Genomic DNA, 55,870 nt, shown 5'->3' on the forward strand with positions numbered 1-55,870 from the left:
CGATTTAAATTGCATAATCTATCTTATGGAACTTTTATTATTGCTTATTACAAAGCCTGAAATGCGCTTGTCAGACGGCGCAAGACAGAAGTCACGCGCTCACCTGTAACATTGGAAATAATCACCACATCACGGTTCGGCAAAGGCGGCAGGTTGATTTTATCGCTGATCTCAATCAGATGCGATGGTGCCGCCTTATGTGCCAGCAATGCCACTGCCAATCCGGCCTCCGCAGCCGCAGCTACAGATATAGCACCGGTTCCGACAAAAGCTTCGCGCCATGATATTCCTGCTGCTTCCAGCGCTTTGAGCGCCATAGCACGCAGGTTACAAGGCTCAGGCTGGATTGCGAGCGGTAACGGGGTTCCTTTCGGCATGGTGAAATCCGGTGCTGCAAACCAGCCAAAACTTTCAGTCATTAAAACTTCACTATCACGCCGGCTTTCATCATGACGCAAAACAACCACAGCATCCAGATCACCGGCATCATACAAATCCAGCAAAGCTCTGGTGCCGGCCGTGCGTAGATGAAGCGCCACACCGGTTTCGCGTTCATTTACAAAATGCAGTAATCTTGGCAGGTTCGGGCCAACTAGATGATGCGTTATGCCGATGGAAAGGCGGGCAGGTGTTTCAGCAAAAATTTCTGCTGCACGGCGTCCTGCTGCCACAAATGCTCTGGCAGGCTCCAGAAAATGCGCCCCGGCAGCGGTAAGGCGAACATGCCTTGGCGTGCGTTCTAACAAACGCTGGCCTAATGCTTCTTCTAACCGGCGCAGACGCAGCGAGATAGCAGCCTGCGTTGTGTTAAGCGCACCGGCAGCCCGTGTGAAAGACTGCAACTCGGCAACGAGGAGAAAGGCTTCAACCGCCTCAGGAACAAGCAACTGCATAACCAATCATAAAAAATTGTTATCATTGAAATATAGAAACACATCTTTCTGATTATGTTACTCCAAGGCTAACTGAGAGCACAACAGGAAATGTTTTCTTATGTCTCAGTCCGATACACAAATCGATTCCCGCGCTTTATCTGCCACGCCCTATATATGGAATATCCTTGCAATTGCAGTCGGCACCCAGGCCGCAGGCTCTATTGTTTCGCAGGGCGTTTATATTCTTGTTCCGTTTTGGCGCGAGGCCTTTGGTATTACGCTTGCTTCTGCATCACTTGCTGTAACGGTGATGAACGGCGTACAAATTGCAACAATGTATAGTTTTGGCCGCGCGATCGACACCTATGGCGAGCGCAAAGTCGTCAGCCTTGCCATGCTTGGTATGGCTCTGGCCATGACAGCTGCCGCCGCCTTTGCCGAAAACCTGATAGTCCTGTTGATTTGCATGGCTTTTCTGGGCGGCACCTATGCAGCAGTCCAACCAGGCGGAACGCGGGCGATTATGCGTTGGTTTCCGCCAAACCGCCGCGGAATTGCAACAGGCTTCCGACAGGCTGCTGTTCCTTTCGGCACCATGATTGCCGCAGCTGTGCTGCCCTATTTCGCTGTGCGCTATGGCTGGCATATGGCCGCGTGGATTGGTGCCGGTGTTTCCTTATTCGGCGCCCTGCTCTTTTGGGGATTATATCGGGAAGGCAATATGGTTACCGCGAAAGCCGCTGCCCCTCTCCCGCTCAAAACCCTTATTCAAACCGTGGGGAAAGAAGCTAATTTCTGGCCGGTGCTGCGGCTCGGCATTGCCATGTCTGCTTTTCAGTTTACATTTACCGCACATGTTATCAGCTATTTAGTCGATCATTTTGGACTTAGTATTGTTGTTGCAGCTTCTCTTTTCGCCGCAACGCAGTTTGCGGGCATACCCGGCCGCGTATTGCTGCCCTGGCTGAGTGACCACTATCGCCCTTCGCGTCGCGCGCACTCTCTGGCTGTAATTTCCCTGATGGCCGCAGGCACTGCCGTGATATTGGCACTCTTGCCAACCAATGTGCCATTGCCGGTTGTGCTGGGTGTTCTCGTTGTGCTGGGGCTTTTCGGAATCGGATGGTTTCCGCTCTACTTGTTAGAAATAGCAGAGGCTGCACCTAAAAGCTCAATTGTGTCCACGGTAGCGTTTGCCTCAACGATCTGTCTCGCTGTTATGGCGCTTGGCCCTTATATATTCGGGCTGATCGCAGATAACTTTGGCTATGAATTTGCCTGGGCTGCTTTAATATTGCCGGTGCTGATTACAGGCTGTCAGCTTTTACCGCGGCGCGCTTCTCTGAACAGCGACAGCATTTAAAACACTATAAAAAATAACGGCCTGTTCCAAGAACAGGCCGTTATTGTATGCTTATTTTACTGGTTTGATATTCATCGCCAGCGTGTCTTCATCAGCACGCGGTGTCAGTTCCACCTTGTCCTTTTTCACTGCCCATGCACTCAGCTGAATGGCCAGCGGCAGATCCGGACGATCTGTTGCCACCAGATTATTGGCTTTTTCAAGCAAGCTACGGCGCTCATCTGCATCCATTGCGGCGGCCGCATCTTCAATCAGCTTGTCCATTTCCGGATTGGCATAACCGCGCACGTTAAACGCGCCCAGCGATTTTGCCGGCTCGTTGGAATGCATCAACGATGACAGCATGTAATTGGCTTCACCCGTCAGCGTGCCCCAGCTTGCCATATAGAGCGAATATTCACCGCGGGTTTTCGCAGGGTTGAACACGGCTGCCGGAACGCCGTTCACATCGGCAGTAATGCCGATAGGAGCGAGCATCTGTGCAATTGTAGGTCCCAACTCATTCGGCATACGGTCATTCGAATAGCTCAGCGTAATTTTGAAACCATCCGGATAACCTGCTTCTGTCAGCAGTTCTTTTGCACGTTTAATGTTAAATTCAGGTGCCTGCAGCGACTTGTCATAGCCGAAAATATTGGACGTTACCAATTGTGTCGGAACGGCAGCCATGCCTTCCAGAGCAAATTCAACAATGGTTTCACGATCAATCGCGAGATCAAAAGCCTCTCTCACACGCGGATCAAGCAGCGGATTTTTATCCAGTTTGCTGCCGTCCTTGGCAAAAACCAACGGGCTTTTTTCGCGGAAGTCAAATTCCAGATAGCTGATATAGATGCTTTCGTTTTTGATGACAGTCAGCGATGAATCCTGCTCAAGCACAGGCACATCCGAGGCAGGAACCTTGGAAATAACATCAACCTGACCGGCTTTCAGCTGCGCCACACGGGCTGCATCATTCGGAATTTCCTTGCGGATAACGCGGTCCCAAGGCTGTGCGCCGCCCCAATAGCCGTCAAAACGCTCCAGAACCAGATCCTGTGTCGGTGCCCATGATACAAATTTATAAGGGCCGGTGCCGATTGTGGCTTTACCGGTATTGAAGCCCTCTGCCGCAGTTTCCTGCGTTGAATAAGCGGCCGCTGCCTTATGCGATGTGATGAACAGGCGGATAAAGTCATTCGGCAATGTCGGTGCTGGTGCACTTGTTGTTACGCGCACAGTCAGCGGATCTACCACTTCAACGGATTTAACACGGCGCACGAAAATAGTTGCCGGATTAGGCCCTGTGACATGCGGAATGCGCTCGATTGAGAACTTCACATCTTCCGCAGTGAAGTCTGAACCATCGTGGAATTTCACGCCTTCACGTAGTTTGAATTCCCATGTGGTATCGTCCAGTGTTTTCCAGCTGACAGCCAGCGACGGCTCAAGCTCAAGATTATTGCCGGAACGGATCAGCGTATCGAAAATATGTTTCGTTGCCTCAGCATTGGCCGCCGTTGCCGTGAAATGCGGGTCCATCGAGGCCGGACCGGCCTTAATTGCCATCACCAGATCGGCGGCAAAAACCTGACCGGCGGTAAAAAGCAATGTTGTGCCAAGCATTAATGCATGCAGTGTTTTTTTCATTTGAGTATTCCAGTCCCCATTATTGGTCTTGTTCGAAGTCTTCATCGCTCTCTGGCAGGTCAGAAGCGATTGTTTCCGGCCATTCGCGGGATGCGATGACCAGTTTGGTCAGTATTTCCGAGAGCATCATGCGTTCTGCAGGGCTGAGCGTTTCCAGCATCAGGCGTTCACGCTCGAGCATTGGCGTCATCTTGGCTTCGACGATAGCGCGCCCTTCATCGCTGAGGTACAGCACAACGCGGCGCAGATCATCGGAATCGCCCTCGCGCAGCACAAGCTTCAGACGGGTCAGCTTTTTGGTGGCGCGGCTCAGTGTATTTTTAGGAAAACCAGACCCGCCCACAATTTCTGACAGTGTTGTGCGATCACGCAGAAACAGCGAATACAGCACCACAAATTCCGGCCGCAGCAGATCATGATCCGCGCCGATCAATCCATAGATCGGATTGTTATAATGCAGCGCCAGATAGTTGATCCGGAAGGACAACCAGCATGGATTTTCCCATAATTTTGTATGCAGAATATCGCTTTCGCTGATGCGGCTGTCTGCCGCCTCACTGCGTCCGGCGCGCCCCTCCAAAAGGGCAATTGCAACACGCTCCTCCATCACCCCTCCCCTGGGACAATTCAGCGATTAAGTTCCATTTAGAACAAGATATAGCTTGTTACATGGATGTCAAACGTAATTTTTGTTCCAATTGGAACTTGTCTACGCAATAATTTCATGGATAATGATTTCAGAAACCCATGAGCGCAGACTCGGGAACCACATTGAAATGAGAGGATTTTCACATGCATATTAACGCCATGCACTGGGCACAGGTTGAAGAGCGCGTCAAACAGGACGACCGCTGTATTCTTCCGATTGGCAGCGTTGAGCAGCATGCCCGCATCAGCCTTGGCACCGATATGATCCTGGCGGAGAAGGTCGCGCTGGATGCGGCAGAGCCTCTCGGCGTGCCGGTTTTTCCGGTTCTGCCTTATGGCCTCGCATCAAGTTTTGCGGATTTTCCGGGCACAGTGTCACTCAGCCTGCGCACCTATATCGGCGTGATTGAAGATATTCTCGACAGTATTTACCACGCCGGTTTTCGCCGTATCCTGATTGTTAACGGGCATGGCGGCAATGCCCCTGCCGGAACAGTTGTGTCCGAATGGCTGAACCGCAACCGCGATGCCAGTGTCAAAATGCACGACTGGTGGCGCGCGCCTGAAACCATGGGAAAGGTGCTGGAAATTGATAGCCGCGCCTCCCATGCGTCTTGGATGGAAAATTTCCCGTGGACACGCCTTAAAGGCATTGCCCAGCCTGACCATGCGGTAGATCGTGTGGATTTTGGTGCGATGGCGCGCGTTGATGCCGGACGCAAACGCACAATACTGGAAACATGCGAAGGCAATTATCACGGCCTGTTTGAGCGTCCTGATGCCGATATGCTGGCGATCTGGGATGTTGCCGTGCGCGAAACGCGCAATGAGCTGGAAAACGGCTGGCACTAAATAGTGCGGCAGCTTCAGAGGGGCGGGAAGCTACCTGATTATAACAAGAAATGAAGCAGATGCCGCAGAGTGATCTGCCGCATACTGCTTGAGGGGAACAAGCTGATGATTGCATTTATTGTCAGGCGTTTATGGCAGGCAGCACTGGTTATGCTTGTCATGTCGCTGTTGGTTTTTATGGGGGTCTTTGTCATCGGCAATCCTGTCGATGTGCTAATCTCGCCGGATGCGACACAGGAAATCCGTGACAGGGTTATCGCCCAATATGGTCTCGATCTGCCGGTGTGGCAGCAATATCTGCATTTCATGAGCAATCTGCTGCACGGTGATCTCGGGCGTTCATTCGTCTATAATATGCCGGTATCAGAGCTGATCGCATCGCGCTTGCCTGCAACGGCAGAGCTGGCGCTGACAGCTGTTTTCATGGCCAGTCTCATCGGTATTCCGCTCGGTATTTATGCCGGTTATAAGCCTGACAGCTGGGGCTCAAAAGCCATTATGGCACTGTCTATTCTCGGCTTTTCTGTGCCAACCTTCTGGATTGGTCTGATGCTGATTATGGTTTTTGCTGTGCAACTCGGCATTATGCCCGCAGGCGGGCGCGGCGCAACCGTTTCCGTTTTCGGTGTGCCTTTAAGCTTCCTCACGCTCGATGGTCTGCATCATCTTGCTTTGCCTGCCATTAATCTGTCGCTGTTCAAACTGTCGCTGATGATCCGCCTTGCCGCTTCCGGCACGCGTGAAATCATGCTCACAGATACGATCAAATTTGCCCGTGCAGCCGGTATTCAGGAGCGCACAATTCTGCGCCGCCATGTGCTGCGGCTGATCTCCATTCCGCTTGTTACTGTGTTTGGTCTTGAGCTTGGTTCCACGGTTGCTTTCGCCGTTGTGACTGAGACAATTTACTCGTGGCCTGGTCTTGGCAAGCTGATCATTGACAGTATCACATCTCTCGACCGGCCGGTGATGGTTGCCTATCTCATGCTTGTGTCGCTGCTTTTCATCACGATTAATCTGATTGTGGATCTGTCCTATGCCCTGCTTGATCCGCGCATGCGTCAGGGAGGTGGCAAATAATGGCATTGCTCAACAACAGATCATTACAATTCTGGTCAGAATTTAAGCGTCATCCGGTACCGGTTATCGCTGCTTTGGTGGTGCTCACCATTATTTTTCTGGCGGTGTTTGCGCCGTTGATTGCACCACAAGATCCTTATGATCTTTCAAGTCTGGTCTTGCGGGACGGACGCCGTGCCCCCGGCTATATTGGCCAAGGCGGCTATATCCATATTCTGGGTACTGACGGTCAGGGACGCGATCTTTTCTCGGCCATTCTTTACGGTTTGCGCATCTCGCTGGAGATGGGTTTACTTGCAGGTACCATCGCTTTTGCCATCGGCGCATTAGTCGGCTCAACGGCTGCCTATGTCGGCGGACGGTTCGAAGCTTTCATCATGCGCGTCATCGACCTCCAGCTTTCCTTTCCGGCAATTTTGCTGGCCTTTGTGGTGGCTGCCTTGCTCGGACAAGGCAAAAGCCAGCTGATTATTGCTCTGGTCTTTTCGCAATATGCTTATTTTGTCCGCACAGCACATGGTGCAGCAGCGGCGGAGCGCAATAAAGACTATGTGGAAGCAGCACTCTCTGTGCCGATGAGCGGCTGGTTCATTGTTACCCGCCATATTCTGCCCAATGCCATGCCGCCGCTGATTGTTGTGGCAACGGTTCAGGTCGCCTCGGCGATTTCACTGGAAGCAACACTGTCCTTCTTAGGCGTTGGCCTGCCGCCGACAGAGCCTTCCCTTGGTATGCTCATTTCCAATGGCTTCCAATATTTGCTGTCCGGCCGCTACTGGATTGCGATTTATCCGGGCGTTGCTCTGATCATTCTCATCATGGCGATCAATCTTGTTGGCGATCAAATCCGCGACCAGCTCAATCCGAGGTTGAACAAATGACAGCGCATCTTCTCGAAGTTACCGATCTGCATACGCATTTTGAAACCCGCGCAGGCACGGTCAAATCTGTCGATGGTGTTTCTTTCTATCTCGAGCGCGGGGAAATTCTAGGCCTTGTGGGTGAATCCGGCTCCGGCAAATCCATCACCGGTTTTTCTCTGATCGGGCTGATCGACAAGCCGGGACGCATCACGCAAGGATCAATCAAACTGGAAGGCCGTGAGCTTGTCGGCCTGAGTGAAACTGAACTGCGTAAATTGCGCGGACGTGAAATCTCGATGGTCTTTCAGGATCCGATGATGACGCTCAATCCGGTGCTGACAGTTCTTGACCAGATGACACTGGCGCTGCGTGCCCATGAAAAGCTTTCAGACAGTGCAGCACGCATACGCTGCGTGGAAGCGCTTCGCCGCGTGCGCATTGTTGATCCGGAACATAAGGTTGATTTTTATCCGCACCAGTTTTCCGGCGGTATGCGCCAGCGCGTAGCCATTGCAATTGCACTGCTGCATAATCCGAAAGTGGTGATTGCGGACGAACCGACCACGGCGCTCGATGTTTCGGTGCAGGCAGAAATTCTCACCGAGGTGAAAGCGCTTGTGGCCGAGCTTGGCATTTCAATGATCTGGATCAGCCATGATCTGGCAACCGTTGCCTCGATTTCTAAGCGCATTGCGGTGATGAAGTCAGGCAAAATCATTGAAACAGGTTTGGCATCCGACGTCTTAAAAGCACCGAGCCATCCTTATACACAAGGACTGCTGGATGCCCTGCCCTCGCGCTCAAAACCGGGTCAGATGCTGGGTAAAACGGCAGAGGATGAAACTGTTCTGCTCACCGACACAGCACCGGCTGCTGAAGCGGTGCCGGACTTTGTAACCGTTCGCAATGCTGTGAAACGCTTTGAATGGAAAAGCGACTTCTGGGGCAGACTTGGCCAGAAAATTGGCCTCGTAAAGCCGACGAAACCGGTTATTGCGGTTAATCATGTAGATCTGACCATTGCTAGAGGCGAAGCCTTGGGACTGGTCGGAGAATCCGGCTCCGGCAAATCCACGCTCGGCCGTATGGTCTGCGGTATTTATCAACCGACCGAAGGCGAAGTCCGGTTATCCGGCCAGCCGGTGATGTCTGACAAGGTTCACGGCCGCAAACTGACAACCAAAATCCAGATGATCTTTCAGGATCCGTTTGCCTCGCTTGATCCGCGCCGCACCATCGGCCAGTCGATTGCAGAAGGGCCGATTGCCCACGGTCTGACCACCAAAGGGGAAGCCCGTGCCTATGTGGCACACTGGTTGAGAGCGGTGAGCCTTGATCCGGCTTTTGCTGATCGTTATCCGCATCAGTTCTCCGGCGGGCAGCGTCAGCGTATTGCCATTGCCCGCGCATTGGCAATGAAACCGGAGGTGATTGTCTGCGATGAGCCGGTTGCGTCTCTTGATGTTTCCATTCAGGCGCAAATTCTCAACTTGCTGTTGCGGTTGCGCAAAGAGCTGAACCTGACGCTTCTGTTCATCAGCCATGATCTGTCGGTCGTGCGCCATCTCTGTGACCGCATTATCGTGATGCATCACGGTAAGATTGTTGAAGAAGGTATAGCAGAGGCGATTTTTGAAACACCGCAGCAGCCCTATACAAAAATGCTGCTGAATGCCATTCCGAAGCTGGCATAGAAAGATACTGGGTACAGAATAATTCAACGCGACATTCTTATGTCGCGTTGAATAGCACAGCAATGACAGATAACAATCAGACAAAAGTCGCCGTTACAGGGTGCGTCTTAGTCTGCGTCAGGGAGATGTCATTGAAAAATTGGTTATTTTTCTTACTGCTGGCACTCTTGTTACTTGTGACCGCTTTTTTCAATGTGTTGCTGAACCCTGCGCCACCGCGATACCCATCAATCGGCGGTGGCGGATATGATCTTTCCGGATTTGTCTACACGCTGAGCTTGCTGCTTTTTACCTGTGCCTGGTCAGTCATCATGCTTATAGCCGGTCTGTGTTTCAAAAATCCGGTCATAGCACGGCGGCTTTTTATACTCGCAATCATCGGTGCATTGACCTTTATTGTTACGCTTGTGCTGTATCACGGCAATCTGCAATAACAGTCTGCGCATAATGAAATCATTATCTTACAGTTCAGACGCACTTACGGATTCAGAAAACAACACCATTGCCGGACTATAACTCTCGGGATCAAGACGTCTTGTCAGTATCGCCGCTATGGCAATGACAAACATGTGCCACTTCCAGCCTGCTGAAAAACCGCCGGTTTGCTCATAGAGCCCCGATACAAGCACTGGCGAGATTGCCGCCAGCAAAAAGCCCCCGCCTTGCATAACGGCGGACAATGCTCCGGCCTGCAATGGGTCTGGCAGATGTTCGAGCGCCACCACCAGTAATAATGAAAAACAACCGCCGAGACCCGCTCCGACAAGTGCTACGAAGACAAAGGGTGCCGCATCCGGCGCGAATGCAAAGCCGGCAAAACCTGCGAGCTGAAAAGTCAGTGCCAGCCAAAGCCACGGCCTGCGATCTGCGCCGCAGCGCTGCGCTAAAACCGGCAAAACAAAAGCCGAAACAGCCTGACACAGCGCCATCACCGCCAGCAAACTGCCGCTTGCGGTAACGCCCCAACCCATCTCCTGATAATATGGTGCAAGCCATGCTATAACGGACGAATAACCGCCATTTACCAGCCCGAAGGCAACCATCAGCAGCCATGTTCTCGGACGGGAAAGAAACAACCGCAAACTATGAGTTCCTGATTGCGGGGATACTGTATTTGGCAGAACCAAACAGGCCAGAAGGGTTGCGATTATTGCCAGTGGTGCAAGCGCGCCAAAACCTATCTGCCATATGCCAGTGAGTTGCGCGATGAAAGGCGATATTTGCGCGCCGAGCGCGCCACCAGCCAGCAGCATAGCGGAATAAAGCCCCATAACACTCGCAAAACATGCGGGAAAACGTTGTTTGATAATGCCGGGAAAAATGGCCTGAACAAGTGCGACACCAAAGCCGATCAGGGCAGCCGTGCCCAGCAAGGCCGGTCCTGTAGTTACTTCCAGCCGCATGAACGTGCCGATAGTGATAAAAACGAGCGCTGCGATAATGAATATACGCGCATCGCTGAGGCGCAATAAAAATGGCCCTGCAAAAGCCACGCATCCCATGAGCGCCATTGGTATTAATGTCAGCAGTGCAATGCCGTGATGCCCCAGACCCGTCGTATTCCGGATATCCTCGGTCAGTGGTCCTACACCGGCAATAAAGGGGCGCAGGTTCAACGCTATAAGAACAACAGCAATCAAAAAAACATAATTTTTGCCCCCCTTCATATTCCGCCCCGTTTCCTGTCAGTTTACCTGCATCAGCAACGGGCCGGACATATATCCGGCTCGTCAGATTTTACGTCATGTGAGAAGAAAAAGCCCGGCGCAGCATTCAGCCGATGCGGGCGTAGTGCTCAAAACCAACCGCTTTCAGCGGCACAGCTTCATGATGATATCCCAGCGGGCGTATTGGGCTTTTGAGTTCGCGCGAGACGAGCTTTCGTTCGCGGCGTTTATCGGGATGCACAATCGGCACAGCATCAAGCAAACGCTTTGTATAGGGGTGAGCCGGTGAACTCAGAACAGCATCACGCGGGCCGATTTCGATGATTTCGCCCAGATACATAACCGCAATGCGGTCACTCACCTTTTCTACGACTGCCATATCATGCGAAATAAAGAGAATGGAGATGGCATATTCTTCCTGAATTTCCTCAAGCAGATCAAGGATTTGAGCCTGAATGGAAACATCAAGTGCCGAAACCGGCTCATCCGCAATGATCACTTTCGGGTTCAGGGCAAGCGCACGGGCAATGCAGATGCGCTGACGCTGCCCGCCGGAAAACTGATGCGGATAGCGCTCTGCCTGTTCTTTTGTCAGACCGACCCGATCCAGCAAGGCAAAAACCCGCGCCTGTATCTGTGCGGCCGATCCCGCATTATGAATTTGCAAGGGTTCCGAGACGATTTGTGCGACAGTCATGCGCGGGTTGAGCGATGCATACGGATCCTGAAAGACCATTTGTATGCGTTTGCGCGTTTCACGCATTTCCGTTGCATTCATACCGCTGAGGCTACGCCCCTGCAGCCGGATTTCACCACTATTTACGTGGATCAACTGCATAATTGCTTTGCCGGTTGTCGACTTGCCGCAGCCACTTTCTCCAACCAGTGACAATGTTTCTTTCTCACGCAGATCAAAGGAAACATTTTCCACCGCATGGACATTGGCAACAACGCGCTGAAACATGCCCTGCCGCACAGAAAACCGTGTGACCAGATTGCGCACGCTGAGCACAGGCTCAGGCTCGCTTTGAAAATGACCGGTTGCGACAACATCGCCACGCATCTCGCCAAGTTTGGGTGCGGCATCAAGCAAACGGCGGGTATATTCATGCTGAGGTTGGTTGAAAACGGCATGTACATCGCCCTTTTCAACAATCGCGCCGTGGAGCATTACCACAACCTTGTCGGCAATTTCAGCAACAATCCCCATATCATGGGTAATCAGCAGAATTGCCATGCCTGTCTCTTGCTGAATTGTCTTCAACAGAGCAAGAATTTCAGCTTGCACCGTCACATCAAGCGCGGTCGTTGGCTCATCTGCAATCAGCAAATCCGGCTTACACAAAATTGCCATTGCAATCATCACACGCTGGCGCATGCCACCGGAAAGCTCATGCGGATATTGTTTGAGCCGACGTTCAGCCTCCGGTATCCGCACCTGATTCAGCGCCTCCAGTGCAATCCGGCCGGCTTCAGTCTTACCCACGCGTCGGTGCCGGATGACGACTTCCGAAAGCTGGGCTTCAATCGTCAGCACTGGATTGAGCGAGGTCATTGGCTCCTGAAAAATCATTGCAACCCGATCACCGCGCAATGCCTGCACCTGTTTCTCGTTCAGAGCAAACAGGTCCACAGCCTGACCGGTTTTGTCATGCAGCATGGCCTGCCCGCATGCGATCGTACCACCCATAAATTCAACAAGACGCATGACTGATTTGGCCGTTACCGACTTACCGGAACCGGATTCACCAACCAAAGCCACGATCTCTCCGCGCCCGATTGCAAGATCAATGCCTTTAACAGCATAACTGTCTGCACTCGCGCCCTTAAACTGTACGGCGAGATCTGAAATTTCGAGCAATTTTTCAGTCATAATATTCTCCGGGAGCCAGGCTTTTATGATCTCAGCAGGCGGCGTAAGCGCGAATTTCAACCGCGCAATCCCGCCGTGCAGCATGACCTGTTACGACCGACAGTGCAGGCACCCCTTCAGGATCAATCCAGTCATTCCACAACTCACAAAAAGCATCATATTCGCTGATGTCGAACAGCCAGACCTGAACCATAAGAATGTCTTTACGGGACGCACCGACACTCTGAAAATAGTCGTCAATAATATTCAAAATCTGCAAAGACTGCTCTTTAACGTCACCGGATTTATCCGGAGCTGTCAGGCAGACGGATGCAAGTTTATCTGATGCTTTGCCGAGGCAAATTCTCGGCTGATGCCCTGCCCCGTCGATCCGGCCAAGCTCTCTCAGTTCCATGTGTCTCTCCAATTCTCAGGCTTGGTTTCAGTCTGCGTTTCAGCTGCGATAGGCAATCACAACAGCTTCCACGAGCACATCTGAACGATAAAGCTCACCGCTGACACAGGTACGCGCAGGCGGATTGGCAGGATCAGCCCATTCATTCCACACGGAATTCATTGCTCCGAAATAGCGCATATCTTTCAGCCAGACATGGACGACAAAAATAGATTTATGGTCGGAACCGGCAGCCGCAAGAAGGCGATCAATCGTCTGCAAAACCTCGCGGGTCTGTTCCTTGATATCGCCGCTTGTGTCTGTTGCATGCACGCCGGACAAAAATACCATGTCATTATGGACAACGGCCATGCTTTTCAGAGCGCCATCAGTCTTTGTAATTTCAATACGTTCGGCCAAAGTGGTTGTTCCTTCTGTTCTGGTTAAAGAGGATTTGGTTATCGCGTGCTCAATCGGGGATCAAAATGCGTTCTGAGAACGTCACCGAGCAAGTTAATGGCGAGAACCGTGGTGAAGATGCAGAGCCCCGGGAAGAATGCCATCCACCATGATGTGCTGATATAAGAGCGCGCATCGGCAAGCATACCGCCCCATGTTGGTGTGGAGGCAGGCACGCCCAAGCCCAGAAAACTGAGGCTTGATTCAGCAATAATGGCCGTTGCCATAGCAAAAGTGCCCACAATCAATGAGGACTGGATGAGATTTGGAAGAATGTGCTTCCACAGAATATGGCCGTCCTTTGCACCAAGCGAGCGTGCAGCAACAACAAAATCCCTTTCACGCAAGCTCAGTGCTTCCGCTCTGGCAAGGCGGCAATAAGGAATCCAGCGTTGCGATGCGAGTGCAATAATCAGAATGCCGAGACTTTGCCCGAGGAACGCCACGATGGAAATCGCCAGCAGCAATGGCGGGAAAGCCCAGACAACTTCGAGAAATTTCTGAATGGCAGAGTCAACGCGCCCGCCATAATAACCGGAGACAACGCCAAGGGTTACGCCGACAACGCCGGAGAAAATCACCACTGCGATGGCAATAATCAGCGAGACGCGCGAGCCGTAAATGATCCGGCTCAGTAAATCCCGTCCGACATGATCGGTACCGAGAAAATGAGGCCCTGTTAGTTGCGGTGGCATCAGCGCCAGCATCAAATCCTGCTTATTGGGATCAAACGGCGCCAGCAGGGGTGCAAAGATGCTTGCGATCAAAAGTAATGCAACAACACCCAAGCCGAAGATTGCCTTCGGTGATCTGACGATCTCGGCAAGTTTGTCTGCTCTGAACCGGAAAGCCATCAGTGTTACCTCAAGCGGATACGCGGATCGACGATCGTATAGATGATGTCAATCACGAGATTTATGAAAACGAAAAGCGAGGTGTAGACGAGCACAAGGCCGGTAATCAGCGGAAAATCCCTGAAGGTAATACCTTGTAACAGCAGGTAGCCAATGCCGGGCCAGGAGAAGACCGTCTCGACAATAATGGCACCGCTGATCAGCGTGCCGAACTCCAGCCCGATGATGGTGACAACTGAAATCAGAGCATTGCGGAATGCATGTCGCCACAAGACGACACGGGCAGACATGCCTTTGGCGCGGGCAGTCATGACATAATCTTCCTGCAGATTTTCCAGAACCGAAGCCCGTGTAATCTGCATGATAATACCGGCCATATTGGTTCCGAGAACAATCACAGGCAGGGTCAGATGGCGGGCAGCATCCAGAAATGCGTCCCATCGCCCGGCGAGCAATGCATCAACCGTCAGAAAGCCGGTGATAGCCGGAACATCCATGCCCCATGTTGCACGTCCGCCTGAAGGCAGAAGGTTGAACATACCCGCAAACAGAAGAATGAGGAGAATACCGAGCCAGAAATTAGGAAGGCTGATGCCGAAAAAGCCGCCGATTGAACCGATCGTATCGACAAAGGAATTGGGACGGCTGGCAGCCCAGACCCCGAGCGGAAGACCTAAAACAACTGCAAGCAAAGTCGAGTAGAGTGCAAGCTCGATACTCGCTGGCAGCCGTTGCAGAATGAGTTCCATAACCGGCTCACGATAGCGGAAGGATTCACCTAAATCCCCCATGACCGCATTTTTTATAAATGCCAGATATTGAATATAGATGGGCTGATCGAGCCCCCAACTCGCGCGGATACTTTGCCGGATCTCTTCGGTTACTTCGTCGCTGACCAGCATATCCACGGGGTCACCGGGAGCGAGTTTAATCAGTATAAAAATCAAAAGCGTTACCATGAAGAGCACAGGAATGGTGCCCAACACGCGCTTCAGCGTATAGCCAAGCATGGGAGATCCTCGGAATTTTGCCAAGGCATGCCGCAGAGCAAAGAAAACTCTGCTCCGGTTACAGCATACGCGAGGTAAAAGAATGATATGTACTTGTATGAATACACAGTTCCGGCGTGTTCTGAGTTTCGGGCAGGACATATCCTGCCCGAAGTGCGGGGATTAACGCAGGTATATTTCCCAGCCGTTCACACGGTCAGCTTTGCTCGGTTTGAAATCGACGCTTTTGGAAACACCCCATGCCAGACGGTGCAGCCAGAGAAAACAGGCCGGTGCGTCTTCTGTGATTGTCACCATCGCTTTGTTCAGCGTGGCAACCCGCTTATCGAAATCAAATTCCTCACGCTCGGCCTTGAGCAAGGTATCCACGGATGGGTTTGAATATTTCAGACGCGGGGATGCACCGGTTTCAAAATATTGCGCCAGCGCAGGGGACGGATCGAGCATATTGCCACGCCCCATATAATAGAACGGTGTTTCGCCTCGCTGGACATTCGTCCATAAGGTTGCCCATTCCGGTGTCTTCAACGTTGCTTTGAAGCCCGCCTCTTCCAGCATCGGAATCATCGCTTCTGTGATCTGGCGATCTGCAATATAGCGCCCGACCGGCGAGTAAAGATCGACAACCGTACCCAGTGCTCCGGCCTCCTCCAGAAGGCTTCTGGCTTTTTCCGGATTGTAGTCGAACGGTGTTTTATAGTCCGCATCAAAGCCGAGCTGCCCTGCACCAACCGGTCCGTTCAGAAGCGTTGCCTGATTACCCAGAATAGCGCGGGCAATCCCCTCACGATTAATCGCGTGACAAACGGCCTTGCGCACTCTCGCATCGTCCCAAGGCTTTGTTTTCGGGCTCATGGCAATGAACATTGCCTCTGCGGAATCCACCATTTCAACCGTTGCATTCGACATCTGCTGCACACGATTGATCAGCTGCGGCGGAATACCTTGTGCAATCTGCACTTCGCCATTGGCCAATGCGGTCACACGTTGTTCCGGCTCGGTCATCATGCGGTAGAGAATGCGCTTCGGGTTTGCCTCACTGATCATCGGGTGGCCGTCAACACGCTCGATCACAATATGGCTGCCGATGCCGACTTCCACTAATTTATACGGGCCTGCTCCGACCGGATGCTGACGATCGGCCGCCTGAGCGCCGTATTTGTCGTAAATCGCCTTAGAGGTAATCTGCATGAATGCCAGATAATTCGGCAGTGTGGAGACCTTCTGCGTGGTCGTTATGCGCAACCGTTGGTCATCAAGCGCTTCAACAGCTTTAATATACTGAACGGAGGCCTGCGACATGCTTTGCGGGTCGTTGCGCGCGCGCTCCATAGAGTGGATGACATCCGCAATCACAACTGGATCACCGTTATGGCGCTTCAGATCCGTCCGCAACGTCAAAATCCAGTTGAGGTCATCTTCCGGCTCAAGGCTTTCGGCAAGAAACGGGACAAATTTACCCTTCTCAAAATCCCAGCGCGTCAGGCAACCATAAATTTGGCACCAGATAGAACCGATCAGCACAACCGAATCTGCATAGGGATTGTAGCCCGTCACACCCTCGGTAATTGCCACGGTTATCTGCTCGGGCTTTTTCGCCTGTGCTTGTGTCGGCGATCCGGCGCTGGCCATCGCCAGTGCAGCCCCCAGCAACAGCGTATTTTTAACTCCCTTAAACATCATTCCCCTCCTCTTTTTATGTCATGTGCGACAAGCGGTAGTTTTTTTTAAATAAGTAAGCTATTACTTACTTTCTTGTCAATTGCCCTCCGCACAAAATACGTAAATATAAGACCGGAATTATCGGAGCGTTTAAGGATTACAGAATGAGCAAAGTGGAAACGAACACTTCCAAAGCTGTGCGCTCACGCAATGCACAAGCCACGCGGCAGGCGATCCTCGAATCGGCCATTATAGAATTTTGTGATAACGGGCTTAGCGGCGCCAATACATCACGTATTGTTGAGCGCGCAGGCTGCAATATCCGTATGCTTTATCATTATTTTCAGAACAAAGAGACATTGTATAAAGCGGCTCTGGAGCAGGTCTATAATGAGCTGCGCAGCAAAGAAGCCGAGCTGAGTATTCTCGACCGTGCTCCGATGGATGCAATCAAAACGCTGACGGCATTCACCTTCGATTATATGAAAGATACGCCATCATTCATTAAGCTGGTGCTTGGCGAAAATCTTTTGCAGGGAGAGTTCATCAGCACAATTCCAAGCATACCGCGCTCATCACGCCCGCTTATCCAGTCTATCCAGACTTTACTCGAGCGTGGTGCTGAGGCTGGCGTGTTCAGATCAGGGATCAATGCCACCCAGCTTTATATTTCGATCGTGTCCTTAAGCTTTATGTATATTTCCAGTCAGTACACGCTGTCTGTCACATTTGGTGTCGACATTTCATCCGAGCAGAACATCGTAACAAGACGACTTCATGTAATTGATATGATTGAAAAATATCTGATACCAAGCTCAGCGGCGGCTTGATAAAGCACGGACTGACAATCAAGCGCATTCCAGTTCAATGCGCTTGATTGGGTTGTTTACACCAGCTTAAACCATCAGATCAGCTGCATCTTCTTCATATTCGCGCACAGTTTCGTCCTTGGCGAATAGAACACATGGGCCGTAAGACCCGCGCGGATCATAGGCATAGCCTTTTTCAGCCAGCGCCTGCGTGATATCGCGGATCCCGGCCAGACCATAGAGATGGTCATGGAGCTCGAGGAAGATACGCTCCACGCCTTGCAGATCAGCTTTTTGCAGCAAATCCCGCTCGGCGCCTTCAATATCCATCACCAGAACATTAATATTCTGCGCAGCTATGAAGTCATCAATATTGGCTGAAGCCAGCAATATTTCATGCTCATAAGGCCCCTGATCCTTGTCCATTGAAGACATCCAGAGATCTTTGCGAACATAAAAGCGATGTTCCGTTGGCTCACCGGCAGTCAGAATACCCTGCGTCAGTGTCACATTACCGGCTGTATTTGCCTCGATCACGCGCTGTGCAAGCGCGGCGGTCGTAGGATTGGCTTCAAAAGCCCATATCCGCACATCCGGAATCGTTGCCATCAATGATGTGATGACCCCGATGCCCGAACCCAATTCCAGCACGCGATCACCGCGTTTCACCGCTTTGAAAACCCATTTGGCTTCTTTAGCTTCATAGCGACCGCTTGTAATGGCCTGCCATATAACGGGGGAAACCTCGTCAGGGGACAGAGGAATTTTGATTCCGTGCAACGTGACTAATTCCACACCCGAGCTCCTTGGCGCTTGACGTTTTAAGCGCTTACAGGTGCGAAGTTCAGCTGCCCGTTTACGCTCATCTCAAAGATGACGCAGGGCATAACATATATATGAAATATAGTATATTTTTAACGTAACAAATTACTTACGCAGATGCGCAAGTTCTGATGCCGGAACCGGCCGTCCGAACAAGTAGCCCTGAAGCTGATCGCAACCGACCCGCTTCAGACATTCCAGCTCTTCTTCCGTTTCAATACCTTCCGCAATCGTAATCATGCCGAGGCTCTGGCCGATGCCGGTCACCAGTTCCACAATGGCCAGCGCATCTGCTCTTGTCGTCACATCACGGATGAATGAGCGGTCAATTTTGATTTTATCAAACGGGAAGCTGCTCAGACTGCCCAGCGAAGAATAGCCCGTGCCAAAATCATCCATCGCAATCTGAATACCGATGGCTTTCAACTGGCGCAAAATGCGCAAAGTCTGCTCATTTTTATCCAGCAGCACAGATTCTGTGATCTCCAGCTCAAGCCGCTGCGGATCCAGCCCGCTCTCCTTCAGGATCGCTTTCACTCTCTGGATCAGATCTTTGGTGATAAACTGCACCGGTGAAAGATTGACCGCCACTTTAAGCGGCCTGTTCCAGAGCACAGCTTCGCAACATGCGACTTTCAGCACCCAGTCACCCAGTTCATGGATCATGCCGGTTTTTTCAGCAACCGGAATAAATTCCGAAGGCGGCACAGCCCCGCGCTTTGGATGCGTCCATCTTAACAAGGCCTCATAGCCGCAAATCTCGCGGGTAAATGTATCGACCTGCGGCTGATAATAGACCTCCATCTCACCGTTTTTCAGTGCATCGTGAAGGTCTGCTTCAAATGCTTTTTTCTCCAGCAAACGCGTCTGCATATGCGGCTGGAAAATACAAACATGACCTGTGCCAAGTGCCTTAGCCTCATAAAGCGCCAGATCGGCGCGTTTGAACAATTCTTCCATATCCGGTTCGCTGGAAGAAATGGCGACACCGATACAGGTGCCGATTTTAATTTCATGGTCTTTGATGTGGTAAGGCGAACTCACAACATTCATCAGGTGCTGGGCAAATTCATAGGCCGGTTCAGGTGCAAGACCTGCGGATACAACAGCAAATTCATCACCGCCCAACCGGCAGATCAGATCATCTCTGTGGCTGAACTCCGTCAGCCGTCCCGCAACCGCCTGCAGCAGCACATCCCCGACATCATGCCCTAGCGTATCATTCACATCTTTAAAACCGTCGAGGTCGAAGAGCAGCACCACCGCCGCACCGCCGCCCTCGCGTGCGGTTTTCATTCTGGCTTCCAGATCCTGACGGAACAGAATGCGGTTCGGCAGGCCGGTGAGCGCATCATGATGGGCTGAATGTTCCAGCCGGTAATTCTGCGACTGCAATTCTCCTGAGGTTTCGCGAAGATCATCCGTCAGACGCTTCATCCGCCCATGCGCATTATTCAGAAGCTTGTTTTGGCGTAAGAGCAGGATAATCAGAGCAATTCCGCAGAGAATAAGCCCGCCTGCAAGTGCAGTATAGATATAGTGCAGCTTTTGCACTTCCCGCTGTGCAGTATCAATCACACCGACATCATATTCAACCGACGAGGCAGCAAGCGCTGTCAAAGGCCCGTCCAGCGCGATCATGTCAGGGAGTAACGCCTTAACATGGTCGACATCCAGGACATCAAACTGCTGATCAAGCTTATCGAGCAATGATTTGAGATTGGCAATCAGCTGGCGACGCGATGCATTTTTCTCGACGAATTCATACAATGTGCCCTGCTGCATGAATTCCAGCCGACTGATGATAATATCCAGACGAAGATGCACCTCGTCCAGATCAACACTTTCTACCCCAAGGGCATAAGCGGCAAGCCGCTGCTCAAGGCGCATATATTCAGACAGCATCTGACTGACTGCCCAGGAGTCATTATAGCGTGCAAATTTCTGCAGTGCAGTTTGCCGCTCTGCAATAACGTATGCGATGTAACCTGTCGCCAGTACGAAGCAACAGATGATGACCCCGAGTATGCGTCTCACGCTTACCCTCTATTCGATTATGAGCTTGGCAACCTGCCATGCTGAGCGTGTATAATAAATTTGACTCTGCAGTTCTGCCTGACTGTCATAAGGGTAGATAATAAAAAGCGGCCCTTTTTCGCGAACCGTCATGACATTTCCATCACGCTTCATGGCCAGTATGACGTTAAATTTCTTAAAATCGTCTAACGGTATCGTCGTCACATAATCATTCAACGCAATTGCGGTGACAGTGGTTCCCTTGGCGCCTACCATTGTCATGAGCTTATCCAGAGACACGCCTTCAAAACGGGTGCGACCGCTATACCAGGGATTTGCAGTCTCTATGGTCTGCAAGCCGGTTGCTGTCAGCATTTCACGGTCAAACTCTGCGGTATCACCGTTATTCGTATTTTCGATGGCGCCGGAGATCACCAGAATCGGCTTGTTAGCCGGTTTCGCAAGTTGATCGGCAGCCGCGCCGGAAATCATAATGCAGGACAGGACCAGATAGATAACGAAGCGCTTTAAGATCATTATATTTCTCCCTGATAATTTAGAACAATATATTGAAATCCATCAATCAGTACATGGGAAATTATGCGCATCCCAATCTATTTGTTTTAAGGTGAACGAGTTCTGAATCGAAAGAAAGTGCTTGCGAATCACATAAGCATACACTTATCTGTTGGCATGACAGAAAATGATATCTTCAAGGCTTTGGCCGATCCGACACGACGTGCTGTTTTTGAAAAACTGGCAACAGGCAGCATGAATGCCAGTGCCTTGCGCGAAGGTATGGATATCAGCCAGCCTGCCATGTCTCAGCATCTCTCGGTTCTGCGCGGCGCGCAGCTCATCAGAGAAGAACGGCAGGGACGCTATGTGAATTATGAGGTCGATCCGGAAGGACTGGCGCTGATAGCGCAATGGCTGTCAAAATACCGCGCTTATTGGCCTGCACGGATTGATGCCCTCAAAACGCTGCTGAAGGATATGGATCAATGACGCAAGAAGAGAGCCGCAAGCCAGCCGTCAGACTTGTCTTTGAATATGAGCTTGATGCCAGCCCTGAGAGAGTCTGGCACGCCATCAGCATTCCTGAGCTGCGTGCCAACTGGCTGCCTGAACAGGATCTGGCCTGCTCAGAGCCTGCCGGCATCATACCGGAACAAGAAGCCGTCTACAAAATGCGGGAAACCACGCCGCCTTTTCTTGTAAGCACCGTCACATTTCAGATTGCCGCTAATGATGACGGCGGCACAAGCTTAAAAATCATTCACGAGCTTGAGGATGCGCAGCTCAGCCGCAAAACCACAGCTGCGAACGGCAATAGTCCGGTGCTTATGCGCGCAGCCTGACACGCTGCCATCCCTTCCGTAATCTGCAAGAAAGGAGGTCGCCGATGCGCGACATGATGCAACTCGTCCCTATGGTGGTTGAACAGTCAGCCAAAGGAGAGCGCTCTTTCGATATCTATTCGCGGCTGTTGCGTGAGCGGATCATCTTTCTCAACGGTGAGGTCAATGACACCGTGGCCGCTCTCGTCTGCGCGCAATTACTGTTTCTCGAAGCGGAAAACCCGAAAAAGCCGGTCAGCCTTTATATCAATTCCCCCGGCGGCTCGATCACCAGTGGCTTGGCGATTTACGATACGATGCACTACATTCATGCGCCGGTGCACACATTATGCATGGGAACCGCCCGTTCCATGGGTTCATTCCTTCTCATGGCCGGAGAACCGGGCTGTCGCGCCGCACTGCCCAATGCCAGCCTGCATGTGCATCAGCCGCTTGGCGGTTTTCAGGGGCAGGCATCGGATATTTTTATTCAGGCAGAAGAAATGCGCAAAACCAAACATCGCGTCATTGAATTTTACGCCAGACATTGCGGTCGCAGTTATGAGGAGGTTGAGCAAACCCTCGACCGCGACCGTTTCATGGATGCGCAGGAAGCGCTGGAATGGGGGCTGATTGATACCGTCCTCACCCATCGCTCCCTTTGAAACAGTATCGGGGGCGGCACGACACGCCCCCGCCTGATATTTTATACCGGTGGCAGTGACAGATGCCCGCGCAGTGTATCCGTTTGATACTCCGTGCGGAACAATCCCCGCTTTTGCAGAACCGGCACCACCTGATCGACAAAATCCTCGATATCTGAAGGCAAGGACGGCGGCATCAGATTAAAGCCGTCAGCCCCATCATTGCGCCACCAGTCTTCCATCCGGTCCGCGATCATCTCCGGCGTGCCGACCATCGTGCAGTGTCCGCCACCTGCTGCCAACCGACCAAGCAGCTGGCGCAGTGTCGGCTGCTCGCTCCTGATAATCCGCAGAACGGTTGCATAGCGCCCTTTGGGCCCTGTGAAGTCTTCCAGCGGTGGCAAGGCAGGCACCGGCGCATCCAGTTCCCAGCCGGAGCAATCCTGTGCAATAAAGCTCTCCAGCTGGCGCAGTGACGTTGCAACAGGCAACAATTCATCCAGCGCCTGCTGCTTGGCTTTTGCCTCAGCCTGTGTGGAGGCCACATAGGTCACCAGCCCCGGCATCACCGGAATACCTTTCTCCCGACCCGCCAGTTTGGCACGCCGTTGCATATCACGGTAATAGTCTTGTGCTGCCTCAAGGTCATAGGCAACTGCATAAATTGCCTCGGCCTTTGCGGCGGCCACTGCCCTGCCCTCCTCCGAGGCTCCGGCCTGAAACAGCACCGGATGCCCCTGTGGTGGGCGTGGAATGGTCAAAGGCCCCTGTGTTGAAAAATGCTCGCCCTTGTGGTTGACCGCCCGCACCTTGTCTTTGCAGGCATAGTCACCGTGACGGTCATTGATCACTGCATCAGCATCCCATGAATCCCACAATTTCTGCACGGCATCGATGAACTCTGTTGCACGGCCATAGCGCCATGCATGAGGCGGCATGGCATCATAACCATGATTGCGCGCCTCACTGTCAAACATCGACGTGACCACATTCCAGCCGATACGACCCTTCGATAAATGATCGAGCGAGGCCAGTGTACGCGCCGCATGGAACGGCGTGGTGAACGTGCTGGAGACCGTGCTGATAAGGCCGATTTTCTCTGTTGCGCGGGCAAGCGCTGCCAGCAAAGTCAGCGGGTCGAAATAGCTGCGCGGCCCGTCCGCAATATTATCGATTGCATGCCAGTCGGCGAAGAAAATCGCATCAAATTTGCCGCGCTCGGCGGTTTGCGCGAGGCTTTCGTAATAACGTGCATCATTGAGCCGCTCTATTGCCGATGCAGGATGGCGCCATGCAGCACGGTGATGCCCGCAGCCGAAGATAAACAGATTGAGGTGCATTTCCCGCATCAGTTTTTCACCAAGCCACCGTCCACAACCAGATTTTGACCGGTCACAGAACGCGCCCACGGCGAGGCAAAAAATAGAGCTGTATCAGCGAATTCCGCAGGCGTGGTTACACGGCGCAACGGCGTGGCAGAGGCGATATAATCAAACACCGCTTCCGGTGTTGCAGCCGACGCATCAGTCGTGCGCAGCAAACCACCGGACAGCATATTGACGGTGATATTCTTCTCGCCCAGATCTTGCGCAAGTGTGCGGGTCAACGACAACAGAGCAGCCTTTGCCGCCGTATAATCGTGATAAGGTACCACCGGATTTTGAAACAGGTTGGTACCGATATTGATGATGCGGCCGAAACCGGCTTTTTCCATCCCTGCCAATGCTGCCTGTGTGGTGTTGAGCGTACCACGCACAATACCCTCCATCTGCTGATTTATTTGCTCCCAGCGGATCACATCGGCATGGGCGCGGGCATCGCCGTTGAAGCTGAAAGCAGGTAGCGCATTGTTCACAACAGTCGTGACCGGCTTGCCGAAATGCTGCTCTGCGCGGGCAAACATGGCCTGTACAGCTGCAGGGTCTGTCACATCTGCCTGCACGGCCAGTGTTTTTTCCGGTGCAAGCTCTGCCAGCTCTGCCGCTGCATCAGCACTGTTGAGATAGTTGATCACAACATTTGCACCCTCGCCCAAAAATGCTTTGACGAGATCGCGCCCCAGACCGCGCGCGCCGCCGGTGACAAGTACGAGTTGCTGACGGAGTGACAGTGTAACAGGATCAGACATGATAGTTCCCTTGCCTAAAAGAATACGGACGGCAAAGGGAGATATGAGCATAGACCGCATGAGATACGGTTTGGCTGCACAGACATCCCTTCGCCAGTATGAGCTGGATCAGGTTCAACGGGTTTAAAATCTCAGCCCTGCAAAACAGGACACCCCGTGTCATTCGGATCAGGCTTAGCAAGTTTAATTGCAGCGGACAAGCCTTCCGCGGTTGTCCTGTTGACCTAAGCTGGTTTAAGAAACCCTATGTCTGAAAATAACACTGCCCCTTCATCCGACCGGTTCTGGCTCAGTATCATTGCAACAACGCTCTATGCGGTGCTGCTATACATCCTCATATGGCTGATACGCGAAGGCAGCGGCATGGCCTTTATCACCGGACTGATCCTGATGCCGATGGCGATTACCAGCCTGCTGATCATTCAGATTGACCCGCAAGGCACAGGCAGCAATCGCAAGCATATGAAAACCGCCATGCTATGCATGCTCGGCTTTATTCTGATTTCGATGATTATCTTCGGTGAAGCCGGTATCTGTGTGGCAATGGCCGCGCCGTTTCTCTTCGCAGGCACAGCACTCGGCGTTTATGTTACCATGCGGCTCTTACGTAATTATCAGGCTAAACGCAGTGTTACATTTGTCATCGCGCTGCCTTTTCTCGCATTACCGCTGGAAAATCAGATTGAGTATCAGGATCATTTCAGCTCGGTCACAACCGTGATTGAGATCAATGCCCCTGCTGATGTGATCTGGAACAATACGCTGGAAATTCCTGATATCCGCCCCGATGAATTGGGTATGACTTTCAGCCATAGTATTGTCGGCGTGCCGAAGCCGGAAGATGCGCGCATTACCGGCTCAGGCGTTGGAGCTGTGCGCCATCTGAAATGGGGCAAAGGCGTCAATTTTGAAGAAGTGATTACCGGCTGGCAGGAAAACCGCTATCTGCGCTGGGATTTCCGTTTCAGCGACACCTCAATCCCGAAAGCAGTGGAAGCGCATATCAGCGTCAACAGTGATTATCTGGGGCTGGACTATGGTGAATATCTGCTGGAACCGATTGGCGAAAACCGCACCCGTCTGACGCTGAAAACGCAGTATCGTATTGCAACGCCGATCAATATTTACTGCGACTGGTGGGGGCAGATTTTCCTCAATGATTTCCATTCCATCGTGCTGAATGTCATTAAGGAACGCTCGGAAAGCGCAGTTCAGGCTTAAAAAATGCGGCGGATTATAAACCCGCCGCAACTTTAAATTATTTGTTTTTACGCATTATCCTTCGCAAAACCGCTACACACTTTTGCTGGAAATGCTATAATTTCAGATCATCGCTTCGATCAGGAACGGGCCTTTGCGTTTGCTGGCTGCGGCAAACAAATCAGCAAACTGTTCAGCCGTTGTGGCGCGTGCGCCTTCAACACCAACACCTTTGGCAAGGCTCACCCAGTCAATCGTCGGCTCGACCAGATCGAACATGCGCTGCGCATTGCGTCCCGGTGCACCGGCACCGACATTCTGCAATTCGCCATGCAAGATCGCATAACGCTGATTAGCAAAAATGACGGTGATGATATTCAGGTTCTCGCGGGCATGTGTCCACAGTGCCTGCATCGTATACATACCACTGCCATCAGCCTGCAAAGCAACGACCTGACGATCCGGACAGGCCACAGCCGCACCGGTTGCCAGCGGCAGACCGATACCAATTGCACCACCGGTCAATTGCAGAAAATCATGCGGCGCTGAATTATGCGTCAGCCCGAACATTTCACGACCGGATGTAATGGATTCATCAACGATAATCGCATTTTCCGGCAGGAGTGACGCAACAATCGCGCTGATTTTATCATCATCGAGCGTGCCGGTCGGCATCACTTTCTCACCACGCTGATTGAGCAATGGAGTAACAGATGCCGGAATGTTCATTTCATCGGCCAGCGCCTGCAAGGCGTAAAGCTGGTCGTCGGCTTCACCGGCATAATCAACCACAGCGCAGCCTTCCGGCAGGAAAGTGCTAGGTTTGCCCGGATAGGCAAAGAAGGCGACCGGAATTTTAGCACCGAGCAGCACAACCTGTTCAATATCTGCCAGATCGGCCAGTGCATCATCCACACGATAGAGCACACGATTAACCGTAACACGCCCTGCTCCGCGTTCAATACGGCCATTGGATTGCTGCGCCTGAATGCGTGCACCAGTGCTTTGAGCAATGCGGCTGGCGATTTCCAGCGCATTGGCACGCAGAGCAAGATTGCCAAGCAGGATGAGCGTGCGCTTACCATTGCGCAATGCCTGAGCTGCTTCACGTACGGCCTCCGCATCAACTTTACGACGCTCCGGACGGATCAAAGGCTGCACAATTTGCTGCGGTGCTTCTGTCCATGCGGTATTGGCAGGCAGGATCAGCGTTGCCACCTGTCCCGGTGCATTGCAGGCCGCGGCAAAAGCTTCAGCCGTATCTGCCGAAATATCATCAGCGGATTTCGAGGTTTTAACCCAGCCGGAAACCGGACGCGCCAGCGATTCAATATCACTGGTCAGCGGTGCATCATATTTCAGATGATAAGTGGCATGATCGCCGACAATATTCACAATCGGTGTCTTGGCACGTTTCGCATTGTGCAGATTGGCAACGCCGTTACCAAGACCGGAACCCAGATGCAGCAAAGTTGCTGCCGGTTTATCCGCCATACGGCCATAGCCGTCCGCGGCACCTGTTACCACGCCTTCAAACAGGCCCAGCACGCAGCGCATCTGCGGCTTGCGATCCAGCGCCGCCACAAAATGCATTTCAGATGTGCCCGGATTGGCAAAACAGACATCGATCCCGTGCGCCAGCAGGGTGTCGCAAAGGCTATCAGCACCGTTCATTTCTCACTCCCATTATGCTTGCTCTCACAGCATCCGGCAGCGCGTTTCCTCCATGCGCAACCACTATGAGCCGCAACAGCTATATCCGGCGAACAGGCTGTTCTGCAAGTTTTGCGAAAATTATTTCAAAATCAGTCCCTACTGACAGAATATTTTTATACACAAGCCGGCAAAACCAACAAGTGAAGCAAAAACAAATATTTACAAGTCTACATGACAGTATTGCAATTGCCTGCGCGTGACAGAAAAATTTTTAGTTGCACAAAGCAGCAAGTTCATAAAAACTCGCACCGGAAATTGAGCAATTATACGCATCAAATCAACCAATCTAATACTTTAGGATGATTGCGGCTCTTTTTGTACATATGATGTCTTGGTGATGTTAACTGGTGACTGTTTTGCAAACATCAGCATACTGACAAGACATGACACAGGGTTGGTGCGGCCATATTCAAAGTAAGAATACCGGCTGCGGGAGAACCGGCCTGAGAATGAAATATGGAGGGTTTCATGACTTATCTGAGCAAGAAAACAATTTTCTCAACTTTTGCAGCACTGACGCTGACATTTGCAGCAGCTGAAGCAAAGGCACAGGACTTCATTAATATTTTGACCGGCGGCACAAGCGGTGTTTACTACCCGATGGGCGTGGCGCTTGAAAAAATTTATTCCGGCATTCCGAATGCCCGCCCTTCTGTGCAGGCAACCAAAGCCTCGATTGAAAATATCAATCTGATCAATAGCGGGCGTGGCGAAATCGCTTTCACATTGGGCGATTCCCTGCGTGATGCATGGGAAGGCAATGAAGAAGCCGGCTTCAAAAAGAAGCTGGAAAATATCAGCACAATGGCCGCAATTTACCCGAACTATGTGCAGATTGTTGCTTCCAAGGAATCCGGCATCAAAACGCTGGCGGATCTGAAAGGTAAACGCCTTTCCGTCGGCGCCCCAAAATCCGGCACTGAGCTGAATGCGAAAACCATTCTTCATGCAGCCGGTCTTTCCTATGATGATCTCGGCAAAGTGGAATATTTGCCATTTGCGGAATCCGTGGAACTGATGAAAAACCGTCAGCTGGATGCCACGCTGCAATCCTCAGGTCTCGGCGTTGCATCGCTGCGCGATCTGGCCAATGCGGTTGAGATCAATGTGGTGGAAGTGCCTGCCGATATTATCGAAAAAATCGGCGCGCCTTATCTGGTCAACACTATTCCGGCAAATACCTATACCGGTCAGGACAAAGATGTGACCACCGCATCGGTGATCAACTATCTGATTGTGCGTCCGGATATGAGCGATGAGCTGGTGTATCAGATGACCAAAGGCCTGTTCGAAAATCTGGATCAGCTGACAGCAGCCCATTCGGCAGCCAAAATGATCAAGCTCGACAAGAGCACCATCGTGTCGCCTACACCGGTTCATCCGGGCGCGATGCGCTACTACAAAGAAAAAGGTATTGAATAAAAACGCCTGAAGCGGGTTTTGAGGGCTGTATCATTTGCCTTTATGGCAGGTGATGCAGCCGCTTTTTACTCTTGTTCATATCATTTTGCGTGGTTTGAAATTGATGACATCTACAGAAACCAATGCGGTTGAATCAGCCGAGCATATTCCGGGCTGGGGTCTTAGTACCGGCGCCCGGATATTGTTTGGTATTGCCGTTACTTTTTCCGTTTTTCAGCTCTGGACTGCGGCCTATTCTCCATTGCCAAGTCAGGTTGTGCGCTCCGTTCATGTGGGCTTTTTGCTGCTGCTGCTGTTTGGCCTTTATGCCAATGCAGCCCCGCGCGGTTCCTTCACAAAAATCCTGCTGTGGTCGACGGCCATTCTGGCTTTTGCTGTCAGTTTCTACCACTGGGTTTTCTATAATGATCTGATCCTGCGTGCCGGTGAGCCGGAAATGCAGGATATTGTGATCGGTGTGCTGGCCGTTGGTCTGGTGTTCTGGGCTGGTCAGCGCATGATGGGCTGGACACTGCCGCTGATCTGTTTGATTTTCCTGATGTACGGACTGTTTGGCCAACATCTGCCCTCGCCGCTCAACCATCGCGGCTATGATTTTGAGCAGGTTGTCGAAGTGCTGTTTCTGGGAACAGAAGGTATTTACGGCACCCCAATTTATGTCTCATCCAGCTATATTTTCCTGTTTATTTTGTTTGGCGCTTTCCTTGAACGTGCGGGCATGATCCAGCTGTTCAATGATGTGGCAATGGGTTCTGTCGGCTCGTCGCGCGGCGGCCCTGCTAAAGTTTCGGTGATCTCCTCCGCCTTGATGGGCACCATCAACGGTTCCGGCGTGGCCAATGTGGTGACCACCGGTGCTTTCACCATTCCGCTGATGAAACGCTCCGGCTTCAAACCCGCTTTTGCCGGTGGGGTGGAAGCAGTTGCCTCGATGGGCGGACAGATTATGCCGCCGGTAATGGGTGCTGTCGCTTTCATCATGGCCGAAACGCTGGGTCTGCCTTATCTTGAAATCGTCAAAGCAGCGATTGTTCCGGCCATTCTCTACTTCATCACCGTCTTCATTATGGTGCATCTGGAAGCCGGACGTCTTGGCCTGAAAGGCCTGTCAAAAGCGGAGCTGCCAAGTGCCCTTGGTGCCCTGCGCAAGCACTGGTATCTGATCCTGCCGCTTGTAGCTCTGGTCTGGCTGCTGTTCTCCGGCTATACACCGCTTTTTGCCGGTACCGTGGGCATGGGGCTGACCGCGCTGATTATTCTCGGCGTGCCGGTTTCCACACAAATGCCAATGGCAGTGCGCGTGCTGTTCTGGATTGCACTCGGCCTGATGTCAGCAGCAGCGTTCAGCACCAGCTTTAGTATTCTGGGTTTTGAAATCCGCGGCATCACCCTGATCCTGCTGTTGCTCGCCGTGCTGGTTCTGGTCAATTTTACCATTCGCGGTGGCCGCGAGACATTGCGTCTCTGTCTTGAAAGTCTTGCGGAAGGCGCCAAAAATGCCCTGCCGGTTGGCGTGGCCTGTGCGCTTGTCGGCGTGATTATCGGCGTGCTGGCGCTCACCGGTGCCGGATCGAGCTTTGCCCGTGTGATTGTGAGTGTGGGTGAAAACTCCCTGTTCCTCTCGCTCGTGCTGACCATGATTACCTGCCTTATTCTCGGCATGGGTATTCCGACAATCCCGAACTATATCATTACCTCATCGATTGCAGGCCCTGCTTTGCTGATGCTGGATGTGCCGCTTCTGGTGTCACATATGTTCGTGTTCTATTTCGGAATCATGGCTGACCTGACGCCGCCGGTCGCACTGGCTGCTTTTGCCGCCGCGCCGATTGCCAAAGAGTCCGGCATGAAAATCGGAATGCAGGCGGTGCGTATTGCCGTTGCCGGTTTTGCCGTACCGTTTATGGCGGTTTATGCGCCGGTTATCATGTTGCAGGATGGCGGCCCGCTGGCGGAGAGTATGGGCTACTGGCCTGCTGTTGCCTATATGATCGGCAAAGCCTTGCTCAGTATCGTGATGTGGGGTGCAGCGGCGATCGGCTTCCTGCGCGGTCACCTGAAAATCTGGGAACGTGTCTGGGCATTCCTTGCCGCAGCCATGATGCTGGCAACCTATCCGCTCAGCGATGAGATCGGCTTTGCTGCCTGTATGGCTTTCCTTCTCTGGCACTGGTGGAATACCAGAGAGCCGCAGATGAAAGCCGCCTGATGGCACTCTGTGCACTATCCGCAGCCGGTGTGCTGCGGATAGCAACCACCACTTTCATGCTGCAATGGACACATAGTGTCGAGAAAATACCCTGGCAGGAAGACTGGCAGATGACACCGGCAGGTTTTGTGCTGACGCAAGCCCGCATACAAGGCTCCGGCGCGGGTATGGAACCACCGGAAGGCGCAGTGTTACGGGATGGCTGGTATCATTATGTGCCGAAAATTCCGCCACGTCAGGAGCTGGTGCTGGCGGCCTCCGGCGAAACGGTCAGCGGCTGGAAACTTTGCGCCAACGGGCAATGTCACGAGCTTGGCACGACAGCAGAACAGCCAATTAAAATCACGCAATGCAAATAAAAAACGCCCGATGCCATCTCCGGCATCGGGCGTTTTTTTGAACATTATCAGATTAGTTCAGGCCGAGCTTGCCGCGCAGAGTGGAAAGGTCTTCCGCCAGTGTGTTCACTGCAATGGAGAGCACTTTGCGGTCTGCTTCTGTCAGCTTGTCATAGCTCTGGTAGCCGTCGCCTTCTTTGTATTTATCAAGTGTCTGGGAAACGGTGTTGAAGTTTTCATCCACTTTTTTGGTGAATTCAGCTTCTTTCGCTTCAATCAGTGGGCGAACCAGATCAAAAATCTTGCGGGAACCGTCAAAATTGCCTTTGAAATCCCAAAGATCAGTGTGGCTGTAGCGGTCTTCTTCACCGGAGATTTTGGTGGCTGCAACTTCTTCCATCAGCACCGCTGCACCGCCGACAACTTTTTCCGGCGGGAAGGTCAGGTCAGCAATACGCTTGTTCAGCTCGCTCACATCGGCCATCAGCTTGTCTGCAACCGGTGTCAGCTCATCGGTCGAATTCTTTTCCCACAGACCATATTCGATGCGGTGGAAGCCGGTGAAACCCGGATCCTGTTCAGCCTTTTCCCAGTCATCCGCACGGCTGTCGATCGACACGTCCAGATCGCTGAACAGTTCTGCAATCGGCTCAATGGCTTCATAGCTCAGGCGGGTTGAAGCAAAGAGAGACTTTGCCTTTTCCACATCACCGGCTTTCACCGCATCGGTAAAGACCTTGGTGTCTTCTTCCAGCTTCTGCACTTTTTCACTGACATAGATTTTATATTCAGCCAGCGGCTCAACGAGGTCATAGGTAGTATCTTGCGCAAAAGCCTGAAAGGACAGGCACGAGGCAAAAACCGAGGCGGCAAGTAAAGATCCAAACTTCATTACAGACGTCCTTTTGGTATGCTTATGTTTAGTGTTGCAGCCGCTTTTCTTAAAACGGCCTAAGGTTAAACTTTGTTATCCGGATGGTTGCGGATGGCCTCAACCAGAGTGCGGCCGAGATAATCCTTCTCGTCCACAGCCCCCGGCAGAATGAAGAAATAACCGCCGCCGACCGGCTTGATATATTCCTCCAGCGGCTCGCCATCGAGCTTGCGCTGCACAGCGATAAAGCCCTGTTCCAGATCGGCCTGGTAGCAGATGAAAAGCAGCCCCTGATCAAGCTGGCCGGATTTGGTGACACCGTTGGAGTAGTTGAACGGACGGCGCAGAATGAGATTTTTCTGTGTGGCATGGGTGCGGTCATTGGCAAGCCGGATATGCGCATCCATCGGCGTGACCTTGCCTTCAGGGTCTTTGGTATAGTCAGGAACCTGACTTTCATTGGTGCCGTCCATCGGCGCGCCGGACATTTTCTTACGCCCGAAAATCAGCTCCTGCTCCTGCAAAGGCGTGCGATCCCAACGCTCCACAAAATTGCGGATGAGACGCACCGCCTGATAAGAGCCATTGGCTGCCCAGTCCGGCTCCTGATGGGCTTCACCCACCCAGACCAGCTGGTTCATCAGGCTCTTGTCACCGGCATCAGGATTGGCGGAACCATCGCGGAAGCCTAAGAAATTGCGCGCACTTTCAATCTCACCAGAAGGCGATGGCGGAATCACCGGCACATTGCCTTCCTGTTTCCAGCGCAGGAAAACCAGATCGGACATGGTTTTGAGAATATCGCGCAAGGCGTGAATATTGGTGTCCGGCGTGTTGGCACAGAATTGCAGCGAAAGATCACCGTGGCACAGATCAGCCACCAGAGCATCATTCGGGAATTTGGTCATGCGCTGCAACAGCTTCGGCTTATGCGGCTTCAACCACGGATGATGCTCAAACAGGCTGTCGCCCAGACCCACAGTCATCGTCAGATTATCGGGGCGGATATCAGGACCGAGAATACCGGAATCCGCCGGCGGTAATTTCGGGTCGAAATCCTGCGGTGTGCCGCCCTGTGTGAGGAAGGCAATGCGCTGCGTAAGCGTGCGGAACAGGCGCTCCAGATCATCAGGCGTTTTCACCAGCACATCAAAGGATGCAAGCAGCCCGTGTGCAGGGCGGGCATTGGCGATGCCAGATTGATGAATACCGTAAAAAGGCTGGCGCTGATGAAAACCATCGCTGCCAACCGGCGCGTCGGTTACATGATGTTCAACCGGAGCAGATGCGGCTTGCGCATAGCCCCCAGTTATGGTGCCGCCAAGTGCCAGTCCCAATCCTTTGAGGACATTGCGGCGGCTTGCAGTGAGCTTGTTCTCTTGCTTTGTCATCACTTACTCCAGTCCGATTGCCGACATCAGTGCGGTGATTTTCTGGCTGAGTGTTTTCACTTTTTCCGCCAGCACGCGGCGTGCAGCCTCATCAATTTCCGTGTAGGAACGCTCGGGATTTCCCGCCGACAGAGTTGCCAGTTCCTGACGCAGGTTCTGCAATGCTGCCAGCGCATTCTGCGTGTCCGTCGCGGCAGGTTTTTCACTGAGCGGCCGCAGCAGGATCAGCACCTTTTCCACGCCATCGAGCTTTGCAGTCAGATCAGCCAGATCGAGATGCGAATAGGCATTATCTCCGGCCATCACCGCGCCCTCAGCCTGCTGATTGAGATAGCCTGCAACATTGCGCAGCAGCATATCCGGCGTGAGTTTTGTTGTTTTCAGACGCTCTTTCAGCGTGGTCAGATCAGCCGTCAGCTGGTTTGCGAAAACGCCCAGCCCCTCTGTGCTGTTCTTATCCCACAGACCATATTCAATACGGTGAAAGCCGGTAAATGCCGGATCTTCTTCACGCTTTTCCAGATAGCTTGCGACAGGATCAATTTTTGAAGCCAGATCGGCAAAGCGGCTGGAAAGCACGTCTGTGCGCTCATAAGCTTCACGCGTCTGTAAAAACGCTGCGCGCGCGGCCTGCACATCACCGGCGTTGATCGCTGCCTGCAAGGCCTCCGCCCCTTTGAGCGCGGCATTGCTCTGCATCACCAGAAACACTTTATATTCCGAGAGCATCCCGATGAAAGCGCGGGTATCCGGCTTAGCAACAGCAGTCTGCGCAGAATGTTCCGACGGTGTTACCGTCAGCTTACCGCGCGGGTTGGAGAGCAGACCGCAGGTAATTTCATAATCACCCGGCTGCAATTGCGCACGCAGGACAGCCTTCATCCCCGGAATGATATTCTCCCGCTCTTCCACCACCATCACACCGTCGAGAATTTCCCACTCAACAGGACGGTCAGAGCGATTATGAATTTCAAAACTGTGATGCGCTGAAGGCAAGGTCAGGTTCATCGGGTCGCAGGCCTTGGCACCGACCTCAATCGCGATCAACTTTTCATTGCCAGCGGATTTTTTGGTAATGGTTGCGTAATAAAACAGACCACCGGCAGCAACAGCCAGTACGGCAGAACCGGCAACGGCCAGTTTCATCATGCCTGAAGACGGTTGTGAGGACGGCGAAGATTGACGTTTGCTCATAACAGCCTCTCAGACCGTTGCGGTTTTTTGTGCAGGGGCAGGCTTGAGATAGATGGCCAGCGCTGCAAACAGAAAAATGACATAGGCGATAACTTCACCCACTGCCGGTGTATCGTGATAGCCGAGCAGACCGGACAGCAATGTGCCAAGTGGTGAAGACAGCGGCAGCACATGGCTCAGATCCCATGCCGGTGCCTGCAAATAATTCCAGATACCCGCCTCATGCAGGCTGCGCAGGGAACCGGACAACAGACCAGCCGCGACAAAAATAATCAGGATACCCGTCCAGCGGAAAAACACCCGTAAATTCAGACGCAGCCCGCCCTGATAAATCAGCACGCCGAGCACCACGGAAACAGCTACACCTAAAAACGCACCGAGCGGAGCGGAATAGCCTTCACTTTGCTGAAAAATTGCCAGCAGGAAGAACACGGATTCCAGCCCCTCACGCGCCACGGCAAAAAACACCATGCCGATCAGCGCCCATGTGGCAGATTTTGCTGCGAGCGCATGTTCAACAGAATGCTGGAGCTCATCTTTGAGAGAGCGTGCGGCCTTCTTCATCCACAGCACCATAGACATCAGCACGATCACGGCAATGAAGCCGACAATGGCCTCAAACAATTCCTGCATTTTTTGCGGAAATTCAGCACTGATAATCTGCAAGGCGGCACCGGCCAGAAAGGACAGCGCAATGGCCAGAAATATACCAACCCAGACGGCAGGCATATAGGAAGAACGTCCGGTCTTGTTCAGATAAGAAGCAATAATACTGGTCAGAAGAGCGGCTTCCAGCCCCTCGCGCAGCATGATCAGAAATGGTGCCAACATCGGCTTGCTCGCAGTGTCATTAATAAATGTGCAGGCCGGAAAAAACCTGCGTTACAATGAAAATGCCCGGGCCGGAACAATCACTCATTCAGTAAAAGCAGAGGTCTAAGCAAAGACGAAGAAATATGTGAATTACAGTCATCTTTTACACGAGCATATAATTTCCGGCAATGCAAAAACACGGACGCACGCAGATTTTTACGAACCGGCACCAGCCGGGAAAAACTTGATATTTTATTTTAAAAACATTGGAAAAGACAAAAGACTGCATAGCAGCTCAGGCTGGTCTGAGCGTGATTATCTCTGCGTCACCCCCCCTCTGCAAAGCACGAAACAAAAAAACCTGCACCGGTGATTCCGGTGCAGGTTTGATAGATGAAGTTCTGCTTGCAGGATCAGAAATCGAACAATTCACCCAGCAGCGACTTCTTCTTACGGTATGGCTTGCCATGTCCGTAATCATCATAGTCGCGGCGGTCGCGATCCCGATCATGGTCGCGGTCACGGGAGCGTTCATCAGAGCGATGCTCTTCCTTAGCAGCGGTACGCACAGGCTCGGCAGGTACGGAACGCTCAATAATCTTGTCCAGCTCACCGCGATCAAGCCAGACACCACGGCATTTCGGGCAGTAGTCGATTTCAATTCCCTGCCGGTCAGACATGACAAGCTCGGTATTATCGATAGGGCAAAGCATTATTGAGGGCCTCCTGATTGGTCAGGATTTGCACTTGGGTTGGCAATTGCGGTTTTTCAAGTGCAAAATCATTGTTTTATCCCTTAAAGCCTGCCTTATTCCTTTTAATCCATTGTCGGCACAATGCTTTTGATGATGGTGCGGTCAAGTTCCTCATATTGGTTCAGGCCGATTGCCTCATAAAGCTCGGCGCGGGTCTGCATTTCACCGACCATCGCTTCAGTGGCACCGTCGCGTTTGATGGTGGCGTAGAGTTTTTCCTGCGCTTTGTTGGCAACGCGTAGAGAAGACACCGGCCAGATCACCATTTTATAGCCCATCTCCTCAAATTCCTGCGCAGTGAAGAAAGGCGTGCGGCCAAATTCGGTCATATTGGCGAGCAGCGGCACACCGGGCATGCGTCTGGCGAATTCGCGGAACATTTCTGCCGTATTCAGCGCCTCCGGAAAAATCGCATCGGCACCGGCCTCCATATAAAGTTTGGCACGTGCCACAGCGCCGTCCATGCCTTCACTCGCCGCCGCATCTGTGCGGGCAATCAAATACAGATGACGACGCGCCTTGGCAGCAGCGGCCACTTTCGCCGCCATATCCTCAGCACCGGCCAGTTTTTTATCATTCAGATGGCCACATTTCTTTGGCAGTAACTGGTCTTCAATATGTACGGCGGCAGCGCCTGCATCCTCGAATGTACGCACCATATGCATCACATTGAGCGCCTCACCATAACCGGTATCGCCGTCCACCACGAGCGGCAAACCGCTGGAACGGGCGATCTGGCGGATGAAAAACGCCACCTCATCCACGGTGATAATACCGAGATCAGGCAAGCCCATTGAGGCTGTCATGGCCGCGCCGGAGAGATAAAGCCCTTCAAAACCGACATTGCGGGCCTGAATGGCCGCCATACCATTATGCGCACCCGGCAATTGCACAATGCCGGGTCTGTTCATCAATTCACGGAACCGCTCACCGGCGGGTTTGGTTGGCAGATCGGAAGCAGATAAATAAGGCATAATACTCACTCAGACTGTCTCAGTTAAATAGGCTTGGGAGTTGCTGCGGATCGTTCATCAATCGGCACAAAAGTCAGATTATCAGGGCCGATATAATTAGCGGACGGACGGATGATCTTATTATCAATACGCTGCTCGATGATATGCGCTGCCCAGCCGGAAGTGCGGGCAATCACAAAAAGCGGTGTAAACATTGCAGTCGGCACACCGAGAATATGGTAAGAAACCGCGCTGAACCAATCGAGGTTCGGGAACATTTTCTTGTTGTCCATCATCACCGTTTCAATACGCTCGGCAATATCGAACATTTTGGTGGTACCGGCTTCTTCCGACAATTCCAGCGCAACTTTTTTGATGATCTCATTACGCGGATCGGCAATCGTGTAGACCGGATGGCCGAAACCGATGACCACCTGTTTCTGCTCCAGTTGCCGCAGAATATCGGCCTCTGCTTCATCAGGATCGGCATAACGTTGTTGGATTTCCAGCGCCACTTCATTGGCGCCGCCATGTTTCGGGCCCCGCAGCGCACCGATGGCACCGGCTATGCAAGAATACACATCCGAACCCGTGCCCGCGATGGTACGCGCTGTGAAAGTCGAAGCGTTAAACTCGTGTTCGGCATAGAGGATCAGCGAAATATTCATCGCCCGCACGGCAGCCGGTGTCGGCTCTTTGCCATGAAGAACGCGCAGGAAATGACCGCCGATTGTGTCATCATCGGTTTCCAGCTCAACCCTGCGGCCATGATGGGCAAAGTGATACCAATAGAGCAGCATCGAACCGAGGGAAGCCATCAGCCGGTCTGCAATATCTTTAGCTCCGGCCTGCGGATGCCCGCTGACTTCCGGCAGTACGCAGCCGAGAACGGAGACGCCGGTACGCATCACATCCATCGGATGACTTGCAGCGGGCAGCAATTCGAGCGCGGCCTTCACATTGGTCGGCAGACCGCGCATCGCTTTGAGTTTTTGCTGATAGGCAATCAATTCACGTTTGGTCGGCAGCGTGCCGTGCACCAGAAGATGTGCAACCTCTTCAAAATCACACTGCAAAGCGAGATCATGAATATCGAACCCACGATAATGCAGATCATTGCCGCTGCGCCCGACTGTGCACAGCGCTGTATTACCGGCCACCACACCCGACAAAGCCACGGACTTCTTTTTAACGGGGGCTATCGGGGCATTTGTTGCACTTTCTGTCATGCTCATCACTCTCTCCCTGTTTCCGCCCTTTGTTCAACCTTGCCAGTCGAAGATGCCATGCGCTTTACCCGGCTCGCATTTGCCCGGCAGCGCAGTAATATTAAGCCCTGCCAGTTCATCGGCAGTCAGCTCAGTCAGGCGTTCAACGGTTTTGATGAAACGATCCTGCTCCTGCTCGCTGATAATACCCTCAGCCAATGTGCGGAATTTGCGGATATAATCCGGTCGTTTGAACGGACGGGCACCCAGCGGATGCGCATCGGCCAATGCCAGCTCATCCTCAATCACCGAGCCGTCCTGCATGGTGATGACAACACGCGCACCAAAGGCTTTTTCATTCGGATCATGGCTGTGATAGCGCTTCGTCCATGCCGGATCTTCCACCGTGCTGACCTTGCGCCACAGTGCCACCGTTTCAGGGCGCTTGGCACGTTCCGGCGCATAAGAATGCTCATGGTGCCATGTGCCGTCTTCCAGCGCGACCGCAAAAATATACATGATCGAATGGTCAAGCGTCTCGCGGCTGGCATTCGGATCCATTTTCTGCGGATCATTTGCACCGGTGCCGATCACATAATGGGTGTGATGGCTGGTATGCAGCACAATGCTGGCAATCTTGGCAAAATCCTTAACGTTTGAGCGCATACGGCGAGCCAGATCAATGAGCGCCTGACTTTGATACTCCGCCGAATGTTCTTTGGTATAAGTATCCATGATCGCACGTTTGCGCTCACCGATTTCCGGCACCGGCACAAAATATTCGGCTTTTGGGCCACCAAGCAGCCATGCGATGAAACCGTCTTCACCTTCCCATGCCGGAGACGGTGCGCCCTCACCGCGCATAATACGGTCAACTGCTTCCACTGCCATTTTACCGGCAAAAGCTGGCGCATAGGCTTTCCAGCTGGAAATCTCGCCCTTGCGGGACTGACGCGTGGTGGTTGTAGTATGCAGACCCTGCTGAATAGCCTGATAAATCTGCTCGGTGCTTAATCCCAGCATGGTGCCAATACCGGCCGCGGCCGAAGGCCCGAGATGAGCAATATGGTCGATTTTAAACTCATGCAGGCAGATGCCTTTCACGAGATTGACCTGAATTTCATAACCGGTAGCAATACCACGTGCCAGTGCGGAACCATTGAGCCCGCAATGCTGCGCAACCGCCAGCATCGACGGAATATTGTCCGCCGGATGGGAGTAATCTGCTGCAAGGAATGTATCGTGGAAATCCAGTTCACGTACCGCAACACCATTCGCCCACGCCGCCCATTCCGGTGACACGCGCTGATCCGCAGGCAGACCGAACACGGTGGCTCCACGCTTATATGGATGGACAAGTGCCTGCATGCGCGCACTGACAACCGGACGGCGCATCAGCGATGCCGCTGCAACTGACGCATTGTCGATGATACGGTTGCCGATCATTTCAACCACATCATCATCCAGCGGCACATCATCGGCAGCCATAGCTGCAAACTTCCATGCCAGCTGATCTTCACGCGCCAGATGTTCAGCAGATTTATAGGTACGCACTTTATGGAGTTTCACAGACCAGATCCTTTTCTGCCATAGCCAAGGGCTATAACGGTCATTTCTGCCGTCATCAGACAGCAGCCCAATGTGTAACTTGCGAAGCCGAATGCACTCTTGAAACCGACTATACAGCGGCAAAACTTTGCGCCTATGGTTGAAAAAGCGAAGTGACGGCGGTGATTTTTTGTGAAATTGTGAAGTTTGCGAAGTTACTGCCTTTGCGCAGGGACTGCTCAGAATATGGAAATGGAGTGTCAGCGTTCATCTGACTGGTCGGGAGGACCTGAGGAATGCGTAAGACTTTTGTTGGCATAAAACTGAAAAAGCTACGGGAAGAACGCCGGCTCACACAGGATGCTTTGGCAAAATCCCTTGGAATTTCTTTAAGTTACCTCAATCAAATTGAGAATAATCAGCGCCCTTTAACCGTGCAGGTTCTGCTGCGGCTCAACGAGGCTTTCGGCATTGATGTGCAGTTGTTTTCTGAAGCCGATGAAGCACGTCTCTTTGGCGATCTGCGTGAAGTTTTTGCCGATCCACGCCTGAATGAGCAACTCGGCAAAACAGAAATCCGTGAACTCGCCGCTAATATGCCCGCAGTCGGGCGTCTTTTAGTGGAAATGCATAAGCAGCTGGGAGAAGCGCAGGAGCAGGCTGCATATCTTGCGAACCAGCTGGGCAATGACCGCTCTGCCGATCTGCCGGTGATGCTCTCCACGCCTTATGAAGAAGTGCGCGAATATTTCTATGCCCACCGTAATTATATTGCCGAGCTGGATCAGGAGGGCGAGGCGCTGAGCCACAAAATCGGCATGCCGGTGGGTAAAATGAAACATGCGCTGGCAGAACGGCTGATGCAGTTGCATGGCGTAAGACTGGTGGAACAGACAAGCGACGACAGCAACAACACCGTGCGCCATTTTGACAGCGGTACCCGCATTGTCAGCCTCTCTCCCCGCCTTGATGAGGGGCAGCAAGCCTTTCAGCTGGCAACGCAGATTGCGTTTCTCGAACAGAAACAATTGCTGGATCAGCTCTTAGAGAAAACCGTTTTCTCCAGCTCTGAAGCGCGGGTGCTGGCGCGGATTGGCCTCGCCAATTATTTCGCCGGTGCGGTGCTGATGCCCTATATGCATTTCTGGCACAGTGCCGAGCAGCTGCGCTATGATATTGAACTGCTTGAACAAAAATATGCGGTGAGTTTTGAAACCATCTGCCATCGTCTGAGCACTTTGCAACGGCCTGAGGCGCGTGGTGTGCCGTTTTTCTTCATCCGTGTGGATCGGGCGGGCAATATTTCCAAGCGCCAATCCGCCACCGATTTTCACTTTTCACGCTTCGGCGGCACATGCCCGTTGTGGAATATCTACGCGGCCTTTTCCTCGCCCGACCGGATTCTAACCCAGCAGGCCGAAATGCCGGACGGCCGTACGTATTTCTGGATTGCCAAGATGATCCGTCACCGGCAGGGCGGCTTCAAAGCACCTTCCAAAAACTTTGCCATCGCGCTTGGCTGCGATCTGCACCACGCAGACCGGTTGGTCTATTCCAAGGGGATGATTTTGGATGATCCCGCCGCACGCACGCCCATCGGTGCAGGCTGCAAAATCTGCGAACGGCAGAAATGCCCGCAGCGGGCGTTCCCTGCCCTTTATTCAACGATACAGGTCGATGAGGCACAGACGAATTTTGCCCCCTATATGACAGCATGAAACAAGGGTCGCCTCCGCCATGCATCTGAAATCAATAGGAATTTTCTTATTATACTAAAGTATAATGTGGTTTCTATCTATATCAGAAAGGTTGACAAGTTGCGTCAGCCTTTTCATGTTCACCGCTGAGGAAGTTATATTGGGAGGGTAACTATGAAACTTGGTAAGAATTTTCGCCGGTTTATGGCAGCAGCAGTGTTGGGAACCGCTGCACTGGGCATAACCGTTGCAACAGCACAATCACCGGCATTTTTCCGCATCGGCACCGGCGGCACTGCAGGGACTTATTATCCGATCGGCGGTCTGATCGCCAATGCGATTTCCGGTAACGGTGATCAGGGTGTGCCGGGTCTGGTTGCCACCGCTGTGTCTTCAAACGGTTCGGTCGCGAATATCAATGCAGTGAAAAGCGGTGGTCTTGAAGCCGGTTTCACGCAATCTGACGTGGCCTACTGGGCCTATACCGGCACCGGCCTTTATGACGGCAAAGGCAAAGTTGAAGATCTGCGCCTGATCGCAACACTCTATCCGGAAACAGTGCATCTGGTTGCCCGCAAAGATGCAGGCATCAAATCTGTTGCAGACCTGAAAGGCAAACGCGTTTCGCTTGATGAGCCGGGCTCCGGCACCATTGTTGATTCCCGTATTGTGCTCGCGGCCTATGGCATGACAGAAAAAGACGTAAAGGCAGAATACCTGAAACCGGGTCCTGCCGGTGACCGTCTCAAAGACGGCGCGCTGGATGCCTATTTCTTCGTTGGCGGTTATCCGACCGGTGCTATTTCCGAATTGGCCAGCACCAACGGCATTTCTCTGGTTCCGATTGAAGGGCCTGAGATGGATAAAATCCTGAAAGAGTACAGCTTCTTCGCCAAGGATACTGTTCCTGCTGACACCTATAAGGATGTGGCAGCAACCAACACGATTTCTGTGGCTGCACAGATGGTGACAAGCGCCAAGCAATCTGATGAGCTGGTCTATAACATCACCAAGACCATGTGGAATGATGCAACCCGCAAGGCACTCGATGCCGGCCATGCCAAAGGCAAGATGATCACTCTGCAAAATGCAGTGACCAGCCTCGGCATCCCGCTGCATCCGGGTGCAGAGCGCTTCTATAAAGAAGCAGGCTTGCTGAAATAATCACAACAATCATCCCGCACCAGAATCTCAATATTTCCGGTGCGGGCATTTTCTTGTGACTTTCAATACGCATTTTGAATGGATGTGCGCGTCCGGCTGATAGAAATAGCCCGTGAACGCCAGCGCCTTAGCTATATTTTCAGGAAATTTCCCATGACCACAGAGCAACAACCGTTGAAGCCGATGGAACTGGATGAAGAAAAAGCGCGTGAGCTCGAAGAGAAATTCGACTCTGAGATCCGCTTTCGTCCCCTGTTGCCTGTCACTGCGCGTATTGTCGGCGCGTTGCTGGTCGTTCTCTCGCTGTTTCATTATTATACAGCAGGTTTCGGCATTCTGTCTGAAACCATGCATCGCGGCATCCATCTGGCATTCGTACTGGGTCTGGTGTTTCTCGTTTTCCCGTTTTCGCCAAAAGGCTATTCAGAACCGGCAAAATCCACGCTGCTGCGCCCGCTTGGTATTTCCATCATCGACTGGGCGCTGGCAATCGGTGCAGTCGTCGCGGTGATGCATGTACCGCTTATTCCGCTGGATGATCTGGCCTTCCGCGTCGGCAACCCGACACAAACAGATGTGATGCTTGGCGGCTTGCTGATTATTGTGCTGCTGGAAGCCACGCGCCGCTCAGTTGGCTGGCCGCTGCCGATCATCGCCGTGCTGTTTATGACATATGCCTATTTCGGCCCTTCAATGCCCGGCATTCTCGTGCATCCGGGCTCGTCAGTTTCGCAGATTATCGACCATCTTTATCTGACAACACAGGGCGTTTACGGCATCGCGCTTGGCGTTGTCGCTACCTATGTGTTCCACTTCGTGCTGTTTGGTGTTTTTGCCACCCGTATCGGTCTGGGGCAGTTGTTTCTTGATTGTGCGGCATGGGTCGCAGGGCGTTATGCCGGTGGTCCCGCCAAAGTATCTATCTTCGGCTCTGCGCTGTTCGGCATGATTTCCGGCTCATCCGTCGCCAATACGGTGACAGTTGGTTCCCTCACCATACCGGCGATGATCCGCCTTGGCTATAAACGCAATTTCGCTGCTGCGGTTGAAGCCGCGTCTTCGACCGGCGGTCAGATCACCCCGCCGATCATGGGCGCTGCCGCGTTTTTGATGATTGAGTTCCTCAATCTGCCTTACACCACCATTATTATTGCCGCCATTGTACCAGCCTTCATGCACTTCTTCGGCGTGTTGATGCAGGTGCATTTTGAAGCCAAACGCACCGGCTTGCGCGGTATGACACCGGAAGAAATGCCGGATCTGAAAGAAGCGTTTAAACGCGACTGGCCAACCGTCATTCCGCTTGTGGTGCTGATTGGCGTTCTGCTCTCCGGCTACACACCTTATCTCGCGGCATTCTGGGGGATTACACTGTGTATTGCCGTTGGCCTGCTTAATCCGCGCAAACGCATGTCCGTCAAAGAAGTTTTCGACAGCCTGCGTGACGGCGCAAAATACGCGCTGGCCGTTGGTGCCGCAGCCGCAACCGTGGGTATTGTTGTCGGCGTGGTCACCCTCACCGGCGTCGGCTTTAAAATCTCTTATATTGTTACCACAACAGCAGCGGACATCGCGACTTGGTTCGGCACATTCCTGCCTGCTTCGCTTGTTGGCGGAGCAACACTGACACTGTTGTTCACGCTGATCATGACCGGTAATGTCTGTATTCTGATGGGTTGTGGTATTCCAACAACCGCGAACTATATCATCATGGCAACCATTGCTGCCCCTACGCTGGCAATGCTCGGTGTTGAACCACTCGTCGCGCATTTCTTCGTGTTCTATTACGGTATTCTGGCTGATATCACGCCACCGGTGGCACTCGCGGCCTATGCAGCGGCGGGTATGGCGGGAGCTGATCCGTTCAAAACCGGCAATACCGCCTTCCGCCTCGGGCTTGGCAAAGTGCTGGTGCCATTTGTGTTCGTGTTCTCGCCGTCTCTGTTGCTGGTCAATGCCAACTTCTCGTGGAGCGAATTTGTGGTCGCATTCCTCGGTTGTGTGATCGGGATTACCGCCCTTGGTGCAGCGCTTTCCGGTTTCATGCTAATCCGCACAAAAGTCTGGGAACAGGTCTTGCTGATTATCGCAGCCATCCTGCTGGTGGTGCCGGAAATCTATAGCTCACTGCTTGGATTAGCTCTGCTGACCCCCGTGCTGATGCGTCAAGTTACGGGCTTCAGGCAACCGCAAATGGTATAAACAATAAAAAGGGCAGCTCAGGCTGCCCTTTTTATATCAACCAGCTTCTTTATTTTGCTCCGGAGCATCAAGCTTGCTCCAGAAGCGCTCAATCACTGTGCGCTGATTGCTTCTGGAACGGTAGAGCCGGATTTCCAGTGAAATATTCCATGACGGATCGGCACCTGGCACCAGCTGACCACTTGCCAGCTCCTCTGCAATCAGACTGGCAGGCACCCATGCCACGCCCCATCCGGCCATTGCCATGCCCTTCAGGCCGATGGACATGCTGCCTTCATGAACAAGCCGGTGTTCCGGCATTTTGCGTGCAAAAAGCTCACTCAGCAAATGACCGAAAAAGGACGATTTTTCATAACCGATGTACTCAAAGGACTGGTCATCGCGACCAACCATATGCAGCGGCCTGCCCGTGGCATCCGGCGTGCTGATCGGGATAATCTTCTCATAACCAACGACCTTGTAATCAAAATCTGCAGCATCCAGTAACAAAGGCACCGACGGATGCACATAGGTCAGCAGGAAATCGCAATCACCGTCGACAAGCGCATTCACATTGCCTTCAACGCTACCGCTATCGGGACGCAGGCGGGTAAAAACCGGCGATGTGGTGTCACTGATTTCTTTCAGCCATTGCGGGAAAAAAGTGAAAGACAATGTGTGCAGCGCAATAAAAGAAATCGTCTGCGTTTCCAGTGTCTGGTTTGCCTGAAAACCGTGGCGCACCTGATAAAGGGATCTGAGCGTTTCCTGCGCGACCGGAATAAATTTCTCGCCCGCTTCAGTCAGACGTGACGGATAGGTTGCACGGTCAATCAGGGTTGTGCCGAGCCATGTTTCCAGCTGCTTGATGCGACGGCTGAAGGCAGACTGGGTAACGTGGCGTTCATCCGCCGCCTTGGAGAAATTCAAGGTATGAGCAAGCGCCAGAAAGTCTTCTACCCACTTGATTTCCACAATACTGATCCTTCGTCATGATTGCTTCTCCCGCATACGGATATGCAAGCTCAGAAGAGGCCTTATACGACATGTCGGCATATTTGAACAGAAACATAAAAAACGGCCGCCCTCTTAAATATTCGCAAATATCAGAGAGCGGCAATCACTTCAGTTGCTGACGATCAGCGGGTATATTCCAGCATGCGGCTGCGGCTCAGCACCAGTTCCACACGATCGTCACTCAGACGGTTAATGCAAACGCGCTTGACCCACGGTCCATCATGGAGTGTAAACAGATAACGACCATAGCCCAAATCTGTGATCGGCATGGTCTGCTGCACAGGGCCAACGCCCATAATTGCAGTGCCGTTGACGATTTCGAAGGACGCGCCGTAAACCGACTTCCAGTTGCCGTCGAGTTCACTGCCCGCAGACTTTGGCGTTACCGGATAAAGGTTACGTGGCGCATGGCCAAGTTCACCTTCAAGCACTTCACCAGTCCAGTGCAGCAAGATTGGCGAGGTTGCCGAGCGCGATGAGAACCAGCCATTGCCTTCATCATAAAGCGCATCTTCATTGTCGATATAAGTGACGTTCCCGCCCTTCATCTCAACCCAGTGATGACCGGTTTCCGTGACGTAAAAACCATCCGGAATTGTACTGCCAGCCTGTGGCAAGTTACGACCTGTCAGAGCGGCCAGTGCAGCCTGTGCCATTTTGCTGCCATTGGCATCGTCGCGGTTGGCAACAACAACAAAACCACATTGATGTTCAGGGCAGATCAGCACATAGCTCTTATAGCCCGGATGCGAGCCACCGTGGCCGACCAGTTTCAGATCATCGAGTTCAGAGCCGACAAAACCGAGGCCATAGGCAGACAGACGGCCATCAGCCATTTTGCGTGGCGCGCTGATCTTTTCAATCACACCGGAAAGCTGGCCTTTGCCACACATCAGCGCCTGCGCCCATGTCGCCAAAGCAGTACCGCTACCGGTGAGGCTGCCCGCCGCAGAAATATAGAGACCGGCTGAACTCAGCTGCCATTTTTTACCATCATGCCAATACCCCGGCACCAGACCATCCACCGGATCATTCCAGACATCCGGCGCTTTCAGCTGCACGCCCAGCAGCGGAACAATTTCATTCTGCAGGTAATCATCAAAGCGCAAGCCCAGACGCTCAAGCGCAATTTCCACCAGACGGTAGCCGGTATTGGAATAGGACACCTGCGTACCGGCATCAAAATTGAGACGCTCCATCGTCGCGTGGAAATCCATCAGACGATCATTCTGCGTTTCCGTATAGATGGAAAGACCCAGCAATGTCAGGCATTCGCGGCTATCCGGCAGACCGCCGCTCATATCCAGCGCCTGACCAACACTCACTTCGCTCAGCGGCTTTTTCAGTTCCGGCAGATGTTTGCCAAGAGGGTCATCAAGACTGATTTTATCTGCATGTTTCAGCACCATCGAAACGAAGACATGCTTGGTAACAGAGGCGTAGCGCACAACACTGTCGGCAGAAAACGGCTGATGGGTTGCCAGACTTTCCACACCGCTGGCAGCGCTAAAACGGATGCCATCGGCATCGAAACCGATAATCACTCCGCCCGGCTCATTGGCAGGCCATTGTGCAGCCAGTTTTTGTGCAGTTGTTAAGGCGGCGTCCCAGTTCATAGCCATGATCGCGTCTTCCCATGCCCCTGTTTATGCAGGTCTGTATAATTTTTTCTTTGATAAGAAACAGGCCGGAAAATCCGGCCTGTTGCACTCTCATTATTTTGGTTCTTCAACCGTTATGCTCAACTCGCGTAGTTCTGTTGTATGCGGATGCGTGGTGCGGCCTGCGCGCAGATCTTCTGCGGAGAGCTGCTCGACCATGATACCATTCTGCATCACACCCACTTCAGGGCAGAGATGGGCAATAACCGCGAGGTTATGGCTCACCAGCACATAGGTCAGATTGCGCTCTTCACGCAGATCCGACAGCAGGTTGAGAATTTCTGCCTGAACAGAAACGTCCAATGCCGAAGTCGGCTCATCGAGCAACAATACCTGCGGGTCTGCAATCAGAGCACGGGCAATTGCCACACGCTGACGCTGACCACCGGACAACTGGTGCGGATAGCGGAAGCGTGACGTCTGCGGCAGAGCCACATCAGACAGAGCCTGCTTGATGCGTCCTTCAACATTGTCGATCTTGTGAACCAGCAACAACTCGCTCAGAATACGGTCAATGGTCTGGCGTGGATGCAGGGAGCCAAACGGATCCTGAAACACCATCTGCACAGAGCGGAAGAATTCCGGTGTGCGCTTCAGCGGTGCATCTTTACCATCAAAGGAAATGCGGCCGCTCCAGCTTTCATTCAGACCGGCCATCGCACGCAGAATGGTCGATTTACCCGAGCCACTCTCACCCACAATACCAAAGCTGCCGCCTTTTTCGACGTTAAACGAAACGCCTTTAACGACCTGCTTGTCACCGAACTGAATTTTCAGATTATCAACTTCAATCATTATTTCAGCCACTCCGGATCACGGGTCATCACCGGCAGACGATCGCGCGGATGCGTCAGCGACGGAATGCAGTTCAGCAGACCCTTGGTGTAAGGATGCTGAGCATTGTTGAGTTCCGATGCTTTCAGCTCTTCCATCACCTGCCCCATATACATAACCATAACGCGGTCACAGAAATGGGAAACAAGCGGCAGATCGTGGCTGATCAGGATCAGACCCATGCCACGGCTGTCCACGAGATCATCAATCAGACGCAGAATTTCGGCCTGCACAGTTGCGTCAAGCGCCGAGGTCGGCTCATCAGCAATCAACAGTTCCGGATCCGGCGCCAGCATCATAGCGATCATGACACGCTGTCCCATACCGCCCGAGACTTCGTGCGGATAGGTATGTGCCACTTCACGCGGATTGCGGATTTTCACCTGATCCAGCAGATCAATCGCCGCTTCCATTGCCTGTTTTTTGCTGCCGCCCTTATGGGTGCGCCAGCTTTCAGCCACCTGAACACCAATGGTCTTCACAGGATTGAGCGAATATTTAGGGTCCTGCAGAATGAAACCAACGCGCTTACCGCGGATCTGACGCATCTGTTTTTCAGATGCGGTGAGCAGATCCTGTCCGTCAAAGCTAAGCTTGTCAGCTTTGACTTCCGCAATATTCGGCAGAAGTTTCATCAGGGCACGGGCAGTCAGAGACTTGCCCGAACCGCTTTCGCCCACAATACCCAGCTTTTCACGGCCGAGTTGCAGAGAGAGCCCCCGCACCGCTTCAAAGCGTGTGGTGCGGGTTTCAAATGCGATTCTTAAATTCTTGATATCTACCAGCATTTCAACCCTCAATTCTGCTTCGGATCGAGGACGTCACGCAGACCATCGCCGAGGAAGTTGAAAGCGAGCGAAACGAAGAAGATCGCAAGACCCGGGATTGTGGCAACCCACCATTGCTCAAAAATAAAGCGCTTGGCAGTTGCAATCATCGCACCCCATTCCGGTGAAGGCGGCTGAGCGCCCATACCGAGGAAGCCAAGGCTTGCCGCGGTCAGAATGATCGAGCTCATATCCAGCGTAATACGCACAATCAGGCTCGGCACGCACAAAGGTGCGATGTGACGGGCGATGATACGTGCAGGGCTGGCACCGGTCAGACGGTAAGCTGCGATATAGTCTGTGTTACGGATGGTCATGGTTTCCGCACGCGCCAGACGCGCATAAGGCGGCCATGCGGTGAGTGCAATCGCCAGAACCGCGCTTTCAACACCCGGTTTCAGCGCTGCTACGAAAGCCAGAGCCAAAATCAGACGCGGGAAAGCGAGGAAAACATCGGTCACGCGCATCAGGATTGTATCGACGATGCCGCCGAAATAACCCGCCACACAACCAATGATCAGACCAAGCGGCGCAACCAGAATAACAACGGCAATAACCATGCCGAGCGTTACACGGCCACCATAGAGGATACGCGAGAAAATATCGCGTCCCAGCTCGTCCGTTCCGAACCAATGCTCAGCAGAAGGTACAGCAAGACGATTACCGAGATTCTGAATGCTCGGATCATAGGGCGCAAGCCACGGCGCAAAAATTGCGATGAACACAAACAGAAGGATGATGAACAGGCCGATCATCGCCAGCGGATTTGACTTCAGGTTAAGCCAGATACGGTAGCGCCGACCCCAGAGTGCCTGCGACGGCGAGGACGGAGTTTCGTCCAGCGCCCAGTTATGAAAATTTGAGAAAATCATCTGACGCGTGGATCCAGTACCTTGTAAAGAATGTCAGCGAGCAGGTTAAGCCCGACATAGATAACACCAATCAGAAGAGTGGCGCCGACGACAGGGTTCATGTCTGCATTCATCAGTGAAACAGTCAGATACTGGCCAAGGCCAGGCCAGCTGAACACGGTTTCCGTAACCACAGCACCTTCAAGCAGACCGGCATAGGTCAGGGCAAGAACGGTAACGAGTTGCACGGCAACCGTCGGGAAAGCATGTTTCCAGATCACTGCTGTGCCGGACAGGCCCTTGGCGCGGGCTGTGACAACGAACTCACCCTTAAGGGCATCCAGCATGAATGCACGGGTCATACGGGTGATATAAGCCATGCTGAAATAAGCGAGAATGATAACCGGCTGGGCCATATGCGCGAGCGCATCCCAGAAAGCTTCCATGTCTCCGGCGATCAGCGTATCAATCGTCAGAATACCAGTGACATGTGGGATCATGTCCTGAAAGATAATATCCTGACGGCCTGGTCCCGGTGCAATACCGAGAGCGGCGTAGAAAACCAGAAGCGAAATCAGAGCCAGCACGAATGTCGGCACGGAGTGACCGGCCAGACAGATAACGCGGATCGTCTGATCCGTCAGTGTGCCCTGACGCACAGCAGCCCATACACCCAGCGGAATACCGATCAAGGCAGCGAGGAGGAGCGCTGCGGTTGCCAGTTCAAGGGTCGCCGGAAAATAGCGGGCAATATCTGTGGTCACAGGGTTGCGGGTCAGAATGGAGTTGCCGAGATCACCGTGCAAAACCTGACCGATATAGTGGAAAAACTGCACGACGAGCGGCTGATCCAGCCCCATCTCCGCGCGCACACGCTGGATAACAGCCTCCGGCGCGTTATCGCCGACGGCTGCAATCACAGGATCAACCGGCATAACGCGGCCAATCATGAAAGTGACAATGGCTAGTCCGAACAGCGTGATTAACACGCTGCTCAGAGTACCAGTCAGAGTTTTCAGTCTCTTATTCAAGCTTTCGCAATCCCTGCGTAAGAGTGGCTGTCAGACAGAACGCCGAGGCGCATGCCAGTAACGTCTTTACGGCAAGCGGCTGTCATAACAGTCTGCAGCATGACAACAAACGGGCTGTTGTTCATGAATTCACGCTGCAGGTCTTCATAAAGTTTAACGCGTGTTGCCGGATCTTTTTCATCGCGTGCAGCCAGAGATTTCTTAGCAAAATCTGCATTCTGGTAGTTTGAACGCCATGCAAAAGGTTTGGTTTTCGCATCGTCAGACAGATCGGTCACATTGCAGAATACGTCCGCATTGGTGTTCGGATCAAAATAGTCCGAGCCCCATGATGTCAGAGCGATTTCATGCTCACGGGCACGCATCTTGGTGAGAACCTGACGGTTTTCAGCGGCACGCAGTTCTACTTTGATGCCGATTTCAGCAAGGTTTGCCTGAATTGCCTGAGCAACATCCGGCCAAGGCTGTGCGGAATAATGATCCATGCTGATGGAGAAACCATCGGCCAGACCAGCTTCAGTCATCAGAGCCTTCGCTTTGGCAACATCTTTCTGGAATGGAGTGTCATTGACTGCACCCGGGAAACCTTCAGGAATAATTGTCTGATGGATCTGGTGGGTCAAAGGTACGATATTTTCCTGAATGCCCTTATAGTCGATCGCCCATTTGATCGCTTCCCAGAGCTTCGGATTGGTCAGTTTTTCAACTTTCTGGTTGAGCGACATCAGACCGATACCGGCGATACCTTTACGCACGAGCGTAAAGTTTTCGTCTTTCTGGATCACGCGAAGCTGCTCGGAAGTCAGGTTACGCGCAATATCCACGTCACCTTTCTGGAGCATCAGGAGCTGGGATGAAGGATCAGCAACGTGACGCAGAACGATACGCTTCACATTGCCTTTATAGGCGCCGTGCGGGTTCAGGTTCAGCATAACGCTTTCGCTTGGCTTCCATGCAGCCAGTGTCCACTCAGCGGAACCGGCGCTATTTTTGCGCAGCCATTCATTGCCGAGATCATCGCCGGAAGCATTTTCCATAACGACTTTCTTCTCAACAACACTACCAACGCTTGAAGACAGGCAATAGAGCAGGAAGGACAGGGAAGTCGGGGTTTCGAGAGAGATGGTCAGCGTACCGGCATCGGTCGCGACAACAGCTTTCTCAACATTCTCAGGGGTCAGACCGAACTGGCCGATGATGAAAGCAGGGCCTTTGTTCAGCTTGATCGCACGGTGCAGCGAGAACGCAGCATCTTCAGCGGTGATCGGGTTGCCGGTGGCAAATTTTGCATCCGGGTTGATTTTGAAAGTATAGATTTTACCTTCAGCATCAGCTTCCCATGAAGTGGCTACGCCGCCTTCAATCTGCTCCGGATTTTCAAAGCTCGGATGAACAAGACGCTGATACATGTTGTTGCAGATTTCGCTGCCAACAGCTTCAAAGCTTTCATGCGGATCCAGCGAAGTCATGTTGTCCAGCTGCATGGCCACAACCAGAATGTCCTGACGACCGGCAGCAATCGCAGGCAAGAGGCCTGCATATGACAGAAACGGAACAGCAGCAGCGCCCGCCAAAAAATTACGTCTTGAAATCACGGTGATTTCCTCTTCCCTATCCGTAAACGCAAGAAACTGGCCGAGAGCCCCCGCCAGTGATTATTTCTGTTCTATATAAGAAAACCGTCAATAAACCCGGCTTAATTATCATGAAGCCCAATAACGCGGCCAATGCAGATTTTGCCAGCCCTCATGCAGAGCTTGCATGCAGAATCCTGTTCAAAACTTCGTTATTTAGTAAAATAAAAGGCTATGCAGATGCGGACTATGCCTTGCAAGAAAACGCATTTGCAATTTCCTTGTAAAATGTTCAGTTACACACTTCCAGCAGCACGCTTTGATAAGCGCCTGCCCCTGCCTTTCCGACACACCAAAACCATCGCTCCAGTGACCGTAAAATCTGCAAACAAAAACTAAGTCTATCTGTTTGCGACATATTTTATGGCACTTTCCAGAATGAATAAGGTTCTTCCCTATGTCCAATTCTTCATCGGCAGATACCCTTACACCTGTCTTTGACGGCCACAATGATGTGCTTCTGCGTCTGTGGACAGACTCTGAAGCCAATCCGGTCAAGCGCTTCATCGAAGGCGAAAAGGTCGGCCATATCGACCTGCCACGCGCCAAAAAAGGCGGTCTTGCCGGTGGTCTTTGCGCTATTTATGTGCCGTCGCCGTCGATGGAAAAAGATGCAAACGGCGATTATCCGACACCGGAACAGGGCGACGCTCTGAGAATCACTCTCGGCATGGCCGCCCTTTTGGCAAAGATTGAGGCGCAATCGAACGGTGGCCTGAAGATTTGCCGCAGCGCGGACGACATCCGCACAGCAATGAGCAATGGCTCATTTGCGTCAGTATTGCATATTGAAGGTGCTGAAGCGATCAGCGCTGATCTGGATGCGCTTTATGTGCTGCATCAGGCTGGTTTGCGCACACTGGGTCCGGTCTGGAGCCGCCCGAATATTTTCGCTTACGGCGTACCGTTCCGCTTCCCGAGCACACCGGATATCGGCCCGGGTCTTTCTGATGCCGGTAAAGACCTGATCCGTGCCTGTAATGAGCTGAAGATCATGGTTGACCTATCGCATATGAATGACAAGGGCTTCTGGGATATTGCTGCCATTTCCGATGCACCGCTTGTGGCCAGCCATTCCAATGCGCACACGCTCTGCACCCATAGCCGCAATGTGACTGAAAAGCAGATGGACGCTATCAAAGAAACCGGCGGATTGATGGGCATCAATTTCGGCGTGTCTTTCCTGCGTGCAGACGGCCAGAAAATCACTGCCACACCATTGAGCGAAATGGTGCGTCATATTGATTATATCATCAACCGTATCGGCGTGGATCATGTGGCGCTCGGCTCGGATTTTGACGGCACAACCATTCCTGATGCACTTGGCAGCGCAGCTGATCTGCCGCTTCTGATCGAAGAACTGCGCAAAGCCGGTTACGATCAGGAAACCATCGACAAGATCGCCCATAAGAACTGGATCCGCGTCCTCGAAAAGACATGGGCGTAAAATCGCTGCGATTACGACCCGTAAAATGATAGAAGGCCTCCGCTAAGATACGGAGGCCTTTTTCATAACATTCAGGATGGCTGCGGCACCGGATTCCCGAGCTTCGCTTTTTTACGCCCTAAGCGCATAAACGGCTTTTCAATAATCAAATAAGAAATTTTTGCCCCGATAAGGCTTGCAATGATAATTGCGATCACAGCCAATGGAAAAGCCCAGCCGCTCAAACCAAGCCGGTTGAAAACCGCCCAGCCCGCACCGACAACAAACATATGGGTCAGGTAGAGCGAATAGGAACTGTCGCCAATTTGCACGAACAGATTGCGTGGCGAGATATCCTTGACCCAGCGATCCGTACAAAGCGCCGTCACAACCAGCAAGACAGATGCAAGCAGATAAGCAAGGCTTTCTATAAAGAACGGTATTCTGGTCAGATCAATACTGAAGAGAGCCGCAATACTGAGTGCTACAAAGAACAGCAGCACAGGCAGAGAATTCACCGAGAAATCGCTCCAGACACCTCTGCGCTGCATTTCAGCCAGCCACATACCGGCAAGAAACGGCATCAGATTAAAGTTGAAGTAAAAAGCCGCGATACTGCCGTTTCGCTCAACAAAAAATGCACCGGAAATCAGAGCACCAAGAACCAAAGTCATCAGCACTGTTCGCCGCAAACTGTTCTCACACCACCAGAACAGCACAAAAATGATATAAAAGAATATTTCATAATTGAGTGACCAGCCGGGCTTCAGCAATGGTCGCCAGTCATCCACTGTCCCCGGTACCAGTGCCGGAAGAAAGGCGAGCGAGTTAAACAAATAGTCTGGTGTAAAGCTTGTCGATTTAAACAGGCTTGGCAAATACACGGCACAAAGAGCAAGAAATACCGTGCAGATCCAATAAAGCGGCACCACACGTATAATCCGTCGCCACATAAAACCTGCCGGCGTAAAGCCGCGCGGATTAATATAACTGATAATAAATCCGCTGATGACGAAGAAAATAGATACGCCGAAAGCACCGAAAACACCCAGAATTCGCGGCGGCTCAGCCATCGGATGTTGCAATGTGTGCCCGATAACGACCAGTAATGCCGCCAGCCCGCGCAAAATCTGCACTGAGTTGAATTTTTCAATCTGAAGAACAGTGTTTGTCTGCATTTGCCCCACCCGATCACATTCCTCAAATGCGCACAGACCGCTGTAACGCATTGATTTGTTTGTTTCGGCAAGACTTCAAGCAGAAGC

At 52.4% G+C, this 55,870-nt stretch carries 51 protein-coding genes and 1 riboswitch; of the genes, 19 read left to right on the forward strand and 32 right to left on the reverse strand.

The window, feature by feature from the left end:
• Positions 1-47 precede the first annotated feature (47 nt).
• On the reverse strand, positions 48-893 hold the full coding sequence (locus P8H26_RS15420; protein ID WP_289634065.1) for a LysR family transcriptional regulator: 846 nt from the start codon (positions 891-893) through the stop codon (positions 48-50).
• Positions 894-993: 100 nt separating this feature from the next.
• Between P8H26_RS15420 and P8H26_RS15425 the strand changes: the two genes are divergently transcribed.
• The gene (locus P8H26_RS15425) at positions 994-2,238 is read left to right on the forward strand and encodes an MFS transporter (RefSeq protein ID WP_289634066.1); all 1,245 of its coding nucleotides are present in this window, start codon (positions 994-996) and stop codon (positions 2,236-2,238) included.
• A gap of 51 nt (positions 2,239-2,289) precedes the next feature.
• Here P8H26_RS15425 and P8H26_RS15430 read toward each other — a convergent pair whose 3' ends face one another.
• The gene (locus P8H26_RS15430) at positions 2,290-3,867 is read right to left on the reverse strand and encodes an ABC transporter substrate-binding protein (protein WP_289634067.1); all 1,578 of its coding nucleotides are present in this window, start codon (positions 3,865-3,867) and stop codon (positions 2,290-2,292) included.
• Positions 3,868-3,886: 19 nt separating this feature from the next.
• The gene (locus P8H26_RS15435; RefSeq protein WP_289634068.1) at positions 3,887-4,474 is read right to left on the reverse strand and encodes a MarR family winged helix-turn-helix transcriptional regulator; all 588 of its coding nucleotides are present in this window, start codon (positions 4,472-4,474) and stop codon (positions 3,887-3,889) included.
• 185 nt (positions 4,475-4,659) lie between these two features.
• Here P8H26_RS15435 and P8H26_RS15440 point away from each other — a divergent pair, with 185 nt between their 5' ends.
• From P8H26_RS15440 to P8H26_RS15460, 5 genes are all read left to right on the forward strand, one after another.
• On the forward strand, positions 4,660-5,367 hold the full coding sequence (locus P8H26_RS15440; RefSeq protein WP_289634069.1) for a creatininase family protein: 708 nt from the start codon (positions 4,660-4,662) through the stop codon (positions 5,365-5,367).
• Positions 5,368-5,472: 105 nt separating this feature from the next.
• Positions 5,473-6,447 carry an ABC transporter permease gene (locus P8H26_RS15445; RefSeq protein WP_289634070.1) on the forward strand — a complete coding sequence of 325 codons (975 nt, stop codon included), beginning with the start codon at positions 5,473-5,475 and terminating at the stop codon, positions 6,445-6,447.
• Positions 6,447-7,328, forward strand: coding sequence for an ABC transporter permease (locus P8H26_RS15450; RefSeq protein WP_289634071.1), 882 nt, complete (start codon positions 6,447-6,449; stop codon positions 7,326-7,328). The genes P8H26_RS15445 and P8H26_RS15450 overlap by 1 nt, the downstream gene beginning before the upstream one ends.
• A complete protein-coding gene (locus P8H26_RS15455; RefSeq protein WP_289634072.1) occupies positions 7,325-9,004 on the forward strand; it encodes an ABC transporter ATP-binding protein in 1,680 nt (559 codons plus the stop codon). The genes P8H26_RS15450 and P8H26_RS15455 overlap by 4 nt, the downstream gene beginning before the upstream one ends.
• A gap of 62 nt (positions 9,005-9,066) precedes the next feature.
• Positions 9,067-9,438 (forward strand): hypothetical protein, encoded by a 372-nt coding sequence (locus P8H26_RS15460; RefSeq protein WP_289634073.1) that lies wholly within the window; start codon positions 9,067-9,069, stop codon positions 9,436-9,438.
• 27 nt (positions 9,439-9,465) lie between these two features.
• Here P8H26_RS15460 and P8H26_RS15465 read toward each other — a convergent pair whose 3' ends face one another.
• From P8H26_RS15465 to P8H26_RS15495, 7 genes are all read right to left on the reverse strand, one after another.
• Complete coding sequence (locus tag P8H26_RS15465) at positions 9,466-10,671, reverse strand: cyanate transporter (RefSeq protein WP_289634074.1); 1,206 nt, start codon at positions 10,669-10,671, stop codon at positions 9,466-9,468.
• 106 nt (positions 10,672-10,777) lie between these two features.
• Positions 10,778-12,544 (reverse strand): ABC transporter ATP-binding protein, encoded by a 1,767-nt coding sequence (locus P8H26_RS15470; protein WP_289634075.1) that lies wholly within the window; start codon positions 12,542-12,544, stop codon positions 10,778-10,780.
• A gap of 31 nt (positions 12,545-12,575) precedes the next feature.
• Positions 12,576-12,938 (reverse strand): Rid family hydrolase, encoded by a 363-nt coding sequence (locus P8H26_RS15475; RefSeq protein WP_289634076.1) that lies wholly within the window; start codon positions 12,936-12,938, stop codon positions 12,576-12,578.
• 39 nt (positions 12,939-12,977) lie between these two features.
• A complete protein-coding gene (locus P8H26_RS15480; RefSeq protein WP_289634077.1) occupies positions 12,978-13,337 on the reverse strand; it encodes a RidA family protein in 360 nt (119 codons plus the stop codon).
• 38 nt (positions 13,338-13,375) lie between these two features.
• The gene (locus P8H26_RS15485) at positions 13,376-14,230 is read right to left on the reverse strand and encodes an ABC transporter permease (protein WP_289634078.1); all 855 of its coding nucleotides are present in this window, start codon (positions 14,228-14,230) and stop codon (positions 13,376-13,378) included.
• A 5-nt stretch (positions 14,231-14,235) separates the two neighbouring features.
• Positions 14,236-15,240: an ABC transporter permease gene (locus tag P8H26_RS15490; RefSeq protein WP_289634080.1), complete on the reverse strand. Its 1,005-nt coding sequence runs from the start codon at positions 15,238-15,240 to the stop codon at positions 14,236-14,238.
• A 162-nt stretch (positions 15,241-15,402) separates the two neighbouring features.
• Complete coding sequence (locus P8H26_RS15495; protein WP_289634081.1) at positions 15,403-16,923, reverse strand: ABC transporter substrate-binding protein; 1,521 nt, start codon at positions 16,921-16,923, stop codon at positions 15,403-15,405.
• Between the two features lie 143 nt (positions 16,924-17,066).
• Between P8H26_RS15495 and P8H26_RS15500 the strand changes: the two genes are divergently transcribed.
• A complete protein-coding gene (locus P8H26_RS15500; RefSeq protein WP_289634083.1) occupies positions 17,067-17,732 on the forward strand; it encodes a TetR family transcriptional regulator in 666 nt (221 codons plus the stop codon).
• Between the two features lie 66 nt (positions 17,733-17,798).
• On the opposite strand, the gene P8H26_RS15505 is transcribed toward P8H26_RS15500, so the two are convergent.
• From P8H26_RS15505 to P8H26_RS15515, 3 genes are all read right to left on the reverse strand, one after another.
• Positions 17,799-18,506 (reverse strand): FkbM family methyltransferase, encoded by a 708-nt coding sequence (locus P8H26_RS15505; RefSeq protein WP_289634084.1) that lies wholly within the window; start codon positions 18,504-18,506, stop codon positions 17,799-17,801.
• 132 nt (positions 18,507-18,638) lie between these two features.
• Positions 18,639-20,570, reverse strand: a complete 1,932-nt coding sequence (locus P8H26_RS15510; protein ID WP_289634086.1) for a bifunctional diguanylate cyclase/phosphodiesterase — start codon at positions 20,568-20,570, stop codon at positions 18,639-18,641.
• Positions 20,571-20,579: 9 nt separating this feature from the next.
• On the reverse strand, positions 20,580-21,086 hold the full coding sequence (locus tag P8H26_RS15515) for a molybdopterin-dependent oxidoreductase (protein ID WP_289634087.1): 507 nt from the start codon (positions 21,084-21,086) through the stop codon (positions 20,580-20,582).
• 156 nt (positions 21,087-21,242) lie between these two features.
• On the opposite strand from P8H26_RS15515, the gene P8H26_RS15520 reads away from it, so the two are divergent.
• The 3 genes from P8H26_RS15520 to P8H26_RS15530 are packed head-to-tail and all read left to right on the forward strand — an operon-like array spanning position 21,243 to position 22,554.
• On the forward strand, positions 21,243-21,557 hold the full coding sequence (locus P8H26_RS15520) for a helix-turn-helix transcriptional regulator (RefSeq protein WP_289634088.1): 315 nt from the start codon (positions 21,243-21,245) through the stop codon (positions 21,555-21,557).
• A complete protein-coding gene (locus P8H26_RS15525) occupies positions 21,554-21,910 on the forward strand; it encodes an SRPBCC domain-containing protein (RefSeq protein WP_289634089.1) in 357 nt (118 codons plus the stop codon). The genes P8H26_RS15520 and P8H26_RS15525 overlap by 4 nt, the downstream gene beginning before the upstream one ends.
• A 44-nt stretch (positions 21,911-21,954) precedes the next feature.
• Positions 21,955-22,554, forward strand: a complete 600-nt coding sequence (locus P8H26_RS15530) for an ATP-dependent Clp protease proteolytic subunit (protein WP_289634090.1) — start codon at positions 21,955-21,957, stop codon at positions 22,552-22,554.
• A gap of 41 nt (positions 22,555-22,595) precedes the next feature.
• On the opposite strand, the gene P8H26_RS15535 is transcribed toward P8H26_RS15530, so the two are convergent.
• Entirely contained in the window at positions 22,596-23,882 is a 1,287-nt protein-coding gene (locus P8H26_RS15535; RefSeq protein ID WP_289634092.1) for an LLM class flavin-dependent oxidoreductase, read from the reverse strand.
• The gene (locus P8H26_RS15540; RefSeq protein ID WP_289634094.1) at positions 23,882-24,661 is read right to left on the reverse strand and encodes a 3-oxoacyl-ACP reductase; all 780 of its coding nucleotides are present in this window, start codon (positions 24,659-24,661) and stop codon (positions 23,882-23,884) included. Before P8H26_RS15540 ends, P8H26_RS15535 begins: the two co-directional genes overlap by 1 nt.
• A gap of 68 nt (positions 24,662-24,729) precedes the next feature.
• A riboswitch (TPP riboswitch) is annotated at positions 24,730-24,828 on the reverse strand.
• Positions 24,829-24,907: 79 nt separating this feature from the next.
• Between P8H26_RS15540 and P8H26_RS15545 the strand changes: the two genes are divergently transcribed.
• Positions 24,908-25,882 carry an SRPBCC family protein gene (locus P8H26_RS15545; protein ID WP_289634096.1) on the forward strand — a complete coding sequence of 325 codons (975 nt, stop codon included), beginning with the start codon at positions 24,908-24,910 and terminating at the stop codon, positions 25,880-25,882.
• Between the two features lie 102 nt (positions 25,883-25,984).
• Here P8H26_RS15545 and P8H26_RS15550 read toward each other — a convergent pair whose 3' ends face one another.
• Entirely contained in the window at positions 25,985-27,535 is a 1,551-nt protein-coding gene (locus P8H26_RS15550) for an acetolactate synthase large subunit (RefSeq protein ID WP_289634098.1), read from the reverse strand.
• A 510-nt stretch (positions 27,536-28,045) separates the two neighbouring features.
• Here P8H26_RS15550 and P8H26_RS15555 point away from each other — a divergent pair.
• The 3 genes from P8H26_RS15555 to P8H26_RS15565 all read left to right on the forward strand — a co-directional run bounded on the left by P8H26_RS15555 (position 28,046) and on the right by P8H26_RS15565 (position 31,567).
• Positions 28,046-28,999: a TAXI family TRAP transporter solute-binding subunit gene (locus P8H26_RS15555; protein WP_289634100.1), complete on the forward strand. Its 954-nt coding sequence runs from the start codon at positions 28,046-28,048 to the stop codon at positions 28,997-28,999.
• 103 nt (positions 29,000-29,102) lie between these two features.
• Entirely contained in the window at positions 29,103-31,208 is a 2,106-nt protein-coding gene (locus P8H26_RS15560) for a TRAP transporter permease (protein ID WP_289634102.1), read from the forward strand.
• Positions 31,208-31,567, forward strand: coding sequence for a DUF1850 domain-containing protein (locus P8H26_RS15565; protein ID WP_289634104.1), 360 nt, complete (start codon positions 31,208-31,210; stop codon positions 31,565-31,567). The genes P8H26_RS15560 and P8H26_RS15565 overlap by 1 nt, the downstream gene beginning before the upstream one ends.
• A gap of 52 nt (positions 31,568-31,619) precedes the next feature.
• Here P8H26_RS15565 and efeO (P8H26_RS15570) read toward each other — a convergent pair whose 3' ends face one another.
• The 8 genes from efeO (P8H26_RS15570) to P8H26_RS15605 form a co-directional block, all read right to left on the reverse strand.
• The gene (gene efeO, locus P8H26_RS15570; protein ID WP_289634105.1) at positions 31,620-32,438 is read right to left on the reverse strand and encodes an iron uptake system protein EfeO; all 819 of its coding nucleotides are present in this window, start codon (positions 32,436-32,438) and stop codon (positions 31,620-31,622) included.
• A gap of 65 nt (positions 32,439-32,503) precedes the next feature.
• Complete coding sequence (efeB, locus tag P8H26_RS15575) at positions 32,504-33,811, reverse strand: iron uptake transporter deferrochelatase/peroxidase subunit (RefSeq protein WP_289634106.1); 1,308 nt, start codon at positions 33,809-33,811, stop codon at positions 32,504-32,506.
• Between the two features lie 3 nt (positions 33,812-33,814).
• Positions 33,815-35,005 (reverse strand): iron uptake system protein EfeO, encoded by a 1,191-nt coding sequence (efeO, locus tag P8H26_RS15580; protein ID WP_289634107.1) that lies wholly within the window; start codon positions 35,003-35,005, stop codon positions 33,815-33,817.
• Between the two features lie 9 nt (positions 35,006-35,014).
• Complete coding sequence (gene efeU / locus P8H26_RS15585) at positions 35,015-35,836, reverse strand: iron uptake transporter permease EfeU (protein ID WP_289634109.1); 822 nt, start codon at positions 35,834-35,836, stop codon at positions 35,015-35,017.
• A gap of 395 nt (positions 35,837-36,231) precedes the next feature.
• Complete coding sequence (locus tag P8H26_RS15590; protein WP_289634111.1) at positions 36,232-36,531, reverse strand: zf-TFIIB domain-containing protein; 300 nt, start codon at positions 36,529-36,531, stop codon at positions 36,232-36,234.
• A 104-nt stretch (positions 36,532-36,635) separates the two neighbouring features.
• Positions 36,636-37,547: a methylisocitrate lyase gene (prpB, locus tag P8H26_RS15595; RefSeq protein WP_289634112.1), complete on the reverse strand. Its 912-nt coding sequence runs from the start codon at positions 37,545-37,547 to the stop codon at positions 36,636-36,638.
• Positions 37,548-37,570: 23 nt separating this feature from the next.
• Positions 37,571-38,755: a 2-methylcitrate synthase gene (prpC, locus tag P8H26_RS15600; protein ID WP_374708313.1), complete on the reverse strand. Its 1,185-nt coding sequence runs from the start codon at positions 38,753-38,755 to the stop codon at positions 37,571-37,573.
• 33 nt (positions 38,756-38,788) lie between these two features.
• Positions 38,789-40,303 (reverse strand): MmgE/PrpD family protein, encoded by a 1,515-nt coding sequence (locus P8H26_RS15605; protein ID WP_289634115.1) that lies wholly within the window; start codon positions 40,301-40,303, stop codon positions 38,789-38,791.
• A gap of 275 nt (positions 40,304-40,578) precedes the next feature.
• Between P8H26_RS15605 and P8H26_RS15610 the strand changes: the two genes are divergently transcribed.
• The 3 genes from P8H26_RS15610 to P8H26_RS15620 all read left to right on the forward strand — a co-directional run bounded on the left by P8H26_RS15610 (position 40,579) and on the right by P8H26_RS15620 (position 45,345).
• Positions 40,579-42,000 (forward strand): short-chain fatty acyl-CoA regulator family protein, encoded by a 1,422-nt coding sequence (locus P8H26_RS15610; protein WP_289634117.1) that lies wholly within the window; start codon positions 40,579-40,581, stop codon positions 41,998-42,000.
• Between the two features lie 153 nt (positions 42,001-42,153).
• Positions 42,154-43,143: a TAXI family TRAP transporter solute-binding subunit gene (locus P8H26_RS15615; protein ID WP_289634118.1), complete on the forward strand. Its 990-nt coding sequence runs from the start codon at positions 42,154-42,156 to the stop codon at positions 43,141-43,143.
• Positions 43,144-43,296: 153 nt separating this feature from the next.
• Positions 43,297-45,345 (forward strand): TRAP transporter permease, encoded by a 2,049-nt coding sequence (locus P8H26_RS15620; RefSeq protein ID WP_289634119.1) that lies wholly within the window; start codon positions 43,297-43,299, stop codon positions 45,343-45,345.
• A gap of 36 nt (positions 45,346-45,381) precedes the next feature.
• Here P8H26_RS15620 and P8H26_RS15625 read toward each other — a convergent pair whose 3' ends face one another.
• From P8H26_RS15625 to P8H26_RS15655, 7 genes are all read right to left on the reverse strand, one after another.
• Entirely contained in the window at positions 45,382-46,299 is a 918-nt protein-coding gene (locus P8H26_RS15625; RefSeq protein ID WP_289634120.1) for a LysR family transcriptional regulator, read from the reverse strand.
• Between the two features lie 164 nt (positions 46,300-46,463).
• Positions 46,464-47,963, reverse strand: coding sequence for a serine hydrolase (locus tag P8H26_RS15630; protein WP_289634121.1), 1,500 nt, complete (start codon positions 47,961-47,963; stop codon positions 46,464-46,466).
• A gap of 93 nt (positions 47,964-48,056) precedes the next feature.
• Positions 48,057-48,797 carry an ABC transporter ATP-binding protein gene (locus P8H26_RS15635; protein WP_289634122.1) on the reverse strand — a complete coding sequence of 247 codons (741 nt, stop codon included), beginning with the start codon at positions 48,795-48,797 and terminating at the stop codon, positions 48,057-48,059.
• Positions 48,797-49,624 (reverse strand): ABC transporter ATP-binding protein, encoded by an 828-nt coding sequence (locus tag P8H26_RS15640; protein ID WP_289634123.1) that lies wholly within the window; start codon positions 49,622-49,624, stop codon positions 48,797-48,799. The genes P8H26_RS15635 and P8H26_RS15640 overlap by 1 nt, the downstream gene beginning before the upstream one ends.
• Before the next feature lie 8 nt (positions 49,625-49,632).
• Positions 49,633-50,535, reverse strand: coding sequence for a nickel transporter permease (gene nikC / locus P8H26_RS15645; RefSeq protein ID WP_289634124.1), 903 nt, complete (start codon positions 50,533-50,535; stop codon positions 49,633-49,635).
• The gene (locus tag P8H26_RS15650; protein WP_289634125.1) at positions 50,532-51,545 is read right to left on the reverse strand and encodes an ABC transporter permease; all 1,014 of its coding nucleotides are present in this window, start codon (positions 51,543-51,545) and stop codon (positions 50,532-50,534) included. The genes nikC and P8H26_RS15650 overlap by 4 nt, the downstream gene beginning before the upstream one ends.
• Positions 51,542-53,140 carry an ABC transporter substrate-binding protein gene (locus P8H26_RS15655; protein ID WP_289634126.1) on the reverse strand — a complete coding sequence of 533 codons (1,599 nt, stop codon included), beginning with the start codon at positions 53,138-53,140 and terminating at the stop codon, positions 51,542-51,544. The genes P8H26_RS15650 and P8H26_RS15655 overlap by 4 nt, the downstream gene beginning before the upstream one ends.
• A 56-nt stretch (positions 53,141-53,196) precedes the next feature.
• Here P8H26_RS15655 and P8H26_RS15660 point away from each other — a divergent pair, with 56 nt between their 5' ends.
• Complete coding sequence (locus tag P8H26_RS15660; protein WP_289634127.1) at positions 53,197-53,406, forward strand: hypothetical protein; 210 nt, start codon at positions 53,197-53,199, stop codon at positions 53,404-53,406.
• 170 nt (positions 53,407-53,576) lie between these two features.
• On the forward strand, positions 53,577-54,626 hold the full coding sequence (locus P8H26_RS15665; protein WP_289634128.1) for a dipeptidase: 1,050 nt from the start codon (positions 53,577-53,579) through the stop codon (positions 54,624-54,626).
• 71 nt (positions 54,627-54,697) lie between these two features.
• Here P8H26_RS15665 and P8H26_RS15670 read toward each other — a convergent pair whose 3' ends face one another.
• On the reverse strand, positions 54,698-55,783 hold the full coding sequence (locus P8H26_RS15670) for an acyltransferase (RefSeq protein ID WP_289634129.1): 1,086 nt from the start codon (positions 55,781-55,783) through the stop codon (positions 54,698-54,700).
• Between the last annotated feature and the right edge of the window lie 87 nt (positions 55,784-55,870).

Source organism: Pseudochrobactrum sp. sp1633, from assembly GCF_030376605.1.
GTDB lineage: Bacteria > Pseudomonadota > Alphaproteobacteria > Rhizobiales > Rhizobiaceae > Pseudochrobactrum.

Coding starts and splice junctions, on each gene's coding strand:
- P8H26_RS15420 (WP_289634065.1), bottom strand. CDS start 893: ATGCAGTTGCTTGTTCCTGAGGCGGTTGAAGCCTTTCTCCTCGTTGCC.
- P8H26_RS15425 (WP_289634066.1), top strand. CDS start 994: ATGTCTCAGTCCGATACACAAATCGATTCCCGCGCTTTATCTGCCACG.
- P8H26_RS15430 (WP_289634067.1), bottom strand. CDS start 3,867: ATGAAAAAAACACTGCATGCATTAATGCTTGGCACAACATTGCTTTTT.
- P8H26_RS15435 (WP_289634068.1), bottom strand. CDS start 4,474: ATGGAGGAGCGTGTTGCAATTGCCCTTTTGGAGGGGCGCGCCGGACGC.
- P8H26_RS15440 (WP_289634069.1), top strand. CDS start 4,660: ATGCATATTAACGCCATGCACTGGGCACAGGTTGAAGAGCGCGTCAAA.
- P8H26_RS15445 (WP_289634070.1), top strand. CDS start 5,473: ATGATTGCATTTATTGTCAGGCGTTTATGGCAGGCAGCACTGGTTATG.
- P8H26_RS15450 (WP_289634071.1), top strand. CDS start 6,447: ATGGCATTGCTCAACAACAGATCATTACAATTCTGGTCAGAATTTAAG.
- P8H26_RS15455 (WP_289634072.1), top strand. CDS start 7,325: ATGACAGCGCATCTTCTCGAAGTTACCGATCTGCATACGCATTTTGAA.
- P8H26_RS15460 (WP_289634073.1), top strand. CDS start 9,067: ATGACAGATAACAATCAGACAAAAGTCGCCGTTACAGGGTGCGTCTTA.
- P8H26_RS15465 (WP_289634074.1), bottom strand. CDS start 10,671: ATGAAGGGGGGCAAAAATTATGTTTTTTTGATTGCTGTTGTTCTTATA.
- P8H26_RS15470 (WP_289634075.1), bottom strand. CDS start 12,544: ATGACTGAAAAATTGCTCGAAATTTCAGATCTCGCCGTACAGTTTAAG.
- P8H26_RS15475 (WP_289634076.1), bottom strand. CDS start 12,938: ATGGAACTGAGAGAGCTTGGCCGGATCGACGGGGCAGGGCATCAGCCG.
- P8H26_RS15485 (WP_289634078.1), bottom strand. CDS start 14,230: ATGGCTTTCCGGTTCAGAGCAGACAAACTTGCCGAGATCGTCAGATCA.
- P8H26_RS15490 (WP_289634080.1), bottom strand. CDS start 15,240: ATGCTTGGCTATACGCTGAAGCGCGTGTTGGGCACCATTCCTGTGCTC.
- P8H26_RS15495 (WP_289634081.1), bottom strand. CDS start 16,923: ATGATGTTTAAGGGAGTTAAAAATACGCTGTTGCTGGGGGCTGCACTG.
- P8H26_RS15500 (WP_289634083.1), top strand. CDS start 17,067: ATGAGCAAAGTGGAAACGAACACTTCCAAAGCTGTGCGCTCACGCAAT.
- P8H26_RS15515 (WP_289634087.1), bottom strand. CDS start 21,086: ATGATCTTAAAGCGCTTCGTTATCTATCTGGTCCTGTCCTGCATTATG.
- P8H26_RS15520 (WP_289634088.1), top strand. CDS start 21,243: ATGACAGAAAATGATATCTTCAAGGCTTTGGCCGATCCGACACGACGT.
- P8H26_RS15525 (WP_289634089.1), top strand. CDS start 21,554: ATGACGCAAGAAGAGAGCCGCAAGCCAGCCGTCAGACTTGTCTTTGAA.
- P8H26_RS15530 (WP_289634090.1), top strand. CDS start 21,955: ATGCGCGACATGATGCAACTCGTCCCTATGGTGGTTGAACAGTCAGCC.
- P8H26_RS15535 (WP_289634092.1), bottom strand. CDS start 23,882: ATGCGGGAAATGCACCTCAATCTGTTTATCTTCGGCTGCGGGCATCAC.
- P8H26_RS15540 (WP_289634094.1), bottom strand. CDS start 24,661: ATGTCTGATCCTGTTACACTGTCACTCCGTCAGCAACTCGTACTTGTC.
- P8H26_RS15545 (WP_289634096.1), top strand. CDS start 24,908: ATGTCTGAAAATAACACTGCCCCTTCATCCGACCGGTTCTGGCTCAGT.
- P8H26_RS15550 (WP_289634098.1), bottom strand. CDS start 27,535: ATGAACGGTGCTGATAGCCTTTGCGACACCCTGCTGGCGCACGGGATC.
- P8H26_RS15555 (WP_289634100.1), top strand. CDS start 28,046: ATGACTTATCTGAGCAAGAAAACAATTTTCTCAACTTTTGCAGCACTG.
- P8H26_RS15560 (WP_289634102.1), top strand. CDS start 29,103: ATGACATCTACAGAAACCAATGCGGTTGAATCAGCCGAGCATATTCCG.
- P8H26_RS15565 (WP_289634104.1), top strand. CDS start 31,208: ATGGCACTCTGTGCACTATCCGCAGCCGGTGTGCTGCGGATAGCAACC.
- efeO (WP_289634105.1), bottom strand. CDS start 32,438: ATGAAGTTTGGATCTTTACTTGCCGCCTCGGTTTTTGCCTCGTGCCTG.
- efeB (WP_289634106.1), bottom strand. CDS start 33,811: ATGACAAAGCAAGAGAACAAGCTCACTGCAAGCCGCCGCAATGTCCTC.
- efeO (WP_289634107.1), bottom strand. CDS start 35,005: ATGAGCAAACGTCAATCTTCGCCGTCCTCACAACCGTCTTCAGGCATG.
- efeU (WP_289634109.1), bottom strand. CDS start 35,836: ATGTTGGCACCATTTCTGATCATGCTGCGCGAGGGGCTGGAAGCCGCT.
- P8H26_RS15590 (WP_289634111.1), bottom strand. CDS start 36,531: ATGCTTTGCCCTATCGATAATACCGAGCTTGTCATGTCTGACCGGCAG.
- prpB (WP_289634112.1), bottom strand. CDS start 37,547: ATGCCTTATTTATCTGCTTCCGATCTGCCAACCAAACCCGCCGGTGAG.
- prpC (WP_374708313.1), bottom strand. CDS start 38,755: ATGACAGAAAGTGCAACAAATGCCCCGATAGCCCCCGTTAAAAAGAAG.
- P8H26_RS15610 (WP_289634117.1), top strand. CDS start 40,579: ATGCGTAAGACTTTTGTTGGCATAAAACTGAAAAAGCTACGGGAAGAA.
- P8H26_RS15615 (WP_289634118.1), top strand. CDS start 42,154: ATGAAACTTGGTAAGAATTTTCGCCGGTTTATGGCAGCAGCAGTGTTG.
- P8H26_RS15620 (WP_289634119.1), top strand. CDS start 43,297: ATGACCACAGAGCAACAACCGTTGAAGCCGATGGAACTGGATGAAGAA.
- P8H26_RS15630 (WP_289634121.1), bottom strand. CDS start 47,963: ATGGCTATGAACTGGGACGCCGCCTTAACAACTGCACAAAAACTGGCT.
- P8H26_RS15635 (WP_289634122.1), bottom strand. CDS start 48,797: ATGATTGAAGTTGATAATCTGAAAATTCAGTTCGGTGACAAGCAGGTC.
- P8H26_RS15640 (WP_289634123.1), bottom strand. CDS start 49,624: ATGCTGGTAGATATCAAGAATTTAAGAATCGCATTTGAAACCCGCACC.
- nikC (WP_289634124.1), bottom strand. CDS start 50,535: ATGATTTTCTCAAATTTTCATAACTGGGCGCTGGACGAAACTCCGTCC.
- P8H26_RS15665 (WP_289634128.1), top strand. CDS start 53,577: ATGTCCAATTCTTCATCGGCAGATACCCTTACACCTGTCTTTGACGGC.
- P8H26_RS15670 (WP_289634129.1), bottom strand. CDS start 55,783: ATGCAGACAAACACTGTTCTTCAGATTGAAAAATTCAACTCAGTGCAG.